Annotated in this window: 47 protein-coding genes, 1 tRNA gene and 1 riboswitch; of the genes, 8 read left to right on the top strand and 40 right to left on the bottom strand. The window is 44.7% G+C overall.

The features are described 5' to 3' along the window. Positions 1-40: 40 nt before the first annotated feature. From VK080_RS09470 to VK080_RS09415, 12 genes are all read right to left on the bottom strand, one after another. The gene (locus tag VK080_RS09470) at positions 41-985 is read right to left on the bottom strand and encodes a D-ribose ABC transporter substrate-binding protein (protein ID WP_324224523.1); all 945 of its coding nucleotides are present in this window, start codon (positions 983-985) and stop codon (positions 41-43) included. 22 nt (positions 986-1,007) lie between these two features. After that, on the bottom strand, positions 1,008-1,886 hold the full coding sequence (locus VK080_RS09465) for an ABC transporter permease subunit (RefSeq protein ID WP_324224525.1): 879 nt from the start codon (positions 1,884-1,886) through the stop codon (positions 1,008-1,010). A 46-nt stretch (positions 1,887-1,932) separates the two neighbouring features. After that, a complete protein-coding gene (locus tag VK080_RS09460; protein WP_324224522.1) occupies positions 1,933-3,450 on the bottom strand; it encodes a sugar ABC transporter ATP-binding protein in 1,518 nt (505 codons plus the stop codon). Between the two features lie 21 nt (positions 3,451-3,471). Next, entirely contained in the window at positions 3,472-3,867 is a 396-nt protein-coding gene (rbsD, locus tag VK080_RS09455; RefSeq protein ID WP_324224521.1) for a D-ribose pyranase, read from the bottom strand. Further along, on the bottom strand, positions 3,864-4,760 hold the full coding sequence (gene rbsK, locus VK080_RS09450; protein ID WP_324224520.1) for a ribokinase: 897 nt from the start codon (positions 4,758-4,760) through the stop codon (positions 3,864-3,866). The genes rbsD and rbsK overlap by 4 nt, the downstream gene beginning before the upstream one ends. Then, entirely contained in the window at positions 4,750-5,751 is a 1,002-nt protein-coding gene (locus tag VK080_RS09445; protein ID WP_324224519.1) for a LacI family DNA-binding transcriptional regulator, read from the bottom strand. Before VK080_RS09445 ends, rbsK begins: the two co-directional genes overlap by 11 nt. A 409-nt stretch (positions 5,752-6,160) precedes the next feature. Then, entirely contained in the window at positions 6,161-6,952 is a 792-nt protein-coding gene (locus VK080_RS09440) for an SDR family oxidoreductase (RefSeq protein WP_324224518.1), read from the bottom strand. Between the two features lie 43 nt (positions 6,953-6,995). Next, on the bottom strand, positions 6,996-9,149 hold the full coding sequence (locus VK080_RS09435; RefSeq protein WP_324224517.1) for a TRAP transporter permease: 2,154 nt from the start codon (positions 9,147-9,149) through the stop codon (positions 6,996-6,998). Between the two features lie 4 nt (positions 9,150-9,153). Then, positions 9,154-9,645: a DUF1850 domain-containing protein gene (locus VK080_RS09430; protein WP_324224516.1), complete on the bottom strand. Its 492-nt coding sequence runs from the start codon at positions 9,643-9,645 to the stop codon at positions 9,154-9,156. Positions 9,646-9,648: 3 nt separating this feature from the next. Further along, a complete protein-coding gene (locus tag VK080_RS09425) occupies positions 9,649-10,653 on the bottom strand; it encodes a TAXI family TRAP transporter solute-binding subunit (RefSeq protein WP_324224515.1) in 1,005 nt (334 codons plus the stop codon). 103 nt (positions 10,654-10,756) lie between these two features. Beyond that, complete coding sequence (locus tag VK080_RS09420) at positions 10,757-11,443, bottom strand: response regulator (RefSeq protein WP_324224514.1); 687 nt, start codon at positions 11,441-11,443, stop codon at positions 10,757-10,759. Beyond that, positions 11,427-13,043: a sensor histidine kinase gene (locus VK080_RS09415; protein ID WP_324224513.1), complete on the bottom strand. Its 1,617-nt coding sequence runs from the start codon at positions 13,041-13,043 to the stop codon at positions 11,427-11,429. Before VK080_RS09415 ends, VK080_RS09420 begins: the two co-directional genes overlap by 17 nt. Positions 13,044-13,135: 92 nt before the next feature. Here VK080_RS09415 and VK080_RS09410 point away from each other — a divergent pair, with 92 nt between their 5' ends. Beyond that, a complete protein-coding gene (locus VK080_RS09410; protein WP_324224512.1) occupies positions 13,136-14,197 on the top strand; it encodes a DctP family TRAP transporter solute-binding subunit in 1,062 nt (353 codons plus the stop codon). Here VK080_RS09410 and lhgO read toward each other — a convergent pair. The 3 genes from lhgO to VK080_RS09395 form a co-directional block, all read right to left on the bottom strand. Next, positions 14,191-15,372: an L-2-hydroxyglutarate oxidase gene (lhgO, locus tag VK080_RS09405; RefSeq protein ID WP_324224511.1), complete on the bottom strand. Its 1,182-nt coding sequence runs from the start codon at positions 15,370-15,372 to the stop codon at positions 14,191-14,193. The genes VK080_RS09410 and lhgO overlap by 7 nt on opposite strands. 129 nt (positions 15,373-15,501) lie before the next feature. Continuing rightward, the gene (locus tag VK080_RS09400) at positions 15,502-16,440 is read right to left on the bottom strand and encodes an MBL fold metallo-hydrolase (protein ID WP_324224510.1); all 939 of its coding nucleotides are present in this window, start codon (positions 16,438-16,440) and stop codon (positions 15,502-15,504) included. 60 nt (positions 16,441-16,500) lie between these two features. Next, positions 16,501-17,256, bottom strand: a complete 756-nt coding sequence (locus VK080_RS09395) for an alpha/beta hydrolase (RefSeq protein ID WP_324224509.1) — start codon at positions 17,254-17,256, stop codon at positions 16,501-16,503. A gap of 264 nt (positions 17,257-17,520) precedes the next feature. On the opposite strand from VK080_RS09395, the gene VK080_RS09390 reads away from it, so the two are divergent. Beyond that, positions 17,521-17,593 (top strand) — tRNA-Ala (locus VK080_RS09390). 368 nt (positions 17,594-17,961) lie between these two features. Here the strand turns inward: VK080_RS09390 and VK080_RS09385 are convergent. The 3 genes from VK080_RS09385 to VK080_RS09375 form a co-directional block, all read right to left on the bottom strand. Continuing rightward, the gene (locus VK080_RS09385; protein ID WP_324224508.1) at positions 17,962-19,917 is read right to left on the bottom strand and encodes a TRAP transporter permease; all 1,956 of its coding nucleotides are present in this window, start codon (positions 19,915-19,917) and stop codon (positions 17,962-17,964) included. A gap of 93 nt (positions 19,918-20,010) precedes the next feature. Next, positions 20,011-21,012 carry a TAXI family TRAP transporter solute-binding subunit gene (locus VK080_RS09380; protein ID WP_324224507.1) on the bottom strand — a complete coding sequence of 334 codons (1,002 nt, stop codon included), beginning with the start codon at positions 21,010-21,012 and terminating at the stop codon, positions 20,011-20,013. 177 nt (positions 21,013-21,189) lie between these two features. After that, positions 21,190-22,521, bottom strand: a complete 1,332-nt coding sequence (locus VK080_RS09375; RefSeq protein WP_324224506.1) for an aspartate aminotransferase family protein — start codon at positions 22,519-22,521, stop codon at positions 21,190-21,192. Between the two features lie 137 nt (positions 22,522-22,658). Between VK080_RS09375 and VK080_RS09370 the strand changes: the two genes are divergently transcribed. Together VK080_RS09370 and VK080_RS09365 are read left to right on the top strand one after the other, a co-directional pair. Next, complete coding sequence (locus VK080_RS09370) at positions 22,659-23,546, top strand: LysR family transcriptional regulator (protein ID WP_324224505.1); 888 nt, start codon at positions 22,659-22,661, stop codon at positions 23,544-23,546. Positions 23,547-23,866: 320 nt separating this feature from the next. After that, positions 23,867-24,334: a hypothetical protein gene (locus VK080_RS09365; RefSeq protein ID WP_324224504.1), complete on the top strand. Its 468-nt coding sequence runs from the start codon at positions 23,867-23,869 to the stop codon at positions 24,332-24,334. Positions 24,335-24,676: 342 nt separating this feature from the next. On the opposite strand, the gene ilvA is transcribed toward VK080_RS09365, so the two are convergent. The 10 genes from ilvA to VK080_RS09315 all read right to left on the bottom strand — a co-directional run bounded on the left by ilvA (position 24,677) and on the right by VK080_RS09315 (position 37,537). Continuing rightward, a complete protein-coding gene (gene ilvA / locus VK080_RS09360; protein ID WP_324224524.1) occupies positions 24,677-25,609 on the bottom strand; it encodes a threonine ammonia-lyase in 933 nt (310 codons plus the stop codon). An 88-nt stretch (positions 25,610-25,697) separates the two neighbouring features. Beyond that, positions 25,698-26,282 (bottom strand): 3-isopropylmalate dehydratase small subunit, encoded by a 585-nt coding sequence (leuD, locus tag VK080_RS09355; RefSeq protein WP_324224503.1) that lies wholly within the window; start codon positions 26,280-26,282, stop codon positions 25,698-25,700. Between the two features lie 57 nt (positions 26,283-26,339). Next, positions 26,340-27,752: a 3-isopropylmalate dehydratase large subunit gene (gene leuC / locus VK080_RS09350; protein ID WP_324224502.1), complete on the bottom strand. Its 1,413-nt coding sequence runs from the start codon at positions 27,750-27,752 to the stop codon at positions 26,340-26,342. A gap of 18 nt (positions 27,753-27,770) precedes the next feature. Beyond that, positions 27,771-28,877: a 3-isopropylmalate dehydrogenase gene (gene leuB / locus VK080_RS09345; RefSeq protein ID WP_324224501.1), complete on the bottom strand. Its 1,107-nt coding sequence runs from the start codon at positions 28,875-28,877 to the stop codon at positions 27,771-27,773. 221 nt (positions 28,878-29,098) lie between these two features. Beyond that, positions 29,099-30,643: a 2-isopropylmalate synthase gene (locus tag VK080_RS09340; RefSeq protein WP_324224500.1), complete on the bottom strand. Its 1,545-nt coding sequence runs from the start codon at positions 30,641-30,643 to the stop codon at positions 29,099-29,101. Then, positions 30,630-31,676, bottom strand: coding sequence for a ketol-acid reductoisomerase (ilvC, locus tag VK080_RS09335; RefSeq protein ID WP_324224499.1), 1,047 nt, complete (start codon positions 31,674-31,676; stop codon positions 30,630-30,632). Before ilvC ends, VK080_RS09340 begins: the two co-directional genes overlap by 14 nt. A 24-nt stretch (positions 31,677-31,700) precedes the next feature. Beyond that, the gene (gene ilvN, locus VK080_RS09330) at positions 31,701-32,219 is read right to left on the bottom strand and encodes an acetolactate synthase small subunit (RefSeq protein ID WP_324224498.1); all 519 of its coding nucleotides are present in this window, start codon (positions 32,217-32,219) and stop codon (positions 31,701-31,703) included. Beyond that, entirely contained in the window at positions 32,216-33,943 is a 1,728-nt protein-coding gene (gene ilvB, locus VK080_RS09325; protein WP_324224497.1) for a biosynthetic-type acetolactate synthase large subunit, read from the bottom strand. Before ilvB ends, ilvN begins: the two co-directional genes overlap by 4 nt. 686 nt (positions 33,944-34,629) lie before the next feature. Then, positions 34,630-36,309 carry a dihydroxy-acid dehydratase gene (gene ilvD / locus VK080_RS09320; RefSeq protein WP_324224496.1) on the bottom strand — a complete coding sequence of 560 codons (1,680 nt, stop codon included), beginning with the start codon at positions 36,307-36,309 and terminating at the stop codon, positions 34,630-34,632. 268 nt (positions 36,310-36,577) lie between these two features. Beyond that, positions 36,578-37,537, bottom strand: a complete 960-nt coding sequence (locus VK080_RS09315) for a bile acid:sodium symporter family protein (RefSeq protein ID WP_324224495.1) — start codon at positions 37,535-37,537, stop codon at positions 36,578-36,580. Between the two features lie 184 nt (positions 37,538-37,721). Here VK080_RS09315 and VK080_RS09310 point away from each other — a divergent pair, with 184 nt between their 5' ends. After that, a complete protein-coding gene (locus tag VK080_RS09310) occupies positions 37,722-38,831 on the top strand; it encodes a branched-chain amino acid aminotransferase (RefSeq protein ID WP_324224494.1) in 1,110 nt (369 codons plus the stop codon). A gap of 95 nt (positions 38,832-38,926) precedes the next feature. On the opposite strand, the gene VK080_RS09305 is transcribed toward VK080_RS09310, so the two are convergent. The 7 genes from VK080_RS09305 to VK080_RS09275 all read right to left on the bottom strand — a co-directional run bounded on the left by VK080_RS09305 (position 38,927) and on the right by VK080_RS09275 (position 46,668). Then, entirely contained in the window at positions 38,927-39,553 is a 627-nt protein-coding gene (locus tag VK080_RS09305) for a queuosine precursor transporter (RefSeq protein WP_324224493.1), read from the bottom strand. 111 nt (positions 39,554-39,664) lie between these two features. Then, on the bottom strand, positions 39,665-40,159 hold the full coding sequence (queF, locus tag VK080_RS09300; protein ID WP_324224492.1) for a preQ(1) synthase: 495 nt from the start codon (positions 40,157-40,159) through the stop codon (positions 39,665-39,667). A gap of 78 nt (positions 40,160-40,237) precedes the next feature. Further along, positions 40,238-40,284, bottom strand: a riboswitch (PreQ1 riboswitch). A 313-nt stretch (positions 40,285-40,597) separates the two neighbouring features. Continuing rightward, positions 40,598-41,251, bottom strand: a complete 654-nt coding sequence (locus tag VK080_RS09295) for a ribonuclease H family protein (protein WP_324224491.1) — start codon at positions 41,249-41,251, stop codon at positions 40,598-40,600. Positions 41,252-41,734: 483 nt separating this feature from the next. Continuing rightward, on the bottom strand, positions 41,735-42,412 hold the full coding sequence (locus VK080_RS09290) for an HAD family hydrolase (protein WP_324224490.1): 678 nt from the start codon (positions 42,410-42,412) through the stop codon (positions 41,735-41,737). 143 nt (positions 42,413-42,555) lie between these two features. After that, positions 42,556-44,013, bottom strand: a complete 1,458-nt coding sequence (locus VK080_RS09285; protein WP_324224489.1) for an amidase — start codon at positions 44,011-44,013, stop codon at positions 42,556-42,558. 148 nt (positions 44,014-44,161) lie between these two features. Next, a complete protein-coding gene (locus VK080_RS09280; RefSeq protein ID WP_324224488.1) occupies positions 44,162-45,286 on the bottom strand; it encodes an SH3 domain-containing protein in 1,125 nt (374 codons plus the stop codon). A 368-nt stretch (positions 45,287-45,654) separates the two neighbouring features. Then, entirely contained in the window at positions 45,655-46,668 is a 1,014-nt protein-coding gene (locus VK080_RS09275) for a proline dehydrogenase family protein (protein WP_324224487.1), read from the bottom strand. Between the two features lie 368 nt (positions 46,669-47,036). Between VK080_RS09275 and VK080_RS09270 the strand changes: the two genes are divergently transcribed. After that, the gene (locus VK080_RS09270) at positions 47,037-47,552 is read left to right on the top strand and encodes a GNAT family N-acetyltransferase (RefSeq protein WP_324224486.1); all 516 of its coding nucleotides are present in this window, start codon (positions 47,037-47,039) and stop codon (positions 47,550-47,552) included. A gap of 163 nt (positions 47,553-47,715) precedes the next feature. Here the strand turns inward: VK080_RS09270 and VK080_RS09265 are convergent, their stop codons facing one another. Beyond that, a complete protein-coding gene (locus VK080_RS09265) occupies positions 47,716-47,868 on the bottom strand; it encodes a hypothetical protein (protein WP_324224485.1) in 153 nt (50 codons plus the stop codon). A gap of 166 nt (positions 47,869-48,034) precedes the next feature. Between VK080_RS09265 and VK080_RS09260 the strand changes: the two genes are divergently transcribed. Both VK080_RS09260 and nhaC read left to right on the top strand, forming a co-directional pair. After that, on the top strand, positions 48,035-49,384 hold the full coding sequence (locus tag VK080_RS09260) for a sodium:alanine symporter family protein (protein WP_324224484.1): 1,350 nt from the start codon (positions 48,035-48,037) through the stop codon (positions 49,382-49,384). A 222-nt stretch (positions 49,385-49,606) separates the two neighbouring features. Beyond that, positions 49,607-51,034, top strand: coding sequence for a Na+/H+ antiporter NhaC (nhaC, locus tag VK080_RS09255; protein ID WP_324224483.1), 1,428 nt, complete (start codon positions 49,607-49,609; stop codon positions 51,032-51,034). Between the two features lie 153 nt (positions 51,035-51,187). Here nhaC and VK080_RS09250 read toward each other — a convergent pair whose 3' ends face one another. From VK080_RS09250 to VK080_RS09235, 4 genes are all read right to left on the bottom strand, one after another. Beyond that, positions 51,188-51,775: a CalY family protein gene (locus tag VK080_RS09250; protein ID WP_324224482.1), complete on the bottom strand. Its 588-nt coding sequence runs from the start codon at positions 51,773-51,775 to the stop codon at positions 51,188-51,190. A gap of 35 nt (positions 51,776-51,810) precedes the next feature. Then, positions 51,811-52,383, bottom strand: a complete 573-nt coding sequence (gene sipW, locus VK080_RS09245) for a signal peptidase I SipW (RefSeq protein ID WP_324224481.1) — start codon at positions 52,381-52,383, stop codon at positions 51,811-51,813. A 138-nt stretch (positions 52,384-52,521) separates the two neighbouring features. Beyond that, complete coding sequence (locus tag VK080_RS09240; protein ID WP_324224480.1) at positions 52,522-52,971, bottom strand: SipW-dependent-type signal peptide-containing protein; 450 nt, start codon at positions 52,969-52,971, stop codon at positions 52,522-52,524. Positions 52,972-53,063: 92 nt separating this feature from the next. Then, positions 53,064-54,997, bottom strand: a 1,934-nt coding sequence (locus tag VK080_RS09235) for an Fn3-like domain-containing protein (protein WP_324224479.1), incomplete at its 5' end; no start/stop codon positions are given.

Raw genomic sequence — 54,997 nt, 5'->3', positions numbered from 1 at the left:
GGTCACCCCACCTAAGTGAAGTGACCTGTTTCAACATCATTTACTCTGTTACCATTTGTAATTCTACCGGAATGAACTCATCTAAAGATTCATCATTGACCACTGATCCAACAGCATCAATGGCATTTTCCCCGATTAATTCAGGCTGCTGGGCGATCGTGGCATCCATTGTCCCTTCTTCAACGGCTGCGACAGCATCATCTGTTGCATCAAAGCCGACAACAAGGACATCTTCCAGCATACTATTTGATTGGAGGGCTTCCACTGCACCAAGCGCCATTTCATCGTTATGCGCAAATACCGCGTCAATATTGTCGGTGCTTTGGATGATGTTTTCCATAACAGTCAACCCTTCAGAGCGGTTAAAGTTTGCCGATTGCTGCGCGACGACTTCCAAATCACCCATGTCATCAACAATATTATGGAACCCTTCTCCCCGTTCATTTGTTGCCGATGCACCCGGTACACCTTGCAATTCGACTACACTGCCGCTTTCACCAAGCTGTTCGGCGATATATTCACCGGCAATTTCACCACCTGCTACGTTATCAGAAGCGATATGGGTAACAACTTCGCCTCCTTCAGTGCTGCGGTCAACGGTGATAACAGGGACATCCTGTGTGTTGGCGGATTCAATTGCCGTGACAACTGCTTCTGAATCGACAGGATTTACAAGCAGCACATCAATTTCCTGCTGCAGCAAGTCCTCAATGTCGCTTAATTGTGAAGAAGCATCATCCTGAGCATCCGTTACGACAATTTCATAGCCGGCTTCTTCTGCTGCGGCTTCTGCACCATCACGCAGGGTTACAAAAAACGGGTTATTTAAAGTGGATATGGAAAGCCCGACTTTCACGGAATCATCGGAGTCTCCTTCAGAAGAAGAACCCTCCCCGTTGTCTGAACCTGGGCTCTCTGTTGAACAAGCACTGACAACCAACAGCAATACTGCCAAAATAGCTACTTCCTTCAACCATTTAGCCATTAAAAATTCCTCCTTAAAATAATTATTTAGATTTTCTATCCAATAATACGGCAAGCAGAATAACGCCGCCTTTAACAATTTGCTGATAGAAAGACGAGACATTCATCAGGTTCAGACCATTGTCAATAACGCCGATAATCAGAGCACCGATCAATGTTCCAGTAATCCGTCCGCGTCCTCCCATAAGACTTGTCCCGCCAATAACAACTGCTGCAATGGCATCCAGTTCAAACATTTCCCCGGCAGTGGGCTGTGCAGAATTCAGCCGGCTTGTCAAAATAATACCGGCGAGGACTGATAACATCCCGGTCAGGGAGTATACACCTATTTTGACCCGGTCTGCTTTAATACCTGATAATATTGAAGCTTCCTCATTCCCGCCAACAGCATACACCTGGCGTCCAAACACAGTTTTCCTGAGTACAAAATAGAGAATGAGAAATACAGCGAGCATCAGAATAACAGGGAACGGGATGCCGAACACATAGCCGCGGCCGATCATTTCAAATGCAAAGCTGTCAGATAGTCCTGTAATTGGACGGCCATCTGTATAAACAAGTGTCGCGCCTCGGTAAATCGTCATGGTGGCAAGGGTTGCAATAAATGGTGCCACTTTTCCTTTCGTGATAATCAGACCGTTAACGGCCCCTAACCCTAATCCGATCAGAAGTCCAAGTAAGATTGCCAAAACCGGATCCATACCGCCTGCCAAAAGTCCTGCTGTTAACGCACTTCCCAATGCCAGCAGGGAACCGACGGACAAGTCAATACCTGCCGTCAAAATAACAAACGTCATTCCAAAGGCAATCAGGGCATTCACGGATATTTGCCGCAGCAAATTAAATATATTATCCAATGTGAAAAAGCTATCACTCATAAAACCAAGAAAAATCACCATCATAATAAGTCCAATTAATGGGCCCAATTTGGAAAAATCTTTAAGAAGGTTATCCTTCCATTTCAATCTGCTCACCCCCTGCAGCTGCTGTCATAATTTTTTCCTGATCTGCTTCATGACGATCAAATAGTTTCGCAATTTTTCCTTCATGAATAACCATGATCCGGTCACTGACACCCAATATTTCCGGAAGTTCTGAGGATACCATGATGATGGCCACCCCGCTTTTGGTCAATTCATTCATGATCGTATAAATTTCTTTCTTGGCGCCAACGTCAACACCACGTGTCGGTTCATCCAGAATAAGCAGCTTCGGTTCGATGCCGAGCCATTTGGCAATGACCACTTTTTGCTGGTTGCCGCCGCTTAAGGTTTTTGTTTCCTGATCTGCACCAGTTGCCTTAACGTTCAGGCGGTTCATCAATTCAGTAATCAGTTGATGTTCTTTTTTAGCCAATATGACACCGTTACTGGAAATGGATGTCATATTCGTTATCGAAATATTATCCCCGATGGAAAAGTCAGTGAGCAGCCCTTTTGATTTTCGGTCTTCGGTAATAAAACCAATACCTGCTTTTATCGCATCTGACGGATGTTTAATGGCTAATTCCTGACCGTTCAGATGTATACTTCCGTACTGTTTCCCGGAATAACCGAAAATCGTTTCCATAATTTCCGATCGCCCGGCCCCCATCAATCCGGCAACGCCCAGGATCTCGCCTTCCCTGACCGAAAAACTGATATCATCAAACAACCCTTTTCTCGCCAGATGTTTCACTTCAAAGACCACATTACCGGCCGTATGATGACGCTCCGGAAACCGATCGCCCAGTTCACGTCCGACCATCATTTTGACAATTTTATCAAAATCGACATCAAAAATTTTCTCGGTCCCGATATATTCTCCATCACGTAAAACTGTAATACGGTCACAAATCCTGAAAATCTCTTCCATCCGGTGTGAAATGTAGATAACGGCGACACCTTGCTTCCGTAATGACTCAACAACTTTAAAAAGACTTTCAATTTCACGGTCTGTCAGGGCGGCAGTCGGCTCGTCCATCACAATCAGTTCGGCATTCGTTGATGTCGCCCTGGCAATTTCAATCATTTGCTGCTTTCCGACCGATAAATTGCCGGCAACTTCATCCGGATCGATGTTCGATACCCCTAACTTTTGCAAGTTCGCTTCGCATTGTTTCTTCATTTCTTTTGTATTCAGAATTCCGGTTTTGCCATACGTGATATTTTTACCGAGAAACATGTTTTCGGTAACAGTAAGATGCGGAATGATATTCAATTCCTGGTGGATAACCATGATTCCTTCCTCTTCCGCCTGTTTCGGGTGGGAAAAGTGGACTTCTTTTCCGTTAAGCCTGATAACACCATCATCACGTTTATGAATCCCGGTCAGGATTTTGATTAACGTCGATTTTCCGGCGCCGTTTTCGCCGACCAAAGCATGAATCTCACCTTTATTGATTGCGAAATTCACGTTTTTTAATACCTGGTTGCCGGAAAAAGACTTGCTGACTCCCTGCATCTCCGCAAAAGGTGTACCTGCCATGATTTCACCTCCCTATATATACTAGAAAATGACGCCTGATTTCAAAATAACATTGGCATATGGCGATGCTTCTCCGGTACGAATGACTGCTTTCGCATTCCTGATATGACGTTTTAAATCTTCATGTGACATATACATTGTCGGGATTTCTGCATAATCTGTTTTTAGCTGATTGTGCAGAGACAAATTTGATGTTTTGATTTCTTCGGCCAGTGTCATTTCTTCAATCGCCATATCTTCTGCAACTGCTTCGAGCACCGACAGAAAATCCGGTGTACCTAACTTTAATGACAGATCAATCGTTACTGTTTCATCCGGAATAGGCAGTCCGCAATCCGCAATGATGAGCGTATCGGTATGTCCCATTCGAGCTAGTACCGAAGCAATATCACGGTTTAAAATTCCTGCTTTCTTCATTCAGACATGTTCCTTTCCCGTAAAAAATTCTGAACGTCCTGTTTAGTCGGCATTCCAATCTGTGCACCAATTTTTGTAACCGACAAGGCTGCTGCCGCATTTGCCGTGGTGACCGCATCCGAAAGTTTAGCATCACCAGCAAGTTCTGCAGCCAGTGCACCATTAAATGTATCTCCTGCGCCGGTTGTATCTGTTACGTGAACATGGTGCCCGCCGATATTCCGTTCCGTTCCATTTTCAACAAATGATACGCCTTTATCACCTCGGGTAACAATCAGCTTTCTCTGGATTGATTTAAATAACTTATCTTCTTTCATGGATGCCAGTTCTATTTCATTTGGTGTTAAATAGCGGGTGCTTTTCAGAACATTTTCCGGAAGCGGCTGAAACGGTGCAGGATTCAAAATAACCGGAACACCATTCGTTTCAGCAAACTCCGCTGTTGACACATTCGTCTCCATCGGTACTTCGAGCTGGAGAAGCACCATGTCACTGTTTTTAATTAAATCGCTATGTTTCATGACCAATTCAGGTGTTACGCGATTATTGGCTCCCGAAGCCACAATGATGCGGTTATCATTTTCCGATAAAATGATTGTAGCTGTTCCAGTGGCTTCATCTGAAATGGTTTCAACACCGTCTATCCCAATGCCTTCACTTATGAGATTTTGGCGAAGTGTTTGGCCAAACGAATCGTCACCGACAGCACCGATAAAATTCACATTGGCTCCCATTCGTGCAGCCGCCACAGCCTGATTCGCTCCTTTGCCGCCGGGATTCGTGAAAAATGTATCACCGAGAACTGTCTCGCCCTGCTGCGGCATTTTATCGGTTTTTACCGTCAAATCCATATTTATACTGCCAACAATACACACATTTGGTTTACTGCTCATATGTTTCCGCCTTTCTTAACGTCGATTGGCGTTCAATCAATTGAACGTTGAATTCTTCTGTCACAACACCTGAATCAGATGTCCCGATTTGGTTAATCAGTATTTCCGCAGCACTTTTACCTATCTCATAAATGGGCTGAGCCATCGTCGTTAACGCCGGTGTAACTGTTTCGCCCATGGTAATCCCATCGAAGCCGATTACCGCCAAATCATCCGGTACCTTTTTGCCTAGTGAAGCAGCGGCATTCAGCACACCTGCCCCCATCAAATCATTTCCGGCAAAAATGCCATCAATCTCCGGATGGCGGGTTAATAGATTCATCGCAGCTTTCCTGGCTGCATCAAAATTATACGCCCCCGACACGACATAACTGCTGTTAAACCAATCTTCATCCTTCACTTCATCCAAATAGCCCCGCATGCGGTATACAGCGTTATCGACATGTTCCGGTCCGGCAATATGAGCAATCCGTGTGCATCCGACCGATTTCAAATATTGTACCGCCTGCCTGCTCCCGCTCCGGTTATTGACAGTTACCGACGACATATCGGGACTGATGATCCGGTCAAGTGCTACGATGGGTACCTGAATATGCTGCAGATGTTCCCCCGTCATTGAGCTGGAAACCATGATAAACCCATCGACTGACTTTTGCTGCAATGCACTCAAATAATCCATTTGTTTATCGTTGTCGTTGTCTGTATTGCAAAGCACAAACGTATAACCATACTGATTCGTAACATCCTCGACAGCACGGGCAAGTTCCGGAAAAAAAGGGTTCGTAATATCCGGCACAAACAGCGCGATCATTTGCGACCGGCCTTTAAACAGACTCCGCGCCACATCATTCGGCAGGTAATTTAATTGTTCGATCGCTTCTTTGACCCGCTTTTTCGTTTCGTCATTGACATAGCCATTGCTGTTAATGACTCTGGAAACCGTTGCCGTCGAAACTTTCGCGAGTTCAGCTACATCACGGATTGTTGCCATATGATAAGCCCTCTCAATTAATTATTTTTTGCAAATGTGTAACGGGTTACATAACAGACAAAAAATTATAGTGAGTTGTGTAACCCGTTACATTTTATAATAAAGCGGTTACATTGAGATGTCAATGGGTATTTTAATGTTTTTTTAATTCCCTTCTCTCAATTCTTCCAGCGTCTTCTTCACACGCTCTTTCTCATACACTGTCCTATCAACGTCAACAAATATGTCGAGCCGAATGCTGCGTTATTCTAAGAAACCTCCTATGCTTTGGAGAGCAGAGCCTACATTCACTTCTACGGCAGGAAAGTTTTATACTTGCCTATTTACCAGGAAGAGCAGCGTCAAAATAGACACTGCTCTTGAGCTATTAATAACTTATCTTATTCACTGGAGAAAGTATTATTTCTGCCTACAGCGCCTTCACCAAACCGCCATCAACCAAGAGCGACTGGCCGGTTACATACGCATTTGCTTCTGAACAAAGGAATACCGCGATCCTGGCAAATTCCTCAGGTTTACCATAACGTCCAAGTGGGATATTATTCTCGGCCTCTTCCCTGACATCTTCAATTGGTAAACCACGTTTTTCTGCCTGTACCGAGTCAAGATGGCTGACGCGATCGGTGCCAATCCGCCCCGGCCCAATCGTGTTAATCAGAATATTATCCGCTGCCAATTCCTGTGACAGACTTTTTGATAAACCGGTAATGCCTGCTCTGAAGGTATTGGACAAGATTAGCCCATCAATCGGTTGCTTAATTGACGACGAGGCGAAATTCAGAATATGTCCTCCGCCTTTTTCTCTCATGCCCGGCAAAACTTCCCGGATGGCACGGATGAAACTCAGCAGATTAAGTTCAAACGTATGCTGCCAGGCATCATCATCTACATCATCAAACGAACCTGCCGGAGGACCGCCGGCATTATTGACAAGCACATCAACCGGACCATGCTTGCTGGCTGCATCAGCGACCAGCTGTCTAACCGAATCAGAAACCTTAATATCACAGACACTGTAGGCTACATTTGGATTACCTGTTTCCTCACGTATTTCTTTTGACGTTTTTTTCAGCGCTTCTTCACTTCGGCTCCCCAGATATACACGTGCCCCCTCAGCGGCAAACTGACAGGCAGTCGCTTTGCCCAGTCCTTTGCTCGAAGCCAGAACAAGAACCGATTTATCCTCCAGACCAAGATCCATTCAAACGCCTCCTTTTGTGAACGTTAAAATCTCATACCCACGATTAATTTGCAATTGATGCTGGCCTTTGGTCCTCATTTTTCTTCATAAAACCTGTTGCCAATATCAATAGTAACGCAGCTAATCCTGCAATATCAGTCAATATTCCCGGATAAATCAATAGCAGCGCACCAGCTATGGCAATTATTCTTAAATACCATTGGATTGGAACCTTGAAGTGTCCCTCTGCTCCAATGGACAATAGGAAGACGCCCATCAATGAAGACGTTGCAATTAAAAGAACATTCCAGATTGTGGCATCAATCATCAGCATTTCATGTGAAAATACAAACATGAACGGCACAATAAACCCGGCAATTGCTAGTTTCATAGCCTGAAAACCCGTACGCATCGGGTCACCGCCGCTGATGCCGGATCCGGCAAACGCCGCAAGCGCCACTGGTGGCGTGATGTTGGCAAAAATACCAAAGTAGAATACAAACATATGTGCAACGAATACTGCGGTTTCACCAGTTCCTGCCAATTCTCTGAAGAGAGGAAGTTGAAGCAATATTGGTGCCGCCATCGTACTTGTAATAATGTACACCGGTATACTAGGCAAGCCCATACCTAAAATAATCGATGCAATCATTGTCAAGAACAAGGTTATCAGCAATTGTACAAGTGAACTATTAATAATTTCCCCGAGTGTTACAATCGTGCTGGCAATTTCCAATGCCACACCTGTGAGAGAAGCAATTCCGACAATTATGCCTACAACCCCACAGGCAATTGCAACCGGAATGGTCGTCCTCACCCCATTTTCCAAAGCACCAACAAATTCTTTGATACTAATTTCCTCTGCCTTAACCCTGGCTTTTTTGCGAATTAAGTTAATAATTAAAGGGACAATTGTAATTAACCCAAGCTCAAGCCAATTATCCTGCAGCCCCGGTATACTGGCGCCAGATAAAATAGCCCGAATTTGCGGTTCAAAAATTAAAAACATGGAAACGGCAGCACTGACTGCAAGCATTCTTCCAGTTCCCGTGATAATAACCGTTGAAATGATTGACCAGAATGCTGCGTAAAAGGGTGTTTTTCCCGAAAATAATAAATACAACAGAATGACCATCGGAATCAATAAATGTCCACGCTTGGTCAGCACTTCCTTAATCGATGGCAGTTCTCCCCGATTCAATCCTTTTAACCCAAGTTTAGAGGCTCTGATATGAACCTGCAATATAATACCGATGTAAAATAACAATGCAGGTATAATCCCCGCTAACATGACCGTCGTGTAAGGTATACCTAAATTTTCAGCCATAATAAATGCTGCTGCACCCATAATCGGCGGCATAATCTGTCCGCCGACACTGGCGGCTGATTCAACTGCACCAGCAAAGTTTTTGTGATAACCGATTTTTTTCATTAATGGGATCGTAAATGCGCCGGTTGTTACAACATTGGCAATCGCCGACCCATTAATTGAACCCAAAAAACCACTGGATAAAACAGCCACTTTTGCTGGGCCACCTTTTGTATGTCCAGCGACAGCCATCGCTAAATCATTAAACATCTGCCCCATACCGGACTTGCTTAAAAAAGCACCGAATAAAATAAATAGAATAATATAACTGGCCGATACGCCAATTGCAGTCCCCAGAATACCTTCCGTGATATAAACCAGATGGGAAATGATGTCTTTTGATACGCTTAGAACGATGGGTGATGTCAATTCAGGATAAATGGACAATTTAACATAAAATCCGTAAATAAGGAATCCCAACGCAAGCAATGTTAGTCCCCATCCTGTAACCCGCCGGGTAATTTCCAGCAGCAGGACCAGTACGATTATTCCAATATACATATCAACTTGATTAATCTGTCCGCCCGATTCAATAATCCGATTGGCAGCAGACAGCATATATAAACCGAGTCCTGTTGCGAGACCCGCTAATATATAATCGTAAAATGGTATCCCGCTCTTTTTTCCTTTTTTGTAAATCGGGTATAATAAAAAACCTAAAAGCATCAGGACATAAAGATGAATACTCCGTTGTTTTATATCTACTAGCGCCCCAGCATATGATGTATATAAATGAAATAACCCGAGACTGACTGCAGCAATGGTTATAAAAATACCAATGCTTTTTGGATAATTTGTCCTGACATTACTTTCACGATCATAGTCTTCTACTTTTACTTTATTTTCCATTGACTCACCTCACAATATGCTTCAAAAACGTGAATAAGATAACGTATAAAGGTGTCTCGCTTACAGTTACCGTATAAGCTTCATCACTCGGCTTTAAATCATAAGTATCATCAGCAAATTGTATTTGATAGTTATTCACTCGATTGGAACGTACTACAAGATCATGGCCAATTTTCCGGTCAATATCTATATGGACCCAGCCATCTTTTAAAACTGCAGGGTGTTCCGATATAGATGGAACACCCGCACCAAACGTTTTGAATTTGGTTGATTCTAAAAATAATGTGTTATCTTGAATCCTAAAATATTCAACCCATTCCTCCTTTTCGACCGAATGTTTCCACTGGACTGAAAAGGAGTGGTCTGTCAGATAAAAAGCATAGATTGGCTGTTCACCGTTCAAAACGGTCAAGGCTTTAACCGGAATAAATGCAACCCCGAATACCATCAGAACAGCAAGCCCGGCTGAAAAGGCAGCCTTATGTTTTCGGAACATCAGTTATTCCAGCATGCCATTCTCTTCATAAAACTTCTCCGCACCCGGGTGTAAAGGCGCCACTAAGTCTTTCGCAATATCATCTCGGGGCAATTCATTCAGTGCACTGACTGAAACCTCGTCACTGCCAAGATAGTCATAATAGCGTTTAGTCAGATCATAAACCAAATCTTCACTTAAATCAGGTGAAACAGCAATCATATTTTGAATACCGACCGTGTTTATTTCCTGATCCAGATTATACATTGCCTCATCTCCGGCAGGAATCGTATACTCCTGATAAAATGGATAAGAATCCATTAACGTTGCTGCAACATCATCCTTAATTTCCACAAACACAATGTCATTTTGTTGCATTAAATCGGTGATATTGCTGTTTGGAACACCTGAAGTAAAAAATGCTGCATCCAGCGTTCCGTTTTTCATCTCCTGTACACTATCTGCATACCCGGTATGTGTTACTTTGGATAAATCATCATATGTGAGGCCAATAGCCTCTAAAACCTTTTGTGCACTCTGTTCAACACCGGATCCTACTTTTCCGACACCGACCCGCTTTCCTTCCAGGTCTTGAATCGTTTCAATTCCACTATCGGCCATTGCGACAACTTGTACGACATTTGGATACATGCCGGCCATTGCCTGAACATCTGTCTGATTACCCTCAAACTGGCCCGTTCCTTCCAGCGCATCATAGGCAACATCACTCATGATGATCGTCATTTGATTTAGTCCATCCTGCATGTTTTGAATATTTGCAACGGAAGCACCGGTTGACTCAACTGTCACATTCCCGACGTGTTCGCTTTCCTCAAAAATTGGTTTCAGGGCACCACCGATCGGATAATATACCCCGGATGTCCCCCCGGTCCCAAAAACAAGTGATTCACCACCGCCATCTCCGCCACCGGAGTCTTCAGTTCTTTCAGCAGAGTCACTGTCGCCACACGCTGCCAGGAAAACAATCATAAGAAATAGACTGATAAAAACAAGGTTTTTCTTCATCATCTTACCCCCACTATCTTAATTTCTTTTATGTTAACGCTTTCAGTTGGGTTTTTGAATATTAAGAACATAATGGACATTTTGGTCTTTTTGGTATATGACCTGATCACTTCAGCAAATAGCGATTAATGGGACGTCCCACTTCCCCATATTGCAAATGGATTTCCGCCTGTTCAACTTTTACCATGTAATCAAGATAGCGCCTGGCAGTAACACGGGCAATTCCGATATGTGAGGCTGCTTCATCCGCTGAAACAGGCGACGTTTGTCCGGCTAAATACCCCTTTACTTGTCTCAGCGTTTGCTGGTTGAGTCCTTTTGGAAGATACACATCATGCTGTTTTTCAGTTTTTTGGGATATCAGGGAGTCCAGTTCCTGCTGTTCCGTCTTGGTTGAACGGGAAAATTGGCGCACAAATGCCTTGTACTTGTTTAAAGCCTGGACTAAACGATCAAATTTGAACGGTTTGATGATATAGTCGATTGCACCATACTGAAGTGCTTTTTTGATCGTGTCTGTATCATCAGCAGCTGAAATGACGAGAATATCAATATTCATCCCGTCACTGCGTAGCTGATATAATGTCTGGATGCCATCTAGTTCAGGCATGAAAATATCAAGGACAACAAGATCAGGGTTTTGCTGTTCAGCAATTTTCAAACCTTCACTTCCGTTACCCGCGGCAGCTATTACCTGAAAGCCTTCCACTTTCCCAATCATCTGTCGGTTAACCTCCTGAACCATTGGATCATCTTCAATTAATAATACCGTGATTTTACCTGATTGCGTCATTGGCAGTCACATCCCCTTTCTGCATGGGCAGCACTATAACCATTTTTGTTCCTGCATTCACTGACGAATGAACGTTTACTTTACCGTCCGCTTTCATCACCGTTTGTTTAATCAAATAAAGCCCAAGACCGGACCCATCCTCTTTTTTAGTTGTATAACCTTTATCAAAAATATGCTGCTGATTGTTTTCGGTTATGCCGGTTCCATTATCTGCTACTTCGATCAGACATCTGTCAGTATCCTGTTTAATCATAATATCGACATGTTTATCGCGGTCTGCAATCCCTTTTAAAGCATGAAACGCATTTTCAATCAGATTACCTAGCATCTTAATAAAATCATGGTCATTGACCATCCTGGGAAATGAATCCATCCTGCTTGATTCATTCAGTGTGACCTTAATTCCAAGCTCACCGCCTTTGCGAATTTTACTGATGATCAGACCGGCAACACTGTAATTTTCGATCCGTTCCAAAATATATTTTGAAAGTTTTTCTTGTTTGTCAGTCATTTGAAAAACATACTCCAATGCTCGTTCGTTTTGATCCAATTGAATGAGACCGGCAATCGTATGCATCTTGTTCATATACTCATGGTTCTGTACGCGCAGTGCGTCAACGAACGCTTTCACCCCAGTCAGTTCCTCAGCCATTTTAGTCACATCGGTCTTATCCTGGAATATGACCATCGTACCGGCAGACTGCCCTTCCACCTTGATTGGAATACGATTGAGCATAATCAAGCGATCACCGATACGGACCGTTTCATTGAATTTCTTTGACTTCTTCTTGAGATGACTGCTGATCTCATGACCGGAAAACATTGCCTCAAGCGGCTCCCCGTGCACTTCTTCGTTAATACCCAATATCTCTTTTGCCTTATCATTAAAGATCACCAGCTTTTCATCCCGGTCAACTGCAATCACACCTTCATACATAGCCTGGAAAACAGCTGTGCGTTCCTCAAGCACACGTGCCATTTCATACGGCTCCATTAAAAATGTCTGTTGCTTGACATGATTCGCCAAAAGATAAGAGCCTGCAATACCAAACGCCAATGTCAATATAGTAATTACAATGACCTCAAACCGGATCGACGACAGGATTCCCAAAAAGGACGGTAGCTCGTTGCCTACAATCACCACACCGATCTGTTCATAATTATCATTCATAATCGGGACAAAAGAACGTACAAACGTCCCTTGTTCACCTTTTGCCTTCGTGACATAGCTGTGCTCGGCTAACGCAGCACCTTCATCTTTACCGGAAGAAAGCGTCCCAAGTTTCTCGTCAAGCGGATGAGAGTACCGAATCCGATTCATATTGAGGACAGTAATGTAATCAACATGATTGACCGCTCGCATCCGCTCAACAGCAGGATTAACGGTTTCCCATCCATCCGGCTGTATCAAGCCTTCCTTCACTTCAGGCAAATTCGCCACAATTCTGCCTGTCATCAGGCCACGCTCACCCAGCTGCTCCTCTTCACCCTGGTATTTATTGCCGATAACAGTTATCCCGCCGATCAGCAATGAAAACAGCACAATACCGAATGATAGAATCATAATTTTAAGGCGTATCGGCAGGTTCTTTAATCCCATTCCAAACCGTCTCCTATTACAGAATTAACAAGAGTCAAAATAATATGATAGAATAATATAACGATATAACCATTATACTGGTGGTGAGTGATTTGCGTAACTTTTTAATAATTCTATCATTAATTGTAGCAGGAATTTCCTCTGCTGTAATGATTGGATTTGATGTTGAAGAAATTGGTTCCGACAACACCTATTATGATGACGAACAGGAAGGACTGGATGAGCAAATCACTATCCGCTTCAGTCATGTCGCAGCAGAAAATACACCAAAAGGAAGAACGGCTTCGAAATTTGCAGCACTCTTGGAAGATAAAACAAATGGCAATGTAAAAGTCCAGATATATCCTAATGCGCTATTATATAATGATGCCAATGAATGGGAAGCTCTCCAAAACGGCAATGTCGAAATGATAGCGCCGGCAACCGCAAAAATTAGTGAACATTATCCGGTATGGCAAATTCTTGACCTGCCATTTGCCTTTCCAAATTACCAGGCTGTAGAAGAGGCCTATGAAGGTGAGATTGGGGAGGCTTTGCTTGAAGGGTTGAATCATGCAAATGTGAAAGGGCTAGATTTGTGGTATAACGGATACAAACAAATGACAAATCAGGAATATGCGATCCGGACACCGGATGATTTCAGCCGGCTTCATTTCCGAACAATGCCCGGGCCGGTGATTCAAGAACAATTTAATCAATTGAATACAAGCACCAGTAAGTTATCTTTCAATAAAACCTACCAAAACCTTGAAGTTAGTTTTGTCGATGGACAAGAGAACACGCTATCAAATATCAACACAAAAAAATTTTATGAACATCAGAAGTATCTCACCATCAGCAATCATGGCTACCTTGGATACGGTGTTTTGATGAACCAAGATTTCTGGGACGGCTTGTCTTCTTCCGTTCAGGAATCGATTAACGCGGCCATGAAAGAGGCGACTGAATGGGGGCGTCGGCATGCCATCGAAATTAACGACCAACATGCCCGCGCCATCAGATCCAATCAGTCACTTGAAATCTATACCCTGTCGGCTGAAGAACGTGCACAATGGGAACATGCACTTCATCCCGTTTATGATAAAGCAGAGCAGACGGTCGGCAGCGATTTAATGAAAGAAATCAAAACAATTAAAGAAAGATATGCCTATTGAACTTTTCCGGCAATCACTTCACCAATCACGAGTGAAGCGGTCGCTGCCGGTGAGGGTGCATTCAACACATGAATCGAACGCATCCCGTTTACGATAAGGAACTCATCAACAAGCCGACCGTCTTTAAGCAAAGCCTGGGCCCGGACACCGGCATCGCCAGGCTGCACATCATCGGTACCGATATCCGGCATCAGCCGCTGCAGATTTCTGACAAACAGCTCCTTATTGAATGATCGGGACATCTCCATCAGCCCGGTTTGCACATTTTCTCCTGCAAACTTCCAAAATCCGGGATAGGAAAAAATCCGACCGGCTTCCTTTAAGGAAAACCCATATTTTTTATAGCCTTCCTTTTTCAAACTCAGGACGGCATTAGGCCCTGCATGCACTTCTCCGTTGATGTGGCGTGTCAGATGCACACCAAGAAAAGGATATTTTGGGTCAGGAACCGGATAAATCAGATTTTTGATCAAATGCCGCTTGTTTTCCGCAATATCATAATATTCACCTTTAAATGGGATAATCTGCAAATCAGTCAATATCCCGGACTGTCTGACAATCTCATCACTGTAGAGCCCTGCACAATTGATTAATCGGCTGGTTCTGAATTCACCTTTGCTTGTTTCTATGACAGCTTCCTCTTTTGTCTCATGTATGTTCAAAACTTTTGTGCCCAGAAATAAATCTGCTCCTTGTTGGTCAAGCAATTCCACTATTTTTTCAGATACCTGCTTAAAATTGACGATTCCTGTCGCCGTTATATAAAGACCGCCGACTGTATTGACGTGCGGCTCATGTTCAAGCACTTCTTCCCTGGTCAACTTATGTATTGTCAGTCCATTTTTGATTCCTTTTTTGTACAGTTCTTCCATGGCGGGAAGTTCTTTTTTGTCCGTTGCCACAATCACTTTCCCGCAAACCTCATGCTGAATCCCGTGTTCCTTGCAAAACCGGACCATCGCATCCCGCCCTTGGACCGCGAGTTTCGCTTTTAAACTGCCCGGCTTATAATAAACACCGCTGTGGATGACGCCGCTGTTCCTGCCTGTCTGGTGGCTCGCCCACTCGTTCTCCTTTTCAAGGACGGCAAGCGTCGCATCCGGTTTCTCCTTTTTTAGCGCGAGGGCCGTTGACAAGCCGACAATTCCGCCGCCAATGATGATGTAGTCATACATAGGATGATCTCCTTTCAAAGTTCAGACCTGCAGATGGCAGATTAATAGATATTAGCCTTTGTCACTGTAAGGGACGAAAAGCTGTCATTGATTGGTTTCAGCCCGCCGAGCATGGGAACTCCTGATTGATCACACATAATATTGGTATTTTCCGTCATTCAGTTCTCGTTGACATTCTCCCTTGTATCGCAAATATTCAAGATGCGCCAGTGTTTCGCCCACCGCAAACCGCATCTCATGAACAGTCAACCGTTTTTTGAACAGTTGCTGGCTGACTTCATAAACTGTACTGCCTCTGTCAATGGAGGCCAATGTCTGTTCGAGCCGGTCATCATGATGTGACTTAATCTCCGCAATACGGTTATTCGCTCCGTTAAAAGGATTGCCATGTGACGGAATAACCAAATCAGCATCAAGCTGTTTGATTTTGTCCAATGACTCCAGATAACGCGCCAATGGATTCGGCTCCCCATGAAACCAGTACGAAATATTCGGTGTGATTTTCGGCAGGATATGGTCAGTTGACAGAAGCATGTTATTTTCTCTGTTATAAAATGTAACCAGCCCGTCCGAATGACCAGGTGTTGCAATGACTTCATAATTATATGTGCCAATCGTTATGGTGTCACCATCCCACAGAAACTCATCCACGTTCGGATACGGGGAGACCCGCGGCACAAACGCCTTCGTATTCGCCAGCATAGCACCGGCTTCTTCGTCCGGGATGTCTGCCAGTTTATAATTGTGTGAAAGCTCGTCCAGAAATTGCTCACTCCAAGCGTTTAATGCAGCTTTGTAGTCAATTTCAGACATGGAAACGCGCGCCTGCTGTTTCTTCTGTAGTCCGCCTGCGTATCCAAAATGATCCGGATGATAATGTGTGATGATGATATCGGTCACATTTTTACCGTTCAATTCGTCTTGCCATCGTTTAACGGTTTCTTCGTTATGCAAACCTGTATCAATGACCGTCCATCCTTCGTCGCCTTCAGCAAGAAAACAATTCACATGGTCGAGGCGGAATGGGAGATCAAGCGTCACACGTTTAAGTCCGAGTTTTTCAAGCATGTTTTTACCCCTCTTCTAAAAATCAACTACTCAGGAAAATACGTCTAGCCAGCAGCTCTATCATGAAAGCCTGTCCTTTACAAATGCCACACACTTTTCTGCAATCAGCTCTTTATCATGGTCCAATGTGGCAACATGATAACTGTTTTCCAATACGATAAATTCCCGGTCTTCCGATGAAATCGATTCATAAATTTCCCGCGAATTTTCAGGTGGTACAACATGGTCCACTACAGATGAAAAAATGATGGCAGGTGCTTTGACAGCAGCAAGATTTCGCCTGACCTTTTCAAATAATTCGATCCCCTCTTTCATAGACTTGACGGGCGTCTCTCTATAAGCGAGTTCCTCGACACCTTCCTGCTTGATATCGGAACCGATACCTGCCACAAACCGGGTTTCCGTATCTTTCAGGGATTCATAGTTTTCAACTAAATCAGGCATATGGGTTGCAGCATTAATCGGCATGATACCCTTAATTTCCGGATAATTCTGAGTCAGGTAAAGCGTTAACGAGCCGCCCATGGACAAACCCGCGACAAATACTTCTTCACATGTAGCCTGCAGTTTTTCCAGCCCCTTTTCAGCTGATTGAATCCAATCCTGGTATGTCGATTTTTCCATATCCTCCGGGTGTGTCCCATGCCCGGCCAGCCGCGGACCAAATACGGTGAATCCTTCATTCGCGAATTGCTTGCCAAGGTAAAGCATGCTCTGCGTCGTTCCAGTGAACCCGTGAATAACAAGTACACCTGTTTTATTACCGGGATAATAAAATTCTTCTGCTTCTTTCATAACTGGAAAAGACTCTGTCATTCTTAAACCCTCCAATACGACAATGATAATGTCATTCTAACACACATCCGCCGAATTTGTTTGAATATTGGAATCATATCCTTGATGGACAGGAATTCCTGAGGAGAACACTGTCGTGCAAACCAACCTGCCGTCTTCTTTGACATCATGTTTACCAGGAAATAGCTGGCTCTAATAGTTTAATTGGAAACAGAAAATTTAAAATTTGTCTCTCTCTCTTGAAAAGCATCGAAAAAATGGCTATAATAAATATCGGACTCAAACGGGGCATTAGCTCAGTTGGGAGAGCGCATCGCTGGCAGCGATGAGGTCATCGGTTCGAGCCCGATATGCTCCATCATGATAATTTGCCTTACAAAAAAAGATCAGCAGCTGCTGATCTTTTTTTGTAATTATCCGGCAAAACGCTCGAGAATGAGACTCTCGATAACCTTTTCCGACTCGAATCTCGACTAAACGTCCTCGAGATAGCTGCTCGATGACCAAATCCTCTTCAGATCCAGACAAAACGTCCGAGAGAATCAACACTCAAGCCCCAAGGATTCATGTCAACATCAAAAGTTTAACCATGTAAGGAATCCTGTAACCCGGTAGATCTCGATACTTTAACAAATGCATAATGACCCCAAATATTAAGGAAAGCCATGACCGCAACACGCTGCTGCTTTCATTTATATGCTTAGCACCTCTAAAATCCTTCAAACTCTATGCTTCAGCCGCTGTTAAACCACCCGCGTCATCTTTTCGCTGTTTTTGAATAAACAACACCTTTCCTATTAGACCCATCCCTATTAAATTCGTTACGAACTCAGGAAGAATTAATAATAATCCTCCTGCAAACAACGCTAGTCGCTCCCACGCTCTTGATGCTCTGACAAAATACCCGATCATAGCACTACTGACCCCTATCATTCCAATCACAGCAGTAATAATTGCCAGTACAAGATTTACCGGTGTTACATCTACCAGCACAAGAATTGGATTATAGACAATAATGTACGGGATGATAAACGCTGCAATTGCCAGTTTGACCGCCGTTACTCCTGACTTGAACGGGTTCGCCCGGGCAATTCCTGCGCCTGCATAGGCTGCCAGACAGACTGGCGGGGTAATATCAGCTACAATGCCAAAATAGAACACAAACATATGCGCTGCAATCGGGGCAATTCCAAACTCATTAATCAACGCTGGTGCTGCAACGGTAGCCGTCACAACATAATTAGCTGTTGTCGGGAGCCCCATACCAAGAATAATACAGGCAATCATCGTGAAAATTAGTGCCAATATCATAACACCATTGGACAAGGCAATAATCCCGGCAGCAAACTTGGATCCAAGTCCAGTCATACTGATAACACCGGCAATAACCCCTGCTGTCGCAACCGCAGCAATGACAGGTAGCGCCACCCTGGCCCCCTGCTCCAGCACATGAATGATCTTACGTATGGACATTCGGGTTTCTTTTCTAATAAAGCTCACCAAAAAAGCAGACACAACACCAAGCAAAGCAGCACGCTGAGGCGTAAATCCGATTAAAATCGTTCCTATAATCATAAACAATGGAAGTAATAAATAACCGTATTTTAAAAACAATGACCTGAATACCGGCAATTCGGATTTTGGCAGCCCAAGTATACCTAGTTTCTTGGCTTCAAAATGCGTACCGATAAAAATACCTGTAAAATATAATATTGCCGGAATCGCCGCAGCCAACATAATTGTTGAGTATTGTACCCCTAAATATTCCATCATGATGAAGGCCGCAGCCCCCATTAACGGTGGCATAATCTGGCCCCCAGTTGAAGCTGAGGCTTCCGTTGCAGCTGAGAACACCGGTTTAAATCCAGCTTTTTTCATCATCGGAATGGTAAATGAGCCCGATGCGACCGTGTTACCAACTGAACTTCCTGAGACCATACCTTGCATACCACTCGCTGCCACCGCAGCCTTGGCTGTTCCACCGGTATACTTTCCTGTCAGAGCAAAAGCCATATCATTAAATATTTTCCCTATATTCGTATGAATGAGCAGAACACCGAAAAAAAGGAATAAATAGATAAACTTCGAGGAGATTTGAATAGGTGTTCCAAACACACCACTTTCCTGAAACCATAAGTCAGTTGCTACTGCGTCCAGGGAAAAGCCCGGATGAGATAATATATCTGTCGGGATGAAGTTTCCGAAAATGGCATATATCAGCGTGACACTTGCTACAATGACAATCGGAAGTCCGACAGTCCTGCGTGTTGCTTCCAAAACGAGCAATACACCAATAATGGCAAGTATAATGTCAATGAGGCTGTAACCTGAAATTCTGCTCTGTAAAATGGATTCAAAAAAGAAAATTTTATGGTATGTCACATACATCGCAAGAAATGCCAGTACCACATCATACCAGGGGACCTTTTGCTGCTTTTTCTGCAATCCGTTTTTCGCCGGGAAAAGCAAGAAAATAATCCCAAGTGCCGTTCCTAAATGAATAGCCCCCTGCTGCTGAGATGGCAATGTGCCGAAATAACCGGTATATAAATGGAAAAGCGTTAATGCGACACCCAAAAACATAACGACCCATGCCCATTTTCCGAGTGTCGTTCGAGATTGACTTTCTTTATCATATTTTTCCAAAACTTTCTGCGTATCCGTATTTGATTGACTGCTCATATCATCACCATTTCATTGGAAGATTTGAAAGTGGAGATGAAAGTTTTATAGAAAACCCATCTCCACTGTATCCATTTCGAAAACATGTAACGACTATTTCAGGTCATCAAAACTTTCAATGTCTGTTGCTTCACGTGTTACGATCTGAACAATTTCCGGATAGATATGGCCGATAAAGGCTCCATTTTCAACCTGAGAATCTTCAAAGTCGCCTTCACCGTTCATGGCATCAAGGGCTGGCACGTTGACAGTCATGCCCAAGTCCATATTACCATCACGAATACTGGATAAATTTTCAACTGAGGCTCCTGTTTCAGTATTGGTAACACTCACACCGTCAAGATGATTGTTCCAAACATTTGCCATTTCACCACCGAGCGGGTAATACGTGCCGCCCTGGCTTCCCGTACCCAGCACAAGCTCACTTTTACGGTCTGACTCATCTGCTGTCAGTTCAGCAACTTCATTGTCAACCGTCACGCCTTGCTCTTCATAGTAACGTTTTGCCCCAGGATGAATCGGTAAGCCTTCCGATCCTTCTAATGCATTTTCAATTGTCATTTGCTCAGACTGTGCATGTGTGTTTTCATCAGCATGTTCAATCATGATTCTAGCAAGCTGATAACCCAATTCTTCATCAATCGTATCAGTGTTGCCCATTAAAATGGCGCGTGCTGCGACCGTATTCACATCCGAATCCTGGAAATCATATGTGCCGGCTGGAACGGTGAATTGCTGATAACCGCTGTTTTCTTCAATATGTGTAATCGCTTCATCCGACAATTCCAGCAATTTAACATCGCCAGCAGATGCCTGTAAATTTTCAATGCTCCCGGCTGGCATACCTAAAATTCCAATCGATACATCGATGTTGCCATCCTGTACGCCATCAGCCGCATCACCAAATCCTTCCTGGAACGGGCTGTAGTCATCCTCTCCAATTCCATAAGCATCAAATATTAGTTGTGAAGCCGAGTTCGTCTCACTCGCAGGCGGACCGATTGCCACATTTACCCCACCACCGCCACACGCACTGAGTGTCAAAGTCAGCACAAGCAGTAATGAGATAATACTTACGACATGTTTCTTTAGCATTCCGTATCCCCTCTCCTCCCTGTGTATTTGACAACGCTTTCAATCATAATTACAAGTTTCTTAAATTAATATAAGCGAGCGTCGCCCAATTTTAGTTCATTATATGCATTCTTACGTTCATTAATCAACAGTTTTATTTAAAAATACCGAACTTTCAAAAAGTCATAGTCTTATTCCCTACAGTCCAGTCAGTACTTTTTCGTATGCATTGATCGTGCGTTCAATTTCTTTTTCACCATGGCGTGTCGACAGGGAATAGCGGCTCAATGGTTTTGAATATATCCCATTATAAAGCAGCTGATAATCTATTTTTTTTCGCATTTTAAAGTTTGCTTCACAATAATCACGGTAATTCAAAATACGTTCCTCTGAAATAATGACATTAAATATTGATCCGATACCGATAGCCTGCATCGGTATTCCTTTTTCTGAAAAAAGCAGCTCAAGTTCGGATTTCAGCAAATCAGTCTTCATCAGGACATTATCCAATTCATTTTCCAAAATATCGATTGTTTTAAGACCGGCTGCAAGGATTAAGGGATGACCATTATAGGTACCGCTGTGAAATAATACATCTCTTGGCTTTAGTATTTCAGAACTGTCTTCTTTAATTGGCGAACTTTCCATAAGGATTTCCTTTTTTCCACCGACAACACCTAGTGGAAATCCCCCGCCAATAACCTTTCCCAATGTCGTTAAATCAGGTTGGATTCCATAATATGATTGGGCACCTCCCAAATTTATGCGAAAACCCGTCTTCACCTCATCAAATATTAAAACAATATTATATTCCTCTGTTAAATAGCGAAGCTCACTCATAAAACTGCTCCCAGCTGGAATGAAGCCCCCCTGAACAGGTTCTATTAAAACAGCTCCAATTTCATTCGCGTGTTTTTTTAAAATTTCAAACGCATTGTTGTCATTGTATGGCAATACGACTGTTTCCTGAACCTGTGATCGATTAATTCCCTTTGAAGAGGGTACAGAATTGGGTTCTTCACTACTCCCTCTTTCAGCCAAATCGGGATCTAGACTGAGTAAAACCTTATTATAACCACCGTGATAGTGCCCTTCAAATTTAGCTATTTTATGCTTCCCGGTATACGATTCAGCAAGCCGCAAAGCTAATAGTGTCGCTTCTGTCCCTGAGTTTGTATATCTTAGAAAATCCATACCCGGAAAAAATTGTTTCATTTTATTTGCAAATTGAATCTCAAGTTCATGTGGCGTTCCAAATAACCATGTACCGCTGTTCTCGATCTGTGAATACAGTGTTTCTTTTATGGCTGGATGTCCATGGCCAAGCATAAGAGCTCCGTATGATAGCATATAGTCAACATAGTCATTACCATCAACATCCCTTAAATAGGCTCCTTCACCACCATCCATAAACAATGGATGCGGCGAGAAAAACTTTATGTTCGCTGTTACCCCGCCCGGCATAACTTCCTTTGCGTTTTCAAATAATCGTGCTGAATTTGCTGTTTTCACTCGAGACGATTGAAACAATTTTTTTGCACCCTTTCTAAATGTGTTATAATAATCAAAAAGTACCTTTTATTCAAAATAATACTACTGGTAAATTGGTAAATCCAATTCAACTATTTTATGCCGTCATTGAAATTAATTATAGGGGATTCGATTCTATGAATTTGGAACAGATTGAAGCCTTTGTTTACATTTCTTTCACAGGAAGCTTTAGCAAAGCAGCTGAACTTCTCTACACGTCCCAGCCGTCAATAAGTGCTAAAGTAAAAGCGCTTGAAAAGGAATTGAACAGTACATTGTTTGAAAGAACAAGTCAAAGCATTTATTTGAGTGAGGAAGGAAAAACGTTTCTTCCCTATGCCCAAAATATGTTGGATAATCTGCACAAAGGCAAAGTGGCCATTAAGAATACGAATAGTACATTAGTGGAAGGAGAAGTTCATATTTCGGTTGTGTTTTCGGGCACCGAACATTTTCTTCCTAGAATCGTCAGCGAGTTTAACCAGCGTTATCCTAATATAAAACTCGTTGTTCATGCCGGTCATTCAAACCAGGTATTGAATATGGTTTTGAATAATGACGTCTTAATCGGGATTGTTCGATCTATTTCTCATCCTCGAATAGAAACCATACCACTAGAAGAAGATAATGTCGTTTTAGTTTTCCATCAACATCATCCACTGAACGCTTATCAGTATGTAAATATTCAAGAACTTGCAAGCTTACCCTTAATATTGTTCAAACGGGAGACAATTGACTGGATGCTGATCAACAATGCCGTCAAGAAAGCCAACATTCATCCTAACATCATTATGGAGATAGATAGTATTGAAGGCGCGAAACAAATGGTGAAGAAAAATTTAGGCATATCTTTTCTTCCACGATTTGCCGTCAAAGAGGAACTACAAAAAGGAGAATTGAAAACTGTACCCGTCGATGGGATACCATCAATCCAACGAAATTTTGAGCTGATTTTTGTTAAAGGTCAGGAGTTGGATCAAGCAACAGAAGTTTTTAGAAGATTTCTTGCCGATAAACTCTTATAAGTGGTGATACGACCTTTCATGAAAAGCCAAATATCAAACTAGGTGTTTCAGAAATATAATCGAAAGAAACGACAAAAAGGGCATCAAATTGAAAAATTTTTATTTTGTCATATCACTTTTATAACAACTATATTAGTGGATATCTTATTTGGAAAATGATCGTGGAAATAAGGGTTACGTTCTCAGACACCAACTGTTCTTCCACTTCGTAGAGTTCCGGTTTTGAGCAGATGGATTGTGATCATTACCACATCCTTCACTTTAATCGATATGATATAATCAATCTGCCAAAATTCGCGCAATATCAATCGGAGGATACTATGAACAAATGGTTTTACTTCAATCTGCTCCTGCTGGGATTAGGACTGTGGCAAATCGCTGAACGCGGCGGCATGCCCGTGCACATACTGTTCGGCGCGCTGGGGCTGTTTTTGTTTCTGTTCAATTGGACCCGGCATGCGGTGTTTTCAACCATCCGCAACACACCAAACCGAGAGACAAAAATAAAACTTGCCAGCCTGTCCAAAAAAATCGTACCATATCACCGTTGGATCGGAACGACAACTCTCATCCTGATCATGATTCATGCTGTACTGGTAGTCAATCAGTTTGGCTTCAGTCTTCAGAACATAAAACTGTTGTGTGGTCTGTTGGCAGGTGCCGTGCTGTTAGCAATGGTCATCAGCGGCTGGATGCGGCTTCTTCGATCCACTGCCAGGAAACGCATGATACATATCCGGCTGGGGGTAACGTTATTTTTCCTTATCGCTCTACATGTGATTCTATAGACGATTTACAAACATCTTAATTGAGATGAACTCGGCGCAATCTGGAATTGTTATCCATCATATCGTTTTCCTGTGACGTTAGAAGAAGTCAGAAACGTTTAAGGCAGCGACATAACAGAAATGGCGCTGCAAAAAAAATCATCCACAGAAAGAATAATTGTTAAATATCCCCAATTCGCGCTGCGGATAACTAAAAAACGTTGTAGAATGAAAAAGAATCGCTGTAGTCCACCCGATATTCGCTGCTGATTGAGGTGAAAACGCTATAGCAATAGATTTTAAACGTTACTTCATACAATAACCTGCACAAACGTCTGTGCAGGTTATTGATTCCAAAAGGATTTACGCTGATTGATGCAGTTTTTTCGCAAGCCGCTGGATCATCGGCAGTGTACTGATGTCGAGATTGCCGCCGCTGACAATTGTGGCACAGTGCTGTGTGTTGATGTCATGTGCAAACAATGCAGCGAGTGCAGCAGCTCCGGCACCTTCAAGCAGCGTCTTGTTCCGTTCGAGCATATAAATGATTGCGGACGCAATCTGTTCATCGGTGACCGTAACAATATCATCAACATATTGATTGATCAGCGGCAACGTCCGTTCTCCAGGCTGCTTGACCGCAATCCCTTCTGCAATCGTTGAGACACGGTCAAGCGACTTTACCCGCTTATGATAGTAACTTTGATACATAGCTGACGCGCCGGCCGACTGGACGCCAATCACCTTAATATGCGGATTTATATGCTTGACGGCAGCGGCTATCCCGCTGATCAGCCCACCGCCCCCGACAGGCACCAGAAACGTATCAATCCGGTCTTCCTGCTGCATCACTTCCATCGCAATCGTGCCCTGCCCGGCCATGACATCATAATCGTCAAATGGGTGGATATATTCCGCTCCTGTCCGCATTTGCCGTTTCATCGAGGCTTCATACGCTTCCTGAAACGATTCCCCGATCAAGACAACTTCTGCACCATAAGCCCGTGTTGCATCGACCTTGGCTTTCGGGGTCTTTTCCGGCATAAAAATAGTTGCCTGGACATCCAGTTTCGCGGCAGCATTGGCCACCCCTTGTGCATGATTGCCGGCTGATGCGGCAATCACACCTTTCTTCAGCTGTTCTTTTGACAGCTGCATCAATTTAAAACTGGCGCCCCTGAACTTAAATGAGCCTGTTTTCTGCTGATTTTCCATTTTAAAATAAACATGTTTACCGACCAGTGAATCCGTTGTCGCTGATCTTACAATTGGTGTCCGGTGAGCCACTGTTGCCAGACGATTTCGTGCTTCGGCAATGAGGTCACCAGTTAGCGAATTCCCAACACCTTCACGCTCCTTTAATTAATGATATTGTCGTTTTTCACTATGCCTGACCGGCACTCTCAAATGCGGTAATTTTCTCTTCATGCTGCAGTGTGAGGGCGATATCATCCAGCCCGTGCAACAGGTTTTCCTTGTGATAGGCCGGAATATCGAAATAGACTTCCTGCTCCTGATCACGAATAATCTGTTTTTCCAAATCAATCGTTAACACTAATTCCGTCGCTTCCGCCTGCTTCATCCACTGTTGCACCTGTTCCTCGTCTATTGGGGCAGGAATAATTCCGTTTTTCATCGCATTGTTATAAAAAATATCCGCAAAACTGGGGGCAATAATCGCTCGGAATCCATAATCCAGAAGCGACCATGGCGCATGCTCCCTCGATGAACCACAGCCAAAGTTCTCACCTGCCAGAAGGATTGACCCCGCCTGGTAAGCCGGCTGATTCAGGACAAATTCATCACGCTGGTTTCCGTTCTCATCAAAACGCCAGTTATAGAAAAGGAACTGGCCAAACCCGGTCCGTTCAATCCGCTTCAAAAATTGCTTCGGGATGATCTGATCTGTATCGACATTCGTCCTGTTTAACGGGACAGCTACTCCCTCATGTTTCCGAATCGCTTCCATAATCGACACCTCCCAGCTGTATCATCAATCTTAAATCGATAATGTTTTGACAAACGGCTATGCTGAATAGACGTTTGCAGCAAATTGCCTGACATCGACAAAATGACCTTCAATGGCCGCAGCCGCTGCCATTTCCGGGCTGACTAAATGTGTGCGTGCACCATTGCCCTGTCTGCCTTCAAAATTCCGGTTGGACGTCGATGCACAGCGACCGCCCGGCGGAACCACATCATCATTCATCGCCAGACACATGCTGCACCCGGCATCACGCCATTCAAAACCAGCTTTTTTAAAAATCTTATCCAGGCCTTCTTGTTCCGCCTGTTCCTTAGTACCAAATGATCCCGGAACTACAATCGCCCTGACATTCTCATTGACCCGGTGCCCTTCAACAATCCTGGCCGCTTTGCGCAAGTCGGTAATGCGCGAGTTTGTGCAGGACCCGATAAATACATGATCAATGTCAACCGACTGGATTGGCTGATTTTCTTCAAGCCCCATATAATCGAGGGCACGTGCTACGTCATCCGGATTTTGGGATTCATTCACGACCGGCGTGCTGCCACTGACCGGTACACACATGCCAGGGTTTGTGCCCCAAGAGACTTGCGGTTCGATTTCTTCAGCCTTGATCGTAACCGTATCATCGTATTCGGCCCCTTCATCCGTTGCCAGAGCCAGCCATTCGCGAGCTTTCGCGTCAAATGCGTCGCCCTGTGGTACATGCGGCTTACCTCGCAGAAATTCGACTGTCGTTTCATCCGGACTGATCAATCCGGCTCTCGCACCGGCTTCAATTGACATATTACATACGGTCATCCGGCCTTCCATTGACAGATTCCGGATCGCGTCACCCGTATATTCCATCACATAACCGGTACCAAACCGCACACCGAATTTGGAAATGATCGCCAAAATTAAATCCTTGGCGGTGACCCCTGTTCCAAGGTCCCCTTCCACATGAACATTCAATGTTTTCGGTGGTTTTTGCCAGATCGTCTGGGTAGCCAGAACGTGCTCAACTTCGCTCGTTCCGATACCAAAGGCCAAAGCACCGAACGCCCCGTGGGTGGATGTGTGACTGTCACCGCACACAATCGTTTTGCCCGGCTGTGTCAGTCCAAGCTGTGGGCCAATCACGTGGACAATACCCTGATCGGGATGAAACATATCGGCCAGCGTAATGCCAAAGTCTTTACAGTTTTTTCTCAGTGTTTCCATTTGCTTTTTGGAAATCTCATCCGCAATGACATCCCGATTTTTCGTTGGGACGTTATGATCCATCGTTGCAAACGTCAAATCCGGCCTTCTTACCTTTCGATTATTCAGGCGAAGACCTTCAAACGCCTGCGGGGACGTTACTTCATGCACCAGATGCAAATCAATATACATCAGATCCGGTTTATCCGCTTCACTATGCACTAAATGTTGTTTCCAAATCTTTTCAACAATCGTCTCCGGCTTCCCCATTTCGTCACCTCCATTGATTTAGACATACATATTACAGATACTGTCCGAAACACTTTTGACCGACAAATTATCCAGAACAGCCGTCGTCATTTCCTCCGTACTAACGGGCCGGCCGTGTTTTATATCAAGATCAGCCGTATAATAGCCTTGCTCCAGACTTTCACGAACCGCACGTTCAACGGCTGCTGCTTCTGTTTCCATCTGGAATGAGTGACGCAGCATTAATGTAACCGAGAGAATTGTACCTAACGGGTTGGCGATTCCCTGCCCGGCAATGTCGGGTGCAGAGCCGTGTACCGGTTCATACAAGCCAACACCATCAGACCGGACGCTTGCAGATGGCAGCATACCGAGTGAACCTGTCAGAACGGATGCCTCATCACTTAAAATATCGCCAAACATATTCTCCGTGACCATGACATCAAATTGATCAGGCTGTGTGATCAGTTTCATGGCCGCGGCATCAACCAACTCGTGTTCAACCACAACGTCAGGATATTCGCTGCTTTTTTCGCTGACAATCTCACGCCACATCCGGCTTGACTCCAGAACATTCGCTTTATCAACAGATGTCAGGTGGTTATGCCGCAGTCGGGCACTCTGAAACGCCTTATCAATAATCCTCTCCATTTCATCCCGGTGATAATACAGCGTATCGACAACAGCATCCCCGTTCTCCTGCCGTTCGCTCGGTTGGCCAAAGTAGAGCCCGCCCGTCAGTTCACGGATGATTAAAATATCACTGCCATCAATGATATGCTCTTTCAGTGGGGAAGCATAAAGCAATGAAGGAAATCCTTTGATCGGACGCAAATTAGCGAACAACCCAAGTTCTTTGCGGATTCCCAGCAAGCCTTTTTCAGGCTGCTTCTCAGCAGGCAAACCGTCCCATTTTTCACCGCCAACAGCACCGAGTAAAATGGCATCCGCCTCCTGACATGCCTCAATGGTGGCTTCCGGCAACGGTGTATTATTCTGATCGATGGCCGCACCGCCGATTAAGTGCTCGTGCAGCGTAAAGTGATGACCAAATTCACCTGCAACAGCATTCAGGATTTGTTTTGCCGATTCCATGATTTCTTTCCCAATACCATCACCCGGAAGCAAAATAATGTGCTTATTCATTCACGCCCCCTCCTTTATTTAATGACTCAGATTACCTTTATGGTTAATTTTAGTTCCAGACGCATGTTCTTGCCGCATTGCAAGCTATTCCGAAGAAACATATCCCCCTCGCAACTTGCAGCCTATTCAGTGGATGTTTTCGCACGGCGTTTTCCGCAGGCTCGCGTCTCCACTTCAATCAAGTCCGGGACATCCTTCATACCATGTTTAATTTGATAACCTTATTTAACCACCTGTTCTTCTTTTGACGTATACTGATGCACAATATAGCGGTTAACGGCATTTAAAAATGCATTGACCGAAGCTTGCAGAACATCCTGTGCGGTACCTCTTCCATTCATTGTTTCGTCATTGACAATCAGCTGGACGTGGGATTCAGCGAGCGCATCCTTGCCACGGCCGACAGAATTAAGCTGATAGTCGGTTAATTGCAGTTCTTCTTTAATCAATGTGTCCAATGTTTTGTATAATGCCTCAACGCTTCCCTGACCCGTGCAGGCTGTCTGAACAGTCTTACCATCCGGTGTTGTCAAGGAGACTGTTGCTGTCGGGATATTCGACGTCCCGTACTGCACCTGGAACATTTCCAGCTGATATTTGTTAACCGCAGACGTGTCGGTCTGAATCTCCATCAAAATCGTATAAAGATCATCATCCGTCACTTCTTTTTTACGGTCTGTCAGCTGTTTGAACATCCCGAATGCCTCTTTCAACTTCTCATCCGAAAGGTCAACACCAAGCTCGCTTACCCGGTCCTTGAAAGCATGTCGTCCGGAGTGTTTTCCCAGGAACAAGGTATTGGCTTTGACCCCTACCATTTCAGGTGTCATAATTTCATAGGTTTCTTTATTTTTTAAGACGCCATCCTGATGAATCCCTGCTTCATGCTGGAAGGCGTTACGGCCGACAACCGCCTTATTCGCCTGCACATACATGCCGGTCAATTTTGCAATCAAGTCGCTCGTGCGTTTCGTCTCATCCAATTTCAGTCCGGTGTTGTACGGATAATAGTCTGAGCGGACGCGCAATGCGACGGCCACCTCCTCGAGTGATGCGTTGCCGGCACGCTCTCCGATGCCGTTGATTGTGCCTTCCACTTGAGTCACACCATTTTCCACAGCAGCGATCGAGTTGGCAACGGCCAATCCCAAATCATTATGGCAGTGGCAGGAAAGCTCAACCTGATCGATATTCGGAACGTTCTCCCGAATGTAACGGAACATGGCACCATATTCAGCCGGGGTTGTGTAGCCGACTGTGTCCGGCAGATTGATGACTGTTGCCCCTGCGTCAATCACTTTCTCAATGATCTGGGTCAAAAAGGTCAAGTCTGATCGGGACGCGTCTTCTGCCGACCACTCGACTTGCGGAAATTTCTCCCGTGCATAACGGACCATGCTGACGGCGTTCTCCATCACCTGTTCCGGTGTCTGTTTTAATTTATAGGTCATGTGAATCGGCGATGTTGCCAAAAACAGATGCAGCCGCGGTTCTTCAGCGTATTTAAGGGCCTCCCACGCTGTATCGATATCTGACTTGACGGTCCTTGCCAGCCCTGTGACAGACGTGTTTTTGATGGTTTTTGCAATTTCTTTCACTGCCTCAAAGTCACCCTTGGAGGAAGCAGGGAATCCTGCTTCCATCCGGTCCACGCCCCAGCGTTCCAGCTGCTTGGCGATTTCCAGTTTTTCCTGTTTGTTCAAGTTGACACCGGGTGATTGCTCACCGTCCCTCAGCGTTGTATCGAAAATTTTAATTTGTGGCATGTGCCGTCACATCCTTTTGTTTGTCTTTTTTGTCTGCTTGCAGTGGCTGCTTGACAAAAGGCATTAACTCGCGGAGCTCCCTTCCAACTTGTTCAATCTGATGGTTATTTTCCCTTGTATTGATCGCATTGAATTGCGGCCGGTTTGCCTGGTTTTCCAGGATCCATCCTTTGGCAAATTCACCTGATTGAACCTCACGCAGAATGTCTTGCATCCGTTCTTTTGTTTCGTCATTGATAACGCGCTTGCCGGATACAAAGTCACCCCACTGAGCTGTATCGGAAATCGAGTAGCGCACATTTTCGATGCCGCCTTCATACATCAAATCAACAATCAGTTTCATTTCATGCAGACATTCAAAGTAAGCAACTTCCGGCTGATATCCGGCGTCTGTCAATGTTTCGAATCCGGCTTTTACAAGGCTGGTCAATCCACCGCATAAGACAGCCTGCTCACCGAACAAATCGGTTTCCGTTTCTTCCTGAAAGCTCGTTTCCAGAACGCCAGCTCTAGCTGAACCGATCCCCTGTGAATAAGCTAAGGCCAGTTCCTTGGCGTTGCCGGTGACATCCTGAAAGACCGCGTATAATGATGGTACCCCGCCGCCATCTTCAAACGTACGACGTACCAGATGCCCTGGGCCTTTAGGTGCCACCATAAATACATCGACGTCACTCGGCGGGACAATCTGGGAAAAATGGACATTGAATCCATGGGCAAATGCAATCGCATTGCCGGCTTCCAGATTCGGTTTGATGCTGTCCTCATAAACTTTTGTCTGAAGTTCATCCGGCAGAAGCACCATCACAACATCCGACTGTTTGACGGCTTCAGCTACCGACACTACCTCAAATCCGTCGTCTTGCGCTTTTTGCTGCGATTTACCCGGTCTCAGGCCGACGACAACTTCATAGCCACTGTCCCGGAGATTGAGGGCATGGGCATGCCCCTGTGAGCCATAACCGACAACCGCAATTTTTTTCGACTGCAATACTTCTTTTTGGATATCCTTTTCGTAAAGTACTTTTGTCATGTTTATCATCCTCCAAATAGATTTTTAAACCAAATGTGAATTGATTTCAGTAATTTCCTGAGGCTGATACCCTCTCAAAAACGCTGTCATGCCTGTTCGTGCCAATTCTTTGATGCCATAAGGCCTGAGCAGGGCAATCAATGCTTCGACTTTATCCGGTTTGCCCGTCACCTGGATTGTCAGACTATCCCTGCTGACATCAATCACGGATGCCCGGAATGGGTTGATCACCCCCTGGATTTCGGCACGCTGCTGGCCGCTTCCGCCAACTTTGATCAATGCGAGTTCTCGTGCCACAATCGCCTTATCAGTTATATCTTTCACTTTCAAAACATCAATTTGCTTATTCAGTTGTTTCGTCAACTGTTCCAGCTTCTGATCATCGCTAATTTCCACAACGAATGTCATTTTTGATATGCCGTCCCGTTCTGATTTACCGACAGAGATGCTTTCGATATTGAATTGCCGTTTATGGAGCATGCCGGTAATTCGGTTCAGGACACCGCTCTGATCCTGTACATCGGCTGTGATAATCCGTCTCATCGTGTCACCCCTATCATTTCGTGAAGCCCTTTTCCGGGGGCAATCATCGGGTAGACGCATTCCTCCTGGATGACGTGACAGTCAATCACAACCGGGCCATCATAGGCAAAAGCTTCTTCCAAAACCTCGGTCACTTCCAATTCAGTTTCCGCCTTCATGCCGCGGATGCCATAGCATTCAGCCATTTTGACAAAATCAGGATTTCCCGGAAAAATCGATTCGGAATATCGTTTGTCATAAAATGTTTCCTGCCATTGCCGTACCATGCCGAGCGATTGGTTATTGATGATCACCACTTTGACCGGAAGCTGCCTTTCTTGAATGACCGACAGTTCCTGTGCCGTCATCTGGAAGCCGCCATCACCGACAACTGCAACAACCAGTTCATCCGGTGCTCCCAATTGTGCGCCGACTGCGGCCGGGAATCCGAATCCCATTGTTCCAAGTCCGCCTGATGTCACCCAACGATTCGGTTTGGCAAATGGATAATATTGAGCCGCCCACATCTGGTGTTGCCCGACGTCTGTCGTCACAATCGCCTCGCCATCCGACACCTTGTAAACCTGCTCGGTCAGCCATTGCGGTGAGATTAAGGCTTCCGATCGGTCATACCAGTATGGGTAATCCGACTGCTTCCGGCGCAATGTATCGAGCCATTCATCATGATCGCTGGCCGTTATCGCTGTTTCCATCAATGCCTCAAGTGCTTCCTTGGCATCAGCCACAACCGGTATTGCCGTTTCAACGTTTTTGCCGATTTCGGCCGGATCAATATCGACATGAGCTACTTTGGCGTTTGGAGCAAAATGTTTCAGATTGCCGGTCAGCCGGTCATCAAACCGTGCCCCGATGTTGATGAGCAAATCACAATCATAAATCCCCATGTTAGCTGCATAGTTGCCGTGCATCCCGCCCATGCCGAGCGACAGTTCATGTGTTCCTGGAAAACCTCCCAAACCAAGCAGGGTATTGACAACCGGGAGCTCGTGTTTTTCCGCAAATGCTGTTAACACATCTGAAGCTTCTGCAAAAACGACACCCGCACCGGCAAGAATCAACGGTTTCTGTGAGCGGCTGATCGCTTCTGCCAGTTTAACGATTTGCAGCGGATTCGGTTTCTTGTTCGGCTGATAGCCAGGGAGGTGGCAGTCTCCGTCCTGCGCAATACTGACATCTGATACCCCTGATGAGATATCTTTTGGGATATCGACAACAACCGGCCCCTGACGTCCTGTCGACGCGATATGAAAAGCTTCTTTGATGACCCGAGGCAGCTCCGTGAGATCCCGGACCTGATAATTGTATTTCGTAATAGGTGTCGTAATTCCCATCACATCTGACTCCTGAAAGGCATCCGTTCCAATGACATTACTGGCTACCTGGCCGGTAAACACAACCAGCGGCAGGGAATCCATCATGGCATCAGTAATACCGGTGATCAGATTTGTTGCCCCGGGTCCTGATGTTGAAAGGACCACCCCGGGTTTTCCGGTTACCCGTGCATAACCTTCTGCTGCATGGACTGCTCCCTGCTCGTGGCGTGTCAGTACATGCTCAAACGGTGCATCACTGCGGTACAAGGCATCATAAATCGGCAGTACCGCTCCGCCCGGATAACCGAATACGGTGTCCACATCGGCAGCTGTCAAAGCCTGAATCAGTAAATCAGCCCCGGTCACCTTTTTTTCGTTTTGTTTCAATTCCTGCTCAGCTTTAACATTCACTGCACGTCGCCTCCTTTAGTATTTTGTTTTTAAAAACTTAAAGCTTTTCCCTGCTGAAAGGGGCTGCCAAAGTTTTTAACGCAATGATTAAAAAAGACCCTTTTCCGCCCGCACAAAACTGCATTGTTGCTTGCAGAATGATTGGGGAGAAAAGAGTCTTCTTTCCACGGTACCACCCAGTTTCATAGCATCTTCACAAATACTATCTTGCCAGCTGACAACTTTTCAGCTGATTTGATAACAGGTACATGAGCCTGCACCTGGCCAAGCCTAATTGGAGTTACCGTTCAGCAAGGCACTCAGAGAAGATGTCGGAACAATATGCACTTCCGGGCTTCCAGCAACCCCGGATCTCTGTGAATGCATCGGCATGTTCCTTTTTTCTCGTCATCGTGTTGAGACTATTAAATTCATTCGATTATTCGCTGACTTTGAAAAGTCAAAAGTTAATATTGCCGATAATCATATAACGATTTTTCCAAACGGTCAACAGCTTTTTTAAATTTTTTAGACGGTTTTGATAAGTCAAAATAATTGTATACGCTTACAATGACGCCGTCTCGCGGATCATACTGAAATATTTCAATTTTGTTACAAAATAATTTGGGCGAAAAATAACCCCGGGGAAGCTTGACCCGGGGTGGGACAAAGGGTTGGTGGGACAAAGGGTCAGACCCCTTGTCCCATTACTGAAAATCCGTCACGGCACCTTTTGAGGCGCATGACACATTATGCGCATATTTGCCCAGAACACCTTTTTTATAAAGTGGTGGTGCTGACCAATTCTGTTTACGCCGCTTAAATTCCTCCTCGGACACATCAGCTGTTATGTCTTTTTTCTCAGAATCAATCGTGACCTGATCACCTTCCTCCAAAAATGCGATCGGTCCACCGGCCTGTGCCTCAGGAGCAATATGCCCGACGACGAGCCCATGTGTGCCGCCTGAAAAACGGCCATCTGTCAGCAGCGCAACTTTTTCACCCAGACCTTTTCCAACCAGCAAACTCGAGACGGATAACATTTCAGGCATGCCGGGTCCGCCTTTTGGTCCGACGTAACGGATCACGACAACATCGCCTTCCTGAATTTTGTTTTGCCGGATTGCTTCAGTTGCTTCCTGTTCGGTATTGAAAACACGGGCAGGGCCAGTGTGGCGTTTTACTTTGACACCGGATACTTTCGCAACTGCCCCTCTTGGTGCCATGTTGCCTTTCAGAACAATCAGCGGACCATCCGCGCGTTTCGGTTTATCAAGCGGGGCAATCACGTTTTGATCTTCGGCCAGGGATGGTGCTTCAGCCAGGTTTTCCGCCACTGTTTTACCGGTAACAGTCAGACAGTCGCCATGCAGATAGCCAGCTTCATAAAGCAGCTTCATGACTGCCTGCACACCACCGGCTTTGTGCAGATCCTGCATGACATATTGCCCGCTCGGTTTGAGGTCGGCTAAATGCGGAACTTTTTTCTGAATCCGGTTAAAATCGTCAATCGTGACATCCGTCCCGACAGCATGTGCCATTCCCAGGAGATGCAAGATGGCATTTGTCGAACCGCCAAGTACCATAACCACGGTCATCGCATTCTCAAACGCCTTTTTTGTCATAATGTCTTTCGGGTAAATGCCTTTTTCCAGCAGCTTGTACACCGCTTCACCAGCAGCAGCACAATCCGCCGCTTTTTCCTCAGATTCGGCAGGGTTTGATGAGCTGCCCGGCAGGCTCATGCCCATTGCTTCAACCGCTGATGCCATGGTGTTGGCGGTGTACATGCCGCCGCATGCACCGGCACCCGGACATGCTTTACACTCAATATTCTTCAGTTCCTGATCATCAATGTCGCCATTGTTATGTTTGCCGACACCTTCAAAAACAGACACGATGTCAATGTCTTTACCGTTATGTGATCCCGGCGCAATTGTACCACCATAGACGAATACCGCCGGCACATCGGCGTTGGCAATTGCAATCATGCAACCGGGAATGTTTTTATCACAGGCACCGATCGCAACAAACCCATCCAGACTTTCCGCCCCCACCACCGTTTCAATCGAATCGGCAATCAGATCACGGCTCGGCAGCGAATAGCGCATCCCTTGCGTCCCCATCGAAATTCCGTCCGATACGGTAATCGTATTGAAAATGAGCGGTGTCGCACCAGCTTCCCGAGCTCCTTTTTTGGCGCTGACAGCCAAGTCATCGATATGGATATTACATGGTGTTACCTCACTCCATGTACTGGCAATACCGATCATCGGTTTTTGAAAATTTTCGTCGGTTAAACCGACCGCACGCAGCATCGCCCGATTCGGTGCCCGCATTGTATCATCACTGAAGACGTGGCTTTTTATACGTAAATCTTTTTCCACTCCGTATTCCACCTTTCTTTTTTCGGGTTATTATATGCTTTATTTTTAAATAATTCAATGTTTTAATTAAATTTAGGTTATCGATGTTGTACCGCGCTGCTCGAATTGATGTTATTCTCGCACGAACTGGTGCTGTTCCCTCCCAAGTTTCTGGCATTCCCGCACGAGTTTCTGGCATTCCCGCACGAGTTGGCGCTGTTCCCGCTCGAGTTTCTCGCATTCTCGCACGAGTTTAACTCACCGCTGGAATGCAGCCGTTTTTAACAGGTCAGCCTGCTTTATGGTGCGCATCATCAACTGACGATTCACTTCTTTTGCCCCACCATGTTGCCAAAACTGGACCGGAAATATTGTGCCAGACACTGAACAAGGCACTCGGGACAGCGGCAATCGGCGAAAAGTGGGCAAGCGCCAAAGTCGATCCAAGACCAGAATTCTGCATACCGACCTCAATTGATACGGCTTTTTGGTCGGCAAAATCAAACTTGAACAATTTCCCGATCAAGTAGCCAATCGCAAGACCAAGTACGTTATGCAAAATGACGACTGTAAAGATCAGCAATCCGGTTGTAAGGATATCCTCACGGTTAACCGCAACAACGGCAGCCGCTACAGCCACAATACCAATAACGGAGACCAGTGGCAGTGCTTTGAGACTTTTATCAACTTGTCTGCTGAACAATAAACGGATGACAATACCCAATACAATTGGGATCAGCACAATTTGCACAATCGATATAAACATGTCCGCCGCAGATACTGGCAGCCACTGACTGGCAAAAAGCAAAGTCAGAGAGGGGGTCAAAATCGGCGCCAGAATGGTCGATACTGCTGTCACCGACACAGACAGCGCTGTATTTCCCTTGGCCAAAAATGTCATAACATTTGATGCCGTACCACCCGGGCAGCAACCGACCAAAATGACACCGGCCGCAACCTCCGCGGGCAGCTGAAACATAACAGCAAGGCCAAACGCCACCAGCGGCATAATGATATATTGCGCCGCCACAGCAACCAGAACACTTACCGGTGCCTTGAGCACCCCTTTAAAATCATCCAGCGTCAGTGTCAGTCCCATACCAAACATAATAATGCCGAGGAGGATAGATACATGGGGCGCAATCCACGCAAAACCTCCCGGAAACATTAAACTTAACATACCAAACAGAATTACCCAGACGGCAAACGTATTGCCAGCAAAATTACTCACTTTCTCCAATGTTTTCATGGTTTCCCCTCCTAAATTGAATTAACTTTTCAGATAATTTAATACTTTACCACAATGATTCAGACAAGGGAAGCGTAATTTTTAAAAGATTATAATAATATGCAAAAAATCAAATTTTGGGCTTGCTTTTAATGCAAAAATATTCTATGATGGATTATAAATTTTTACACAAGGGGATGGCGACATGGAGGAAGAACAACAATTAATTCCAATGAAACTCTGTTCTTCAGGCAAAGAAAAACCCCAGGCAGATCAGCTGGAGTTTGGACGAATTTTTACAGATCATATGTTTTTGATGGACTACACGGATGATAAAGGGTGGCATGATCCGCGCATTGTACCGTACGAGCCGCTGACTGTCGATCCGTCGGCAATGGTTTTCCATTACGGTCAGTCGGTATTTGAGGGGATGAAAGCGTATCGCACACCGGACGACGAAATACTATTATTCCGTCCGCAGCGCAATTTCAAGCGGATGAATCATTCCAACAGCCGACTTTGTATCCCGCCGATTGACGAGAGATTTGCGCTAAAGGCAGTCAAACAGCTCGTCGGACTGGAGAAAGACTGGATTCCTGAAGCGGAAGGAACATCACTGTATATCCGGCCGTTTATCATTTCGACTGAACCTTTTCTCGGTGTTGCACCATCACGCCATTATAAATTTATTATTATCCTATCGCCGGTCGGTGCGTATTACGAAGAAGGTATTGATCCAGTAAAAATTGCAGTTGAAAATGATTATGTCCGCACTGTAAAAGGCGGCACCGGTGAAGCCAAAACCGGCGGAAATTACGCAGCAAGCCTGAAAGCCCAGGAGGTAGCGGATGAAGGCATTGCCCAGGTCCTGTGGCTTGACGGGGTTGAGCGGAAATATATTGAGGAAGTCGGCAGCATGAATGTTTTTTTTAAGATTGACGGAAAAGTCGTCACACCTGCGTTGAATGGCAGCATTCTGGAAGGTGTCACCCGCAACTCGGTTATCGAGCTGCTGAAGCACTGGGATGTACCGGTTGAAGAACGGAAAATATCCATGGAAGAAGTGTATCAGTCGCATAAAGCAGGCACGCTGGAGGAAGCATTCGGCGCCGGAACAGCCGCCGTCATCTCCCCAATCGGTGATCTGGTATGGAACCATGAACATCTGGAAATCAACAGCGGCAAAACTGGCGTGACAGCCAAACGGCTTTATGACACCCTCACAGGTATCCAATACGGGAAAATCCAGGATCCATTTGACTGGGTTGAAAAAGTGGAGGAGATCAGACAGAGCACATTGCGGGCTTCGGGTTAAAATACCCGGACTGCCGCCTGTCTGTTCAAAGGTCAGAGAGCGGTAGTCAGACTCGAAGAAATCGGTGAGTTAGCCTATTAAAAACCCGGCACACATCACGTGCCGGGATTCTTAGCACCTATCATCTCTTTTTTCGCAAGTTTCACAAGTAAATAGACGATTGGCGTGTCAATTAGGGCAATCATTAGTTTGACCACATATTGAGAAACAAGCATGCCGAGTAAGACACCGAATGGGACAGTTCCCCAAAAGGCGACCGTGATAAAAATCGCCGTATCAGCAAGCTGGCTGGTCATCGTGGACAGATTGTTCCGCAGCCAAAGTTTCGACTCCCCATGTCGTGCCCTTAAACGGTGAAAGATGCTGACATCAAGGTTTTGGCTGACGGCATACGACATCAGGCTGGCAACCATCACCCGGAAACTTCCGCCCAAAATGGCCGCAAACTCTGACTGCATCCCAAAATCCGGTGCCGGCGGTAATTCGATAACGATAAAAATGAAAACGAGTGCAATGACCTGTGTCAAAAAGCCTGCTTGTACAGTCTTTCGGGCCGCCTCCTTCCCGTACACTTCACCAATCACATCCGTAATGATGTATGTGACAACATAGACAACAAGCGTTCCAGGCAGCACAATTTCCCCGATGCTGAACAATTTGACACCTATCACATTGGCTAATAATAACAATCCGACAAATAACGCATTTAAATAAACAAACATTATATCCTCTCCCTATCAATTGAAAAGCCTGGTCACCCAGGACTTTTAACAGAAAAACGACTAATCTGGCGTATTGATACGTTCAGGAAAGGATTCAGAGCTGGCCCTCTATCAGCGATTATCAATGTTTTCCGGATATAGATCATGATTCATCAAGCGTTGGGTTGCCATCTGCTCAAACTTGGTATCCGGCTTTCCGTAATTGCAGTATGGATCAATGGATATGCCCCCGCGCGGTGTGAATTTCCCCCATACCTCAATGTAGCGCGGATCCAGCAAATCGATTAAATCGTTCATGATAATATTCATGCAATCCTCGTGAAAATCCCCATGATTCCGGAAACTGAACAAATACAGCTTCAACGATTTGCTTTCAACAATTTTCTCATCCGGTATATAGCTGATATAAACTGTCGCGAAATCCGGCTGTCCGGTCATCGGGCAAAGCGTCGTAAATTCAGGACAGTTGAATTTGATAAAATAATCACGGTCAGGATGCAAGTTATCAATTGCCTCAAGCACGTCAGGCGTGTAATCAAACTGATAATCTGTTCCTTGATTCCCCAGTTGTGTCAAATCCTGTAAATCATCACGTCGTTCTGCCATCGCGAAAACCTCCCACCTTAACATTTGGCAAATAAAAAAACCACGGCCTAAGGCACATGGTTTCAACATTGGTATCATCTGTCCTTAGTTTTTTATAGAGGGTTAAAGCTAAGAACCTCTCCCGTCATCAAAACGGATATGCCATTATCCAATTTATACACCCAGTATTATATAGCGGTAATGAAGTTGTGTCAATTTGCTTGATTCTACCCTTTGCATGTCGCGCGATTACGCAACTTATCGCGCGAATTTACAGAAGTGTTGCGCGAATTCATGGTGTTGTCGCGCGAATTGGGATGAACGTCGCGCGAATTCCTGGGGGTGCCGCGCGAAATCCCGTGAGCGCTGCCAAGATATTTCGGGGCGTTGAGCGAATTTAGATGGTGTACCGCGCGTTGGCACAATTTGCGCCAGCGCAGAAAAGATATTCCTAAAGCACTACACCTCACGCGTACTCATGACATCAACACCCTTTAAAGCCTGTGACGCCAGCCGGTCCGCTTCTTGATTATTTTTTCGTGGTATTACATCATAATCCGGGTCAATCCCAAGCCGTTCAAGATCATCTTCAATCCAGTCCGCCCACTTGTTCAATTCCGGTTCATAACACGGCCATTCACCTTTCAGCTGATTGATCACAACCTGCGAATCGCCGGCAAAGGTCACCGGCAAATGATGGACACCGATCAGCTCCATTTCCTGTACAGCCAGATGAAGTGCAGCATATTCAGCTTCATTATTGGTTTCAAGCTCCTCGACTAAAGCATTTTTGCGCTGACGCCATGACTTATCGTTCTGTTCAAAATAAATAACACAGCCAAGACCGGACGTCCTCGTATTCCGGTCAAAGCCGCCGTCAAAATAAACGGTCACATCATGTGGCTCAGTCTGAATAGCTTCCATCTGTTTCTTTAATTCTTTTACCGTCCATTTACGGTCATAGTTGTCAATAAAATCCACACACTTTGCACGCCTGGTTTTTTCCAGATCCTCAGCCAGCAAAAGTGCCTTGGCTGCCGGCATCTCTTCTGACCTGAAAAAGGTCTCAGTCCCTTTAGGTGTGGCATATGCTAATTCAATCCTGACATTCATGCGGAATCACCTTTGTCAATTTGATTCATCTTAGACAGTTTACCCCTTATGTCATCTAAATATCACCAAGCAAAACTCAGCTGAATCCAAGTCCCGGTTTCTCTAATAATTCAACTGCAGGGTCGCACCATATAATCCCGCCATCTGGGAATGCTTTTTCAGCCATCATGCTGCGTCAAGACCATAAGGTATTAAAAACCGTCTTGAATCATAAAAAATCTTCTTTTAAATGTTATTCCGGATGTAATTTATCTTTGTTAATGCTATTTGTGATGATTCCTTGTGCTCAGCTGACGGTCATCCCCATATCCACCCGTTCACCTGAATATAATCGTGAATGGTTTTGTGCAAATGGTTATAATCATGAATGGACATATAATGAGTCCTCTTCTCTATTAATTTTCTGAAAACTAGTTATAATTAGTGTACGAAACCTGGACGATTAAGTCAATTGGGGCGCACAGGGTATGACCTCACGTCCCATCAACCAAACAAAGCCCAGCCTTCTTTCATAGCTATCTTTTTCATGGTGTCATCTGGGTTCACAACTATTGGATGTTTAACGAATTGAAACAAGGGGACATCGCTTTCGCTGTCGGCATATGCCCACGTTTCATTTGCCTCAGCTTTTGTCAGGTTGCCAAGCTGTTTCTGACGCTCAATCCACTTCCTGACATGGTTCACTTTTTCATGGCCGTTAATGAGAGACCCGACTTTGCCTGTACAAATCCCATTCCCGTCAATCTGCAGTTCCGTACTGATAATATGGACATCCAATCCCATCTCTTTTGTGAACGCTTTTAAAAAGGGGGCAAGTGCACCGGACAAAACGATGATGTGATCGCCCTGCCGTTCATGTTCGCGAATGGTATGGATCAAATCATAATGGACATCATGCTTGCCCATTTCCACCAGTTTATTGAAAAATTCATCAAGTTCTGCGTCTGTCATACCTTTAAACGATTTAGCAAACGCCTTGAAAAATTGCATCCTGAACGCATTTTTGCCTTTGACCAGACCCGCAGTTATCGCTTTGACAATGCCTGTCCCGACAACAGCCCACTGCTTCAAACCAAACGTTCTATTCGCTGCCTGGAACATCATTTTAAACGAATTTCCCTTGTAAAGCGTGCCGTCAAAGTCAACGGTCACAACGCCCATGCCCATCACCTCTTTATTTTATTGTAAGCCAGTCCATAGCAAAAGTAAATATCTCAAATAGCGTGAAAAAGGGCTGCACAAAATGCATAGCCCATCCATTTGGAAGAAATTCAGCTGACCGTTAATAAGCTACAGCACTGTTTTTATAATCCTGTATCATATTGCGAACAGCGCACAAATCCTCTTAAATGGTTTTCCAGTATTTTACCAATCCGGAAAATCGCATCCTCATTGCCGTTGATACTCATAATCTGAATCCCAATCGGCATGCCATTTTCATCTTCACCCACAGGAACGGTCAATGACGGCAACCCCCAGACATTGGCATACGCCACGAACGGCATATACTGCAAAAACGTTTTACGAACCGAGAATATGTCTCGATACACTTTGCCATGTTCAAGTGCACCTGTATGGTAGACCGGGAAAATCAGCAGACGGTTCGGTAAATACGCCGATAAGACATCATCACCCTGCTCAACCGTCGCTTCAATTTCCTTTAACCTTTGAGAGGACGGTTTAAAAACCTTTGCTCCAATCAGCGCCCATGAAAGATAGGGATGAACCGCTGTTTTGCGGCTGAGTTTTTCTTTTACATAAGACGATAAGACATTTGGCCGTCCATTGAAAGCCAATGCCCTAATCGCTTCTCCTCCATCAATCGACATGATTTCCTGCCAGAGCTGGGCACTGTCGTTAAAATAAGGCGGCACAGCACGTCTGACAGTCAGCTCTTGCTTTAAAACCTCTTCAATCTGATCAAGTGCGTGCTTCGTGCGGGCAGATAACGGAAAGCCCGTGTCAGCGGATAAAATATCAACAATGAAATCATTTATGGCCTGTTTTTCCGGCCGTTTATTCGCCATTATTTGGTATAAACATTCAATATCCCTGACTGATTTTCCCATTGGGCCAATCCCCGACATTCGCTTCTGCAGCGGATGATCAAATCCGGGAAAATGGCCTTGATCAGATACCTGATGACGCCCTGGTTTGAAACCAATGACACCATTGAAATGACTCGGAAAACGAATGGAGCCGCCAATATCGGAACCAATACCGGCGGCCGCTCCGCCTGTACCGAGCAATGCACCCTCGCCACCGCTCGAACCACCCGATGTCCTTGACAAATCCCAAGGGTTATTTGTCCTGCCGTAAAGTTTATTATCCGTTTCCTGGCAAAAGCATAACATCGGGGTATTCGTTTTACCCAAAATAATCGCACCTGCTTTTTTCAGCCTGCTGACAACCTCGGCATCTTTCCTGGAAATCAGATGCTTACGGTGCATAAGGCCTCCTGTCGTTTTCATACCCGTAACGTGGAACGCTTCTTTCACGCTGATCGGTACACCATATAATGGACCATCGTTTGGCTGATTTCGCGCTTCATCCTTTTGCCTGGCTTCGTCTAAGGCTTTTTCATGGCGCTCCTCAACCACCGCATTAATCGCAGGATTCACCCGTCTCTGGTGGTCAATATAGGTTTTCACGATTTCTGAGCTTGTTCGTTCATGATGTTTGACGGTAGCAGCAAGTGACGTGGCATCCATATCAAGGATGGTTTGTGCAGACGACGCCCGACTTTCAGTTCCTGTATACATTTTTATACACCTGCCTTTTGATAGATAATAGAATTACCCTATATCTTGTTCTTTCGCTCTCCGGGTGAAGCAGTTTAACTTAATAATGTCCCAATCCGCTCACAGGTGTCTGGATAATGACCGGGTTTTTTGCCGGATCAAGCCATTGTTAAATCTTAACGACGTTCGCCTGCGATACCCCGGTACATCCTGCCGTATAGCTGTTGGCCACATGGAAAAAGATTGCACTCCCGGCACCGGGCGTCTGATTTGTATTATAGTTAATGACAAATCCATAAGTGTAAGCCGGTATATCCATATTTTCGGCACTCGACCACTGATCTTTCGTCTCTTGCTTGGACTGCCACGTGTTATACAATTCCGATTCGGGATCGTCTACCCAAACATCATCCGGCGTAATGCCTCTAAATGGCAATTTGGTTCCCGGATTGCCGCTTCGACCAAATGCTGTTCCAATCGTATATTTGCCTGTTGGGCTTTTCATATCCCCCTCTTTTTTCGAATCAGCAAAGCCATTCTTCCCAATAAATCCCGGTACATCAAGCAGCTGATCCCATGTCCCATTTCCGTTCCGCTCAAATGTCTGAACGCGTGCCCGATTGGTTCCGTATCCATTGGTTGTGACAAGTATAAGCTGGTTATTCCCATCAACTGTATTAAGCTTGTCCGCATCATTACGTTCCGGCTGCTTTGTATTTTCATTTTTATCAGACTTTTTACTCTTTCCGGAATTTGTTTCTTTACTGTCTGTCGATTGCGAACTGTCTTCACTTGCATTTACCTGTCGCACTTCCACTTTATCATCTGATAGATATTTTCCGTTCACATAGCCAGACAGGTTATCACCGGCTATTTTCACCCATCCATTTTCTTCCGGTACCGCACTTGCATCCACCGATTGATTAATAGCCAAAGCTCCGACAGCATCATAATCGGTCCCTGGACCTGAGCGGACATTCAAGGATGAAACGGTTACATATTTGGTGATAGATTCAATCGGCTCTTCCGTTTTCTCCGCTCCCTCTTGTTCTTCATCCTCTGATTGATCCTGGTTATCGTTAATATGTATTTCTTTCTTCTTCATTTTAGACTCCGACTTTGTCGGATCTTCAACAGCGAACCTGGCAAGTTTCGCATCATTTGTCGTTGCTTTAATGTCTGATCCCTCCAAAGCATCATGCTTCAGCAAACCGCCCTGCATGACGGCAAGCACAAACAAGGCTGCAATTAAAAGTAAAAAAGACGAAACAGTTACCCATTTTTTCTTTTTCAAAATTGTATACCCCCTACTAGGACTTTATATCTATGGGCAGTATATCATAGAGTGAAACTACATTCAGCGTTGTTCTTCCACTGGATGTTAGTTGAACCGAATCGGCCCTGTGAACTAGCCTTTCTTTTTTTGGAAAGCTATTGTCTATAAAGGAGGGGAAAAATTGGTTTTTGATAGATTCGTCTATCATTTTCCTTACGAATTTTGTTTACCTGCGCGAATTCAGAATGCTCTTGCGCTGCATTGCGCAAATTGGGCGCTTGTCGCACGAATTGGGGCGCTTGTCGCGCGATTTGAGGTGTTTGTCGCGCGATTTGAGGTTGGGACGCGTGGTCAGAGACCCCGCGGTCCCAACCGATTTCATTTATTCAATCATTTTTCTTATTGCGTTTTGCTTTAACTCGCCACAACGCTAGCGCAGAAAGGGATGTGACACCAGCAACAATTGGGCCTTTTTTCAGCTTATTGTCGTCAGTGTAAAACACATCTTTCACAACCAGATTCATATTTTGCGGGCGTTCGGCAAGACGGCGCATGAAATACCCGAACCAGTCATCCCCAAACGGAATATACGTACAGAAATGATAGCCTTCATCAGCCAGCTTTTGCTGCATGTCATTCCGGAAACCGTAAAGCATCTGGAATTCGAATTGATCATTATCAATATTGTGTTTCTTCACAAACGCTTTCAGTTCATCAATAATATGATGGTCATGCGTAGCAATCGATGTGAACGTATCTCCCAAAAGTCTTTGTTTGGCCAGCTTCAGAAAGTTACGGTCGATATCATGTTTGTCTTGATAGGCCACCTTTTCACTTTCTTTGTATGCGCCTTTGACCAGCCTGATCCGGACATCTTTCAACTTTTCCAGATCATCCCCCGCACGATAAAGGTACGACTGGATGACTGTCCCGACATTATCATAGCTTTCACGGAGGAGATGAAGCACATCCAGTGTCTGTTCATAATGTGTATAGTCTTCCATATCAATATTGACGAAAATATCGTACCGTTTCGCCGTATCAAGAATTTCCTTCATATTATCTATGCAATAATCCTGATCAATATCCAACCCAAGCTGGGTCAGTTTAACTGATAAATGGCAATCCACACGTTCCCTGTGAATTGCTGCAAGCAGCGTGATGATTTTATCCTTGGCCTGACTAGCTTCTGTTTTATCAGAAACAAACTCACCGAGGTTATCAAGCGTACAGCTGATGCCTAGCTGGTTCAACTTCTTAACCGCTTCCAAAACACTTTCAACGGTTGTACCGGCAACAAATTTATCGGCACCAAGGGAAAATCCCCACTTTTTCGCCTGCGTATTCAAAAATCGATTATTTGAAAGTCCGATAAAAAAATCCCGTGTCAAATTTGCCATGATGAAAACTCCTTCACTTAATTTGCTGCGAATCTCTTATTGATTGTGTATAAAGCCATGTGATTCTATTATACTACAAAATACACTGAAAAATAAAATACGAAGGAGCCGTACACTTTCTACCAAAACGGTTAAGTTTCCTTTATTAATGAATTTTGATGTAATACTTTCCATGAGAAGGTCATGCTTTCTAAATGTAACAAGCATATATTTATGATAGCGTGCCTTCTCTTTTTTGGCTGGAAAAATGCCTCATTCTGCCTCAAGAATATTTGACACATATTTTAAAGATATTGGAAACCTGCTGTTGAATGGTCAGAACTTCTGGTATTATAAATGCTAAAAAGGGACAAAGGAGACTCGACAACGTGGCAAACGACATACTACTGCGGACACTGGAAAAAGATGATTTATTATTTTTGCACAAACTATTCAATAATCCGGATATCATGAATTACTGGTTCAGTGAATCTTATATGTCCATGGAACATTTGAAAGACAGCTATGACAAAAACAAAGATAACCCACGGAACCGTGAATTCATCTTAACCGACGGTGATCAAAGACTGGGATTTGTCGGACTGTTTGATATCGAACAGAGACATCGGAATGCGGAATTTGCCATCATGATCGACCCTGTCCATCAGGGAAAGGGTTATGCAGCTGCCGCCACAAAATTGACAATAGACTACGCGTTTTCCGTACTTAATCTCCATAAACTTTACTTGATCGTTGCCAGGGCAAATGAGAAAGCCAAACATATTTATGAAAAAGTTGGCTTCCAGGTTGAGGGAGTCATGAATGAGCACTTCTTTATCAATGGGGAATATCATGATGCTGTCACAATGTGTATGTTTCAGCGGGACTACTGGAGATTGTCGTGACTGGAGCCTTAAAATTTAAGTCAGATCTGAAACACACGGGGGTTCAGGAGGTAATCGAACACTTTCTAACCCCCTTCTATATTTCCGGGAACAGTAGCTGCCGGTCAAACAAAATCAGCAGCGCTCAACCGGCAGATTTGACCCGGTCAACATATTTGAGAGTTCACCGATGCCGTTTGTTCCGCTTATTATCCAAATTGAGAAACTCCCGATCCTTTGCGAACTCCACATCAGGATCAGGTTTTTGTTTCACAAACCGGTTTTTATTATTTTGCTTGTTCTTATCTTTGTTTCGGTTCTTGTTCTGTTCTGACATCTGACTTTCCTCCTAAACTTATCGGATTTCATGTTTATCTTATCCACCGGTATTCACATTATGACAAAAACTGTTGTAAACAGGTACATTCATTCTTCAGACTTATTGACATTTTACTAATATTCGTATACCTTTTTTACTATATCTTGTACAAAGGAGGTATAACATGGGAGAATGGCTTTTGGAAGTAACTGACGAAATAAGCGGTTTTATTTGGGGTCTGCCGCTGATTATCCTATTAGTGGGAACGGGTTTGTACTTAACTGTCCGATTAGCGTTTTTCTCATTCCGAATGCTGCCTTACGCATTAAAAATTACCTTTAAAAAACATGATCAGAAATCCGCAGGGGATATATCCCATTTCCAGGCGCTCATGACGGCTCTGGCTGCAACGGTTGGAACTGGTAACGTCGTCGGGGTGGCAACGGCGGTTGTCGCCGGCGGTCCTGGTGCCGTTTTTTGGATGTGGATCACAGCGCTTGTCGGAATGGCGACGAAATATTCTGAGGGGATTCTTGGTGTCAAATACCGCCAAAAAAATGTTAAAGGCGAAATGTCCGGGGGACCAATGTATTATCTTGAAAAAGGCCTGGGACAAAAATGGCTGGGCATGGTTTTTGCTTTTTTTGCCGTCTTTGCGGCCATCTTTGGAATCGGCAACATGATTCAGGCAAATGCTGCCTCAGATGTTGCCAACGATGTGTTCAATGTGCCGCTTTGGGTAACCGGTCTGGTATTTGCAATTCTCGTTGGGCTCGTTATCATTGGTGGCGTGAAAAGTATAGGACGTACGGCCAGTATCCTCGTCCCGGTCATGGTTGTTTTTTATCTGATAGCCGGTTTCATTATTGTTTTCATAAATATCGATGCTGTGCCACAAGCTTTCGGATTAATTTTCAGTGATGCCTTTACCGGACAAGCCGCTGCTGGCGGAACGATTGGGACGGTTATCCGAATGGGGGTTGCCCGCGGACTGTTTTCCAACGAAGCTGGTCTGGGTACCGGCGGGATTGCCGCTGCAGCCGCACGTACAGACGTCCCGGCACGTCAAGCACTGATTTCCATGACCCAAGTCTTTATCGATACTATTATCGTTTGTACGGTTACAGGTCTCACATTAACCATGGCAAACTTGTACACAAGCGGAACGGAAGGTGCTGCACTCACAGCACAATCGTTTGAAGCACTGCTGCCTGGATATGGTGATATTGTTGTCGCGGTGACACTGCTGACATTTATTTTCTCGACCATTTTGGGCTGGGGCTATTTCGGCGAAAAATGTTTTACCTACCTGGCCGGGGACAACTTTACCATAATTTACCGGATTATTTTCGTATTGGCTATCATCCCCGGAGCTACGATGTCACTGGAAACAGTATGGAACCTGGGTGACATTTTCAACGGATTAATGGCTGTACCGAACTTAATCGGCATCTTATTCTTATCAGGGGTTGTCGTTAAGGAAACGAAACGATTTAATGAAATACGGACCAAAGAGAATCGTAAAACGGCCTGACTCCATAGCGTCTCGTTCTTAGAAAACGAGACGCTTTTCCATATAGCCAAACAATCAGTCCTTTAAAGAAAAGCCTTCACCTGCCTTTAAAAAAGACCGTTAATCCCCGCTTTATCAGTACGAATGAATCATGCTGGAATGACGTTCATCATATGATGTAAACAACCCTCACAAAATATGAAATACTTCTGTCCATGATGAATTCCAGGGAGGAGAATGAAAATGAATCAGAATCAGGAAAGTAACAGACGTCATCCGACGATTTTAGAGGTACTCATATTACTTGTTCTATTCCTGGCAATTGCCTTTTCGTTTACCGGTATTTTTGATCTGTCCATTCAATTGGCATTGTTTATCGCTCTATTTTTGGTCATCATGCTGGGGCTCAGATTAGGATATAAATATGATGATTTACAGGAAGCGCTTAAAAATGGCATATTCAATGGTCTTGAAGCTGTTTTAATTTTGATTGCTGTAGGGGCGCTTATCGGTACATGGATTGCTGGCGGCATTGTACCAAGCATCATCTATTACGGTTTGGAATTTATTCATCCCAGCATATTTTTATTGGCGACCGTCATACTCTGTGCAGTGACCTCATTGGCTACAGGTACATCTTGGGGAACAGCCGGGACAGCCGGTATCGCGATGGTCGGTGTCGGGGAAGGACTGGGTATTCCGCTTCCACTGGTTGTGGGTGCTGTTCTATCAGGGGCCTATTTTGGAGACAAGCTGTCACCGTTATCCGACAGTACTGTCCTGACAGCTTCAATTACAAAAGTTAACATTGTGGAACATATCAAATCACTGCTTTATGTCAGTATTCCAGCTTTGGTCATCAGTGGCACAATTTTTACGATTGTAGGCTTTACGTATACAGCTGATAATGTCGACTTAAGCAGAGTAGAATCCATCATGACGGCAATCGGGGATACATTTAATATCAGCTGGATAATGCTGATCCCCGCTTTGATAGTCATTATTTTACTGGCTATGAAAAAGCCCGCCGTACCGACAATTGCCTTTGGAGCTTTATTGGGCGCAGTTTGGGCCTGGATATTCCAGAATATGGATTTTATCTCGGCCTTAAATACCGCTTATGAAGGATTTAATCTGCAATCCGGTAATGAATTTATGGATGAATTATTAAACCGTGGCGGCATTACCGGAATGGTTGGGTCCGTCATGGTCATTATTCTCGGGCTTGGTTTTGGCGGTTTATTAAATTACATTGGTGCTTTGCAGGTTCTCGTTGGATCCTTCACCAAATTGATTAAAAATACCGGTCGCTTATCGATTTCGACACTTATTACCGGATTTTTATCCAACGTCTTTGGCTGTGCCATGTATGTTTCGTTAATTTTAACGCCAAAAATTATGGAAAAGAACTATGATCGGTTAAACGTGGACAGAAAAATCCTTTCACGGAACACGGAAGTAGGCGGAACATTAACATCGGGGATGGTGCCATGGTCAGACAATGGCATATTCATGGCTGCCATGTTCGGCGTTCCCGTACTGCAATATTTACCATTCATGTGGCTGAACTTTGCCGCGATTATCCTTGTGATTATTTATGGCTATACCAATAAATTTATTTGGTACATTGAGAAAGATCCGGAAAGTGAAAATGGGCCTCAAGAAGTATGATACTTGAGGGAAAAAAGCTGACTTGATCGGACCGTTTTTCCCACATAGGCACTTTAAAAGCAAACCGCCAGACCAGGTTATCTTCGAGGGAACCTGATCTGGCGGTTGCTTAATGTAAACCTTTTTGCATATGATGGTACAGACGACACTTTTTTACTGTTCTTCACCTGCTGTTTGCTGAGCGTTAAACGTCCATTCCAGATTTAATGAATCACCTTGGAATTGATTTTGCTCTTCGCCGTTATCCACAAAACTGAACTTAACAACAAGATCATCCAGCGTACCAGCTTCGAGGCCATCTTCACCCAACATAGGCAGGAACACTTCTTCATTTACTGCTTCCGGTTCCATATCCTTCAATTCCGCTAACGTTGTCTCATAAATGACATCATTCAGTTGATCAGCGTTGTATAAAAACTCAACCTGGATATGCTCGCCGAAATCCCCGGTGTTGTCGCCCTCCGCATCAGTAACACTATAATCCGTCTCAAGCAATACTTTATTAATATCCAATGAACCACTGTTCTGCAATTCGAAACTACGTGTAACTGAATCACCCGGTTTCAGGCTGTCCACGTCAATAATTGTCGTCGGCTCCACGGCCAAATCCAATGTCCCCGCAGCAAATGTATTGTTTGTCGTCTGGCTTGAACTGAAATAGGCATATGTTCCCCCGCTGATCAGGGTTAAACCTAATGCCGCCGTCATCACACCCATACCCAATTGTTTTTTAATACCCATTTAACATTCCCCTTTCATATTTGATTAAATGTTGTTCAAGTATCTCCCTTTTTGACATCTGGCTTCACTTCTTTTTCCGGCTGATCAATTTTTCGTAACGCACGCCAAATCGTTATAATGGAGTAGATAATGAGGAAAATGCCTGGCAAAACCAACAATATGGCAGCACCCTCTTTGGAATTGGCGAACGTCATGACATAGCCGGCATACGGGATGGAAAATCCGGTATACTCTCCGATAACACTTTCCTGCGTCACCGGTTCCACATCAGGTGCGTCATTTGCGTCCCCTTTCGTTACATAATGTCCATTATCCACTTCTGCAACCCGGTGGGTCACAACCATATCATCATTCGTCTGAAACGTAATCACATCGCCTTTTTGAAATGTATCCTGTGCATCATCGGTATTAATGGCTATAATGGATCCTGTTTGAATCTCCGGCTCCATGGATCCAGACAGCACTGACTTGAGCTGATAGCCAAAAATACTGGCTTCCCCTCCTGATGCTCTCATCACAATGACCGAGAACAAGGTAACGAGCAGGACAATAAATAGCAAGGTTGTTGTGATGTGACTCATCACCTTTAAGATCCGTTTTCCTTTCATATACGTGCATCACCCCGATACCAATTTTCCGTCATTCGTTAGTGCTGTCATCCATTTTCCTGATCCGATTTTACCCAGGCCGGCTGTTGACGACGTATCTGTTTTTTTCGCTTCTTTTCCGTTGTCATTTTTAAATATTTACGCATCCTGTTTATCCGGATTTGTTTTTTCCGTTTGTATGCCTGCATCCTGCTTTCCTTTATCCGCCCCGGTTTCCGGCTCGGAATCATGTTCCTGCTCATCATCATGATCGATGTCACCTTCATCGTTCGGGTCGGTATTCTGTTGATTTTTTTCCGGCTGACCTGCTTCGTCTCGTTGTTCAGCTTGTTCTGATTCACTTTCTTGATGTGTTTCTGGTTGCCCAGTATCCTGATTATCCTTACCGGCTTTCGTTATATTTCCCTCCGAAGCAAATTGTCCGGCAGCAGACAAGTCTCCTTCAGTAACAGCTGAATCCGTAAAATAAGCATTTGTCGGTGACGTTAGCAAAGCAACCGTCAGAAACAACAGATAACTACACACGAGCGGGAAAACAATAGATCGTTTCACATCCGGATTCCTCTTTGTCCACAAAAAACGACTCATGATCATGCTCCTTTGAACATCCCCTGAAGTTAAACACCCCTTCTGCGGCAATTCACGATTACCGCAGAAGCAGGATATTTAAGGTTTGACCTCTATTGCCACTTATCAAGCAAATTGTCAGCATGTGTCCGCAGTTCAGTTGCAGCATCTTCCATTATCTGTCCATTTTCCTCGTAATGATGAAGCATTTGCTTGAAACTGTTCATATGTTTGACAGCCTTATCGCTTGTACCGCTGTCATGAAAATGCCCAATCGTTGTCAGCTGCATCCTCATCAATCTTGCCTGACTGCCTGTAATCTCGCCATCTGATTTATACTGATCGACAAGCGTCAGCATGGCATCGATACTTGACGCTTGCTCAATTTCGATGGTCTGTTTTGTCACATGTCCGCCAAGATCGACCACTTTGAACTCGAACGCATTTTTACCATTTTCAAGATCCAGTTCGATATCGTCAATCGTTTCTTCAAAGCCTTTCATGCCATACGGTTCGGACTGGTCATGACGATAGACCTCACTACCGTTCACATATAAGCGGATATCATCAAAATTGTCGGTAATGGTTGCTGACACATTAATGGAATTAGCGTCCGTTTTGTCGGGTGCATCTACTTGCAATGCTGCTTTTTCTGTATCCACAAAATATCTCCGGCCAATTTCCGCTTCATTCCCAGCATTGTCGACTGCCTTGATATGCTTTAAAAAGTAACCATCACTGTCATGATTGATGGGGACCGAAAAATCATAGCGGTCTTCTGCTTCGTTATAGACAAGCTCAGCCACCTCACCATCAACGGTCACTTCGTCGACGCCGGATTGATCGGTTACATAGCCTGTAAATTTAACTTCCCTTGAGGTTTTAATACCCTGAAATTCCGGTGTCATCAAATGAAGCTCCGGCATGGTTGTATCATTTCCTTCAGATGCCACTTCTTTTACCTGGTTGCCGGCATAATCGACAGCCACAACACTTAATGTTTGCTCAGGTTTCAGCTTTTTCGTCAGCTGATGTTCAGTTTCACCACCGGCATACGGCTCATCCAGTATCGATTCTCCGTCAATCCTTACGTCCCAGTATGAAACTCCGACACCATCCGAATTATCTTCTGTATCAACACTTACCGTTTGCGATTCCTTATCAAATTCCGCATCCAGTTCGGGAGCTGTCGTATCCAGTTCAATAGGAATTTCAAGTGATTGCCATTCGGCTTGATCATAGTCGATAATGGCCTCCACCTGCAGATAATATTTGCCTTCCGGTGCCTTTTCGCCGTCAATTTTGCCATCCCAGATGCGTGAAGAATCCAAATAATACATCGGTCCTGCACCGGCATCGTAATAGTTCTTGGCAATATAAGACTCGGTCGCAATGGTGCGTACTTTTTCTTTGTTTTCATTTAAAACATTAAATCTTACTTCTTTTGCATTCCTCAAAAATGATGGGACGAGTAATGCATCATCTTTTTGACCATCTCCATTTGGCGAAAAGGCAATTTTATCCGGATCCGTTTCGCCTGTCTGCAAATCCTGACCGAGGAAAGCAAATTGCTGGTTGCCTTCTTCATCTTCTCCACTTGATGTGGCAATCCCGGTCATCCCGTAATAAGAATCCTCATCCCACATCGGCTTGTCCAATATCGGTGCATCATCCCATTCGCCTTTAAAGCCGACATAAGGGACTGATATTTCCGGATTCACATCATTCGGATCTGTCAGTGTCACAAACCCTTCAAGCCAATAGCCGTTTGTGAAGGTTTCCATTAATTGCGCATCCACATCGCTGACATCAATGGAAACAGTAATGGTCGCCTCACCGTTTGCTGGTACGTCGATTTCACTGACATCTTCACCATTAACGGTTGCTGCTCCGTCCAGTTCCATTGCTGCAAACTGATTGGGAGCAACGATTGTGTCCTCACCATTTGCAACAGGCTGATCTGTCTGGGCATTAGCTTTGACATCATATGTGATCGCTTCATCTGTTAGGTTTCGTGCCGTCAATTCGAATGTCACGTTATTTTCAG

It is taken from the genome of Lentibacillus sp., assembly GCF_035301925.1.
Lineage (GTDB): Bacteria > Bacillota > Bacilli > Bacillales > Amphibacillaceae > Lentibacillus.
The sequence above is the reverse complement of the archived record's forward strand: the minus strand, read 5'-3'. Positions and strand labels throughout refer to the sequence as shown.

Excerpts from the sequence above, each read along its gene's own strand:
- VK080_RS09470 (WP_324224523.1), bottom strand. The coding sequence starts at position 985 with ATGGCTAAATGGTTGAAGGAAGTAGCTATTTTGGCAGTATTGCTGTTG.
- VK080_RS09465 (WP_324224525.1), bottom strand. The coding sequence starts at position 1,886 with ATGATGGTGATTTTTCTTGGTTTTATGAGTGATAGCTTTTTCACATTG.
- VK080_RS09460 (WP_324224522.1), bottom strand. The coding sequence starts at position 3,450 with ATGGCAGGTACACCTTTTGCGGAGATGCAGGGAGTCAGCAAGTCTTTT.
- rbsD (WP_324224521.1), bottom strand. The coding sequence starts at position 3,867 with ATGAAGAAAGCAGGAATTTTAAACCGTGATATTGCTTCGGTACTAGCT.
- rbsK (WP_324224520.1), bottom strand. The coding sequence starts at position 4,760 with ATGAGCAGTAAACCAAATGTGTGTATTGTTGGCAGTATAAATATGGAT.
- VK080_RS09445 (WP_324224519.1), bottom strand. The coding sequence starts at position 5,751 with ATGGCAACAATCCGTGATGTAGCTGAACTCGCGAAAGTTTCGACGGCA.
- VK080_RS09440 (WP_324224518.1), bottom strand. The coding sequence starts at position 6,952 with ATGGATCTTGGTCTGGAGGATAAATCGGTTCTTGTTCTGGCTTCGAGC.
- VK080_RS09435 (WP_324224517.1), bottom strand. The coding sequence starts at position 9,149 with ATGGAAAATAAAGTAAAAGTAGAAGACTATGATCGTGAAAGTAATGTC.
- VK080_RS09430 (WP_324224516.1), bottom strand. The coding sequence starts at position 9,645 with ATGTTCCGAAAACATAAGGCTGCCTTTTCAGCCGGGCTTGCTGTTCTG.
- VK080_RS09425 (WP_324224515.1), bottom strand. The coding sequence starts at position 10,653 with ATGATGAAGAAAAACCTTGTTTTTATCAGTCTATTTCTTATGATTGTT.
- VK080_RS09420 (WP_324224514.1), bottom strand. The coding sequence starts at position 11,443 with ATGACGCAATCAGGTAAAATCACGGTATTATTAATTGAAGATGATCCA.
- VK080_RS09415 (WP_324224513.1), bottom strand. The coding sequence starts at position 13,043 with ATGGGATTAAAGAACCTGCCGATACGCCTTAAAATTATGATTCTATCA.
- lhgO (WP_324224511.1), bottom strand. The coding sequence starts at position 15,372 with ATGTATGACTACATCATCATTGGCGGCGGAATTGTCGGCTTGTCAACG.
- VK080_RS09400 (WP_324224510.1), bottom strand. The coding sequence starts at position 16,440 with ATGCTTGAAAAACTCGGACTTAAACGTGTGACGCTTGATCTCCCATTC.
- VK080_RS09395 (WP_324224509.1), bottom strand. The coding sequence starts at position 17,256 with ATGACAGAGTCTTTTCCAGTTATGAAAGAAGCAGAAGAATTTTATTAT.
- VK080_RS09385 (WP_324224508.1), bottom strand. The coding sequence starts at position 19,917 with ATGAGCAGTCAATCAAATACGGATACGCAGAAAGTTTTGGAAAAATAT.
- VK080_RS09380 (WP_324224507.1), bottom strand. The coding sequence starts at position 21,012 with ATGCTAAAGAAACATGTCGTAAGTATTATCTCATTACTGCTTGTGCTG.
- VK080_RS09370 (WP_324224505.1), top strand. The coding sequence starts at position 22,659 with ATGAATTTGGAACAGATTGAAGCCTTTGTTTACATTTCTTTCACAGGA.
- VK080_RS09365 (WP_324224504.1), top strand. The coding sequence starts at position 23,867 with ATGAACAAATGGTTTTACTTCAATCTGCTCCTGCTGGGATTAGGACTG.
- leuD (WP_324224503.1), bottom strand. The coding sequence starts at position 26,282 with ATGGAAGCGATTCGGAAACATGAGGGAGTAGCTGTCCCGTTAAACAGG.
- leuC (WP_324224502.1), bottom strand. The coding sequence starts at position 27,752 with ATGGGGAAGCCGGAGACGATTGTTGAAAAGATTTGGAAACAACATTTA.
- leuB (WP_324224501.1), bottom strand. The coding sequence starts at position 28,877 with ATGAATAAGCACATTATTTTGCTTCCGGGTGATGGTATTGGGAAAGAA.
- VK080_RS09340 (WP_324224500.1), bottom strand. The coding sequence starts at position 30,643 with ATGCCACAAATTAAAATTTTCGATACAACGCTGAGGGACGGTGAGCAA.
- ilvC (WP_324224499.1), bottom strand. The coding sequence starts at position 31,676 with ATGACAAAAGTACTTTACGAAAAGGATATCCAAAAAGAAGTATTGCAG.
- ilvN (WP_324224498.1), bottom strand. The coding sequence starts at position 32,219 with ATGAGACGGATTATCACAGCCGATGTACAGGATCAGAGCGGTGTCCTG.
- VK080_RS09315 (WP_324224495.1), bottom strand. The coding sequence starts at position 37,537 with ATGAAAACATTGGAGAAAGTGAGTAATTTTGCTGGCAATACGTTTGCC.
- VK080_RS09310 (WP_324224494.1), top strand. The coding sequence starts at position 37,722 with ATGGAGGAAGAACAACAATTAATTCCAATGAAACTCTGTTCTTCAGGC.
- VK080_RS09305 (WP_324224493.1), bottom strand. The coding sequence starts at position 39,553 with ATGTTTGTTTATTTAAATGCGTTATTTGTCGGATTGTTATTATTAGCC.
- queF (WP_324224492.1), bottom strand. The coding sequence starts at position 40,159 with ATGGCAGAACGACGTGATGATTTACAGGATTTGACACAACTGGGGAAT.
- VK080_RS09295 (WP_324224491.1), bottom strand. The coding sequence starts at position 41,251 with ATGAATGTCAGGATTGAATTAGCATATGCCACACCTAAAGGGACTGAG.
- VK080_RS09290 (WP_324224490.1), bottom strand. The coding sequence starts at position 42,412 with ATGGGCGTTGTGACCGTTGACTTTGACGGCACGCTTTACAAGGGAAAT.
- VK080_RS09285 (WP_324224489.1), bottom strand. The coding sequence starts at position 44,013 with ATGTATACAGGAACTGAAAGTCGGGCGTCGTCTGCACAAACCATCCTT.
- VK080_RS09275 (WP_324224487.1), bottom strand. The coding sequence starts at position 46,668 with ATGGCAAATTTGACACGGGATTTTTTTATCGGACTTTCAAATAATCGA.
- VK080_RS09265 (WP_324224485.1), bottom strand. The coding sequence starts at position 47,868 with ATGTCAGAACAGAACAAGAACCGAAACAAAGATAAGAACAAGCAAAAT.
- VK080_RS09260 (WP_324224484.1), top strand. The coding sequence starts at position 48,035 with ATGGGAGAATGGCTTTTGGAAGTAACTGACGAAATAAGCGGTTTTATT.
- nhaC (WP_324224483.1), top strand. The coding sequence starts at position 49,607 with ATGAATCAGAATCAGGAAAGTAACAGACGTCATCCGACGATTTTAGAG.
- VK080_RS09250 (WP_324224482.1), bottom strand. The coding sequence starts at position 51,775 with ATGGGTATTAAAAAACAATTGGGTATGGGTGTGATGACGGCGGCATTA.
- sipW (WP_324224481.1), bottom strand. The coding sequence starts at position 52,383 with ATGAAAGGAAAACGGATCTTAAAGGTGATGAGTCACATCACAACAACC.
- VK080_RS09240 (WP_324224480.1), bottom strand. The coding sequence starts at position 52,971 with ATGAGTCGTTTTTTGTGGACAAAGAGGAATCCGGATGTGAAACGATCT.